This window comes from Bartonella sp. MF74HXZ, assembly GCF_042194445.1.
Lineage (GTDB): Bacteria > Pseudomonadota > Alphaproteobacteria > Rhizobiales > Rhizobiaceae > Bartonella > Bartonella grahamii.
The window spans coordinates 61905-119575 of the sequence record NZ_JBHIMW010000004.1; the positions used below are offsets into that span (position 1 = coordinate 61905).

Genomic DNA, 57671 nt, shown 5'->3' on the forward strand with positions numbered 1-57671 from the left:
TTTGAAAACGGGAATGTATCGCGGGCGTTCCGTTTTAGTGGTTAAAACTTTAGCGTTTTATCTCTTTTCCAGTAGTAAACTTCTTTTGATTCATGAGTGAATGCACGTTTGTGGCGTGCATTTTCGCTTTAAGGTGGATGTTGAGGTGTCCTTGCGTCGCCCTCATCACATTGATTTGAAAACGGGAATGTATCGCGGGCGTTCCGTTTTAGTGGTTAAAACTTTAGCGTTTTATCTCTTTTCCAGTAGTAGACTTCTTTTGATTCATGAGTGAATGCATTGGGTGAGATACGTTTTTCGCTTTTTCTTGAGAGCATGTGTAAGGCTTGGCCATAGAAAAATGATTTTATTATGGGAGATGATTTTTTTGTTTTTTTTGAGAGGCTATAAAGGATTGCTTGTGTCAGTGTCTTTTATGATGATTTCGTTAAGAGCTGGGGTATTGATATAAGTTAGGTCAGTAATGGAATCATTTTGTATCGCACTTAATTTTTATTGACCGTAGAGGGAATCCTATTAGATCGTAAAATATCGTCGTTTAAGGTGGTTGACCCATGTAAGGCTTTAAGCATACTGGTGTTTTTTATGAAAATATTTAAGGCAATGGTTTGTCTATAGGCTTATATTGTGACATGTGATTCTCCCTAAAAAAATAGAGATTTACATCACATTGATTTATAAGGTTCATTTGTTGTTTTGCGTCTTGAATGAAAGGTCTATCGTAGGATTTTTTCATTTCAAATTTCTTTCATGTTGAATCAATGACAATCACTTGCTTTTCGGTCACAAGTGGGGCTGGCATGTGGGTGAAAACTCTATAAGAAAGGAAAAAATGTCTGTAATAAATACATTTCAAATGTAAGGATTTTTGTAACATTGGGGGTTAAGTGTATGCTGATGCCAGGGTGTTTTCTTATAAGCAGAAAAGAGAAAACCGTTACAAGATAGAAGGTTTACACATTCAATAATCTTTAGTGCTTTTGATGATAAAGGTACATGAGACTTTTCTATGAATATCACGCTTTCTTTTTATATTTTTGAACTAAGAATTGTCCATATATTTTTTCTTATTTTTGTGAATATAAGGGATTTGTTACGAATAGCTTGTAAAAATAAGTAAACTTAAAACCAGATGTTTTATGTATGGGGTTGAGCGAAGTATTTTATCAAAGCCGGTATGACTCTCCAGTTCATAGCTGGTTTATGAATGGTTTTATGGTGTTACTTAGCTAAGTTTGCGATTTTTTTGTTATCTGTTCATCAATATCTAATCTTTAGCGGTCTGTTTAAAACAGAGGTTAAGACTTTTAAGAGTTCTATGAATCGTTTTAGATTTTGTATGTCCGATTGGAGTAAGAATATTGCGTATATCTCGTAATCTCTGAAATGAGAAGATAACCTCATTTTGGAAAATATGAAGTTGCAAGGGCAATATCAACGCTCATTTGTATTGTTATTTTTAAGTTAACTTTATAGCTTTCAAAAGTATTTGAAATGCCTTTTACAGAATGGAGATGATGGTTTAGTTCATGCTTTTGTTTATCGCGTTCTTTAACGGGGAATGCTTCTCATGCAAAATAGAGCGCCCAAGGTAAAATATGCTTATGTTGTACCGTCACGTGTTTTTTTAAAAAAGGAATATTTTCAATATTTGTTGCATCCATTTTATGACGGCGTTTTTGAATGTTATAATGGTTTTGTAGAAAGGTAAAATGGTAAAGTCTCGGTGCAGTGCATAAACGGCACTATGATTTTTACGCTTAATGAAAAAGCAAGCCTGCAGCCTTACACATTTTGCCAGCTTCCAATGTTGGTATATCCTTTGGTGCTTGGACAGTTCTACTAGCTCTTTTTGTACAGTTTTTACTCACAGATCAGCCCCGCTTGGGACCGAAAAGTAAGAGATTTTGATTGCTTCAACATGAGAGCAATTTGATTTGAAATGAAAAATCTTACGATATTCAAGATTCTAATTTAATATGAATAATGCTAGATTATGATGATTAATCAATTTGTTATCTATGAAGCAAGCAAATGAGGAGGAGGAATTTGTCGAAAAGTTAGATTGTTTATAGGTTGGTGCTGGTTAAGAAACTTCGTCCTTAAGGGCAGAGAGGATGTTAAAAAAATAAAACCAGCAAAAAGCTGGTTTTATCAAAATATCTCATTATGATGAAAGAGTGTGTTATGCAGCGTAGACAGCTTTACTGTTTTCATCTGTTTCTTCTCTCTCAGTTTTAAATTCGCGTTTCGGCTTGTTGGAGAGATGCATCTCTATGAGATTGATAGCTTCTGTTTCAGAAAGACTATTAATAACCGCAATTTCGCGGGCCATTCTTTCAAGAGCAGCTGTATAAAGTTGGCGCTCAGAGTAAGATTGTTCAGGCTGTAGATTAGAGCGGAAAAGATCACGGACCACTTCGGCGATACAAATAAGATCTCCTGAGTTGATTTTAGCATCATATTCTTGCGCACGACGTGACCACATGGTTCGTTTAACGCGTGCTTTTCCACGTAAAACTTTTAAGGCGCGTTCGACAGAATCACTAGCAGATAATTTACGCATTCCAACGGAAAGGGCTTTTGCAATGGGGACTTTGACATCCATTTTATCTTTCGCGAAATGAATGACAAAAAGTTTTAATTTATGTCCTGCAACTTCTTGATCTTCAATCGCTATAATTTGTCCTACTCCATGCGTAGGGTAGACGATATATTCAGAGGTTGCAAATTCTTTGGTCTTGGAAGACGTTCCATGTTGGGATGCCATATTTTAGTTTACTCCCTTATGATCAACAAATGTATCGGAAAACAGGTTATAAACCTGAGGGTTGAGTTTTCTTTAACCAAGTATATTGTACCAATTAAGTGAGCATAAAAGCCGAGTACTTTTAAATCCAAAAAAAATACATCGCTTTACTATAAAAAGCAAAGAAAAATACTTAGAAAGATGATCATGTTAAAATAACATTAACATCAAACTTCCAAAGAATCAATCATTTCGCTTAAGGATTTTTTTATTTTTACAAGAGACGTCTTTCAATTGTTGGAGGAGGAGGGTGTACACTGTATCATTACTCTTCGCCGCTTCCTGGATTTTCTGAAAAATACTTTTCTAATTTATTTGGAACGCCATCCATTTCTTTTGCTTGAGGAAGAGGGTCTTTTTGGGTGGTTAGATTAGGCCATTTGTTTGCATAATGAAGATTAAGTTCTAACCACTTTTCTAGTCCTGGTTCTGTATCAGGTAAAATTGCTTCTGCTGGGCATTCTGGCACACAAACACCACAATCGATGCATTCGTCTGGGTGAATAACAAGCATGTTTTCCCCTTCATAAAAACAATCAACAGGGCAGACTTCAACGCAATCCGTATATTTGCAGTGAATGCAGTTGTCGGTTACTACGTGGGTCAAGATCAAACTCCATTTGTTATTTTAATTCTCTTTAGAGGAAAGTGTGTGCGTGTTTTTATGATTGGTGAGTTGATCGCGTAGTATAGCTAGTTTTGCAAAAGGTGAATCAGGATTAAGGCGCTTTTCTTTTTGAAAAGGCTTATGATTTGCATGTTTGCCTTGGGATTTGTGGAACTTATGAGAGCGTTTTGTTTGTGATGGTGCTGCTTGAGGGGAATTTTCATTTGTGTGTTCCCCTTTTTTTACAGCGTTCTTCGATTTATTTTGCCACTTATTTCCTAATTTATCACGTTTTTTTTGTGCGTGGTGGTGAAATTGATGTCTATAATGCCATAGTAAAATAACTTTATCTTCTTGTGTAGGGAGAGGGGTTTTGGCAAAATTCCCAACAGGTTCAGCCGACGGTAAACGATTGGTTTTATGGGGATGTTTTTCAATACCAGAGGATAAAGTATTTTGGTATGAGGTATTTTTTTCTTCTTGTGTTGTTTCTGAATCGCTTATTGTTTTCCATTGACTGCCAACGCATTCTGCTTCAGGAACATCTTGCATTGTCTCATTGACAGGGGAAGAGGCTTGGTGTGCAAGGAGATTTTGTTCAAAAACAGTATTGCTTATGCTGTACGATTGATAACCAAGTCCTTTGAGGATTTCTTCCATATCGTTTCCATTGGCTCCAAGAATGGACATCATGGCTGGTGTAACAAAAAAACTTTTGCCATCATAGGCGCCATCGGGTTTGGGATCACTTCCTTGTTTCCAATGAAGTGCGGGGCGGATGAGATTGGCGAGACGTTCTAAAATATCAATCCGCACAGCACGTTGTCCTAAGATTCGGTAGCCGGCTAATTGATAAAATTGGCGGTTATAGGTAGGGTCAACAATCAAAGAGGTTCGACCAGCAGATAATGCTGACAAAATTTCACCCAAACCAGTTTGATCTTGTTCCGCATTTTGAAGATTCCACAGGAGGGTAATGGCTTGAACCGGAGCAGGTTTAAGCATTCCGGCAACATAGATGTGAAAAGCGCCAAAACGCACACCTAGACGCCGAAGCACAGCACGTGATTCTTGCGCAAGTTCTTTGACAATGTCTAAGACTTCGCGGCGTGGTAAAATCCCTAAAGAGTTAAAAAGTTGTAAAGCAAGACTGTTTGTTGAATCCGTTAAATTATCAGCATTACGCAAATCAAATAGAGGTTTTAAAGTCGTTTCAAAATGAAAGGTGACAAAGCGTTCTAATCGCTTCACAACGTTATCGCGGGATTCTCCTGTGAGTTGTTCATCTGCTAAAACAATCAGTTTTGGTTTGAAAAAATCTTCTGTTGCTACAAGCTGTCCTACGGGCTGACCAATCCAGCGCACAATTCCATCAGAACTGAGGGTAAAATCTCCATTTGCACAAGCACAAAAACGTGTCGCGCGTTTGGAAAAAGCAAGAATCAAATTTTCATTCTCTGTTGAAATTTGCTTCTCAGCTATTTGATCAGTACTGTTTTTGTTGGCATAAAAACGAAAACCTTCAAATTTACCCCTTCCGTGTTTTTCAATGAGAATATCATCTTGAAGAATTTCATCCTGTTGAACAATCTTGCTATCCATGATCATTTTCTTTCTCAGTGCGAAATTGGTCAAAAGCTTTTTGCGACAATTTCATAATGCTTCTTTTTCTTTAACACGTTTGTTGCGTTTGCTTCAATCACTCTTGTCGTTTTTTGCTGTTTCTTTTTGCGTCTTTAAAACTTGGATGATTCTTTTTTTTATTCAGTTTTCATTCAGTTTTGATGCTTTATATTTGCAAATTACACTTATTAGTTGTATTGTAAAGCTGAAAGCATAAATAAATTCTTCAATTTAAAAGGAAACAGAACCGGTTATTAAAAGACAGCTTTTGTTTTACATGATCATTTTATTTTTTTTTGTTGTTTTGTTATGAAAAGTGAAGAGAAAGTTTTTTCAAATATTTCATAGGCTAAAAGGCATATTGTAAAGGCATTTTGCAGGTGAAATTGTGTCTTATGACAAGAATTTTTACCATGACAGTAAAAAAAAACAATTGCGATTATAAAAATACACGTTAAAGTAGTGGGTACAGAAGTTAACAACTTTTGCGTTCTTTTTAAGCAAAGAACAATGATGTCGTTGCCAAATCAATTTTGATAATTTTAATCGCAAGGGGTTATTATGGGTAATCTTTCAAATGCTGTTTATAAAAGCAGCAAAAATTATAGCGATGCAGACAAAAGCTTAGGACGTAATATGATGCGTTCTGCTATGCAAGCGCCTTATCTTGAACGACAAAAAGAGCATGATTTGGCTCTGCGGTGGAAAGACAAACGTGATGATGATGCCATGCATCAAATTGCAGCAGCTCATATGCGTTTAGTGATTGCTATTGCTAACCGCTTTAAACGTTTCAAAATGCCATTGGGGGATTTGGTACAAGAAGGGTATGTGGGACTATTGGAAGCAGCTGCACGTTTTGAACCTGATCGGGAAGTGCGTTTTTCAACGTATGCAACGTGGTGGATACGCGCTTCTATTCAAGATTATATTTTGCGAAATTGGTCAATTGTTCGAGGGGGAACTAGTTCTTCGCAAAAAGCGCTTTTCTTTAATCTTCGGCGGTTGCGTGCAAAACTGATACAAGATGATAGTGCTTTGTCAAAACAGGATATCTTTCGCACAATCGCTGAAAAGCTTGGCGTTTCCGTGCGCGATGTTGAAACGATGGATTTTCGTTTTTCCAGTTCTGATAATTCCTTGAGTGTTTCTGTTTCTGAGAACAGTGATAATCCCATTGCTAAGATGGATGTTTTAGTGGATGATAGTCCTCTTCCTGATGCTTTAATTGAGCAAGTAATTGATGGTCAACGGCGTACACAATGGCTTTACGATGCGTTACAAATTCTCAATGAACGGGAGTTGGAAATTATTCGCTTTCGTCGCTTAAATGAAGAGGGTGCGACTCTTGAAGTTTTGGGTGAAAAGTTAGGAATCTCAAAAGAGCGCGTGCGTCAAATTGAAGCTCGGGCTTTGCAGAAATTGCGTTCTGCTCTTCTTACGGTTCATTCAGAAGATGCTTACGATATATAAGCAGTAAAAGGCTTTGTGGGAGGAAGAGAGAGAGAACGTATAAGTAGGGGGTATATGAGAGTATGATGAAGTTGGATTTAGGGGATTACCAGATTTGTCTAGGGATATGCCTCCTTGGGGATGCGTTTGGTGCTATTGATGAACAGAGGAAGATTGGGGGTGATATTAGTTCGAGGAAGTATGTATCAAACGGAGTCGTATGAAGGTATGATGAAATTGGTTTTTAAAATGTCCCTCTTCATTTGCGAATATGCTTTAAGGGAGAGGGCGTCATGCAGATAGAAAAGAATCAAAACTGTAGCAGGTGAGAAAAAAGGCTTATTCTGTAATGATTTTCACTTTTGTACCTGCGGGTAGAGTTTGTGTTGGTGAGAGGGCGTTGAGGATGCGGAAGAGTTTTTCTTTATCTGGTGTGTGTTGCATTTTATTGGCTAGGTTTGCAACGTTTTCTCCTTGTTTAACGCGGACAACACGGATTTTTAAGGGCTTCAGTTTTTTTAATTGTGAAGATGAAAGAGAATGAAAGCTTTGTAGCGTTTTTTGGGCAACCTCTACAAAATTTTGAGAATTATGTGGGGCGGCTGTCAGAAAACGAAAGATATGGTTGTTGAATGGAATGACAACTACATCAAATTGCCATTGCTCATTGGTAGCATGGGCTCGTGCTCCAAGTAAACTTTGGCTTTGGAATCCTTGACGCGTAAATTCTTGATGGGGGAGCCCCTGAATTGTGATGGGGCGGATAGATGATTGGTCTAGCCCGATAATCCAGCCGCTTTTCAAATAATCACTCGCAGATATTCCAGTAGGATGCGGAATAGCATCAAAACGAATCGCAATTTTATCTGGTCCACTGGCCCAAACAGTGTGTGCTGAATGTTCTATTGTAAAATTATTTGGAACAGAAAAAGCTATGCGCAACTGTGGGTGAATAAATTGGTTACCTCGTACAAAACCTGTATAAAACCCTCCTCCAAAAATCATGCCATCAATGCTTTTGAGAAAAGAATCGCGATCGGTTGTTTTACTATTCCCTTTACTGATTTTACGCGCCTTTTCTATCGCAAGCCGAATGCGTTGAGGGGTGGTTGGGTGAGAGGTTAGAAAATCTAGAGAGGCATTTTGGGTGCCGGAGATATTACGCAAAGCACTATAGGCTTCCATTGTTTGAAGAAAGCGCGGTGAAGCAAATGGATCATATCCTGCTTGTTGGAGCATTTCGAGTGCAAGGGAATCAGCTTCCAGCTCTTGATTGCGGGAAAATTGCGCTAGTTGTTGCTTGTTTTGCACAGGGTTATGAAGTTTTTTGCCAATAGAAGAAAGAAGACCTGAAGACATGTGATTTGTCATCTTTAATTGGGCTTCTTTTTGCAGGCGTAAAATGCCATGATTGGCTCTGATATGTGCTATCTCATGGGCTAAAATGGCTGCAACTTCTGAAGAATCATTGGCTAATGCCAGCATACCACGAGTGATGTAGATCGCACCATTGGGGAGTGCAAATGCGTTAACACTTTCTGAGTTTAAAATTGTTACAGAATAGTTTTGATGAGAACTATGTGATGGAACTGTCAGTTTACGGACAATCTTTGCTAAAAAGTGTTCAAGTTTTGCATTATAATAAGCGCCGCCATACATTTGTAAAACACGTGGGTGTTGCAGAGCGCTTAATGTGACATAGATATTGTGATTGTTGGTACGTTTGATCGTTTTAGAAGAAGTGGAAGAAAGCCTATCATTTTGAGAGAGGGGCGTATGACAAGCTGAAAGGAGAAAGGTTAAACTTATGAAAGTTGCTTTATACAGGCGTGAGCGAAAAAGAAGATTGCGTTGAAAAATGGGGTGCGTTGGACCATGGTGCACATTGTTTCTGTGGAGTAATTTGGCAAACTGCATTTGTATCTTTGTATCGTATGTTTCTTCAAGAGATTCATTAGGGATAAGGACTCATTTGGCTATATCACGCTTTTTGTTTATAAAAAATAACTCTCACTTATAAAAGAGTGCGCTGTAAAGGAAATTTTGTGAAAGGCAAAGTATGGCATGACAACATTTACGATATTGTTAAATGGAGATGTTTGTATCACTGATCGTTTGCTTAATCAAATTCAAAACAGTCGGGTGATTGCTGCTGATGGTGGTATGCGTCATGCGGCAGCGCTTAATGTGTCGCCTGAGTTGTGGTTAGGCGATTTTGATTCATCGGATGAGAATTTAATACGCGAATATAGTCATGTTCCGCGTGAGGTTTTTCCTTCTGATAAAGATATGACAGATAGTGCTTTGGCTTGCGAAAGGGCGCTGCAAAATGGTGCTAAAAAGCTTATTTTGTGCGGTGCTTTGGGAGGTGAGCGAAGTGATCATAGCCTTTCTCATATGACGCAAGCATTGATGATGGCTGAAAGGGGCATTTCAGTATTGTTGACAAGTGGTTTGGAAGAAGGCTGGCCGGTTTTGTCAAAACCTTGTTCGTATGATTTGCCTAAGGGATGTTTGTTTAGTATTATCGGTTTTTCTGATTTAAAAGGCTTAACTCTTGCAGGGGTAAAATGGCCAATTTGTGACAAAAATGTGTCATTTGGCTCTTCTTTAACACTTTCTAACCGTATTTGTGGAACCTTTTCTTGCCATTTAGGTTCTGGAAAAGCTATATTGTTAGCGTCTGTGCCTATTCCATAAAGCTCTTCCAATATATTTTGAATAAGGCAGGGGGGGGCCTAGTGATTAAGTGCCGACATAAACGATATATTATGTATTGATCTTGAGAAGGAAAGGTTTTGATATGCTAAAATCAATTTTTAAAGTGGCTGTTGTTTCAGCCATTGGTTTCAGTTCAGTCGCTTGTACCACAAACGATGAACGCGTTGCACGTTACGGCGTAGGAGGAGCAGCAATTGGTGCTTTGGCTGGAACTGCTATTGCTGGAAGTACTCCTGGAGCAGCACTTACCGGTGCAGCATTTGGTGCTTTGGCTGGAACAGTAACAGGTGCAGCTGCAAATCAAAGAAAACAACAAAGACAGGCATCACAATTGTGCACGTATCGTGGTCGTAGAGGACATGTTTACCAAGCACCTTGTGCACAAAGAGTCCCTGTACGGCAATTGTGTGCTTACCGTGATGGAAGAGGGGTGATGTATAAAGCACCTTGTCCGCACCGCGTTCGTTAATGGCGGCGCCGCTCCTGCGGCTTGACCGCATTTTCTTAAATTTTGGAAAAACGCCTTTGCTCAATCAAGCTTGTTTATCGGTTGAGCAGGGGGCGCGTATCGCGCTGGTTGGCCGTAATGGTTGTGGAAAATCAACCCTATTAAAAATTGCCGCAGGAATATTAGAGCCTCATGGTGGCGAAATTTTTCGCCACCCGCGAGTGACGCTCCGTTATGTCTCACAAAATCCGGATTGTTCAGGATTTGAAGATATTAACGCTTATATGGAAGCGGGGCTGGACGATATATCTGATGTTCAGTGGATCAATACGCTTCGCACAAATTTAGGGTTTTCGGGGGCGGAAAAATTGGAAACGCTTTCGGGAGGCGAAAAGCGGCGTGTTTCATTGTTACAGGCCATTGCTGCAAAACCCGATATTTTGTTCTTAGATGAACCAACCAATCATCTTGATTTACCAACCATTGAATGGCTGGAAGCTGTTTTATCGTCTTTGCGTTCAGCGATTGTGGTGATTTCCCATGATCGGCGATTTTTAGAAAATGTTACGCGGTCAACGGTATGGCTTGATCGTGGCACAACCAAAAGACTGGAAAAGCGTTTTTCAGAATTTGAAAGTTGGCGTGATAAGGCGTTGCAAGAAGAAGCCATTGAGCAGCATAAATTGGGGCGCCAAATTGCTCGTGAAGAACAATGGTTGCGTTATGGCGTGAGTGCACGGCGTAAGCGTAACGTACGGCGTTTAGGCGAATTAAAAAACTTAAGACAGCGTCATCAAACCTATAAAGGGCAGCCTGGAAATGCACTTTTGACAGCAGCGAAAAGTCATGAGTCTGGGCAATTGGTTCTTGAAGCAAAGAAAATTTCAAAATCCTATGGTGATCGCATTATCGTGAAAGATTTTTCTTTGCGTATTCAGCGTGGTGATCGAATCGGGTTGGTAGGACCCAATGGTATCGGAAAGACAACGCTCCTTTCTGCATTAATTGGGCAAGAAGCCGTGGATAGTGGAACGGTGAGGCATGGCTATAACCTCTCTATGGCATTGCTTGATCAGCAACGTATTTTAAATGAAGAAGAAACTTTAGCGCATTATTTAACGGGAGGAAGAGGTGATACTCTTGTGATCAATGGACAAGAGCGGCATGTAGTTTCTTATATGAAAGACTTTTTATTTTTGCCTGAACAAGCACGCACTCCCCTTAAAGAATTTTCGGGGGGAGAAAGAGCACGCCTCATGCTTGCACGACTTCTTTCACGTCCTGCAAACTTTTTGATTCTTGATGAACCGACCAATGATTTGGATATGGAAACTTTGGATTTGTTGCAAGAATTTATTGCTGATTTTGCGGGAACAGTATTATTGGTCAGCCATGACAGAGACTTTTTAGATCGTACTGTAACGCATATGTTGGCACCTCAAGGTGATGGTCATTGGGTTTTGTATGCGGGCGGCTATAGTGATATGATGGCGCAAAACCAGCATGCTCTGAGTTTACAACGCAAAAAAACAGAATTATCGCAGCGTAAAGAACCTTCAAAATCTCATGTGGGAGAGCTTTCAAAGCAGGATTCATCAACAGATCATAGCTTGATAGTGCGGGAGAAAAAACCACGAGGTAAATTGTCTTATAAGCAGGTTTATGCATTGGAAAGATTGCCTGAAGAAATTGCTGTTTTGCAAAATGAAATCAAAAAAATTGAACAAGAGCTTTCTGATCCAGCCCTTTATCGCAGTGATAAAGAGCGTTTTGAGCGTTTATCAACAGCGTTGGAAAAAAAGAAAAATACTTGCACACAAAAAGAAGAAGAATGGTTAGAACTTGAAATTTTACGCGAAGAAATGGAAGCGTGTTCACGGTAATATCTAAAAAATTTTAAAAGATTTGTATTGCATCATCGCTTTTCTTGGATTTGTTACAAGAGTTTGTGGCTGATTTAGCGGGAACAGTGTTGTTGATGAGTTATGGCAGAAACTTTTTAGATCGCACTGTAACATGTAGCTTTTCAAGGCGATGGTCATTGGGTTTTGTATGCGGGTGCAGTGATATGATAGCGCAAAACAAGTATGCTCTGAGCTTACAAGGCAAAGAAACAAAACTATCTTTGCCGTGAGTTTTTTCAAAATTGCGTATAGGGAAGCACGCCAGTTCCATTGCATACTTTTCCAGTCCCCAATGTTGCTACAGCCCCCTTGGAACTTGAGAGCATTCATAAGAAACATTCCCTTATCTTTACCTTATATCCTAAATACACCAACCCTGCTTATGACGGAAAAGCAAATGATCTTCATTGATTCTAACGTGAGAAGTGTTGTGGTGGGGAAAGCTTACTGTATTCGACGTTATGATTTAAGTTTAAAAATGATGATTTGTTAGGATAAATCAACGTGTTATTGTAACATTTCTAGGAGGAGAAAATGATAGCAATTAAAACAAAGCGAACAATTTCCACATTGATTGGTTTAGAAGATGCAGCTGAACTGTCTTCTTATTACCTCCGTAATGCGAATCATCTGCGTCCTTTTGAACCTGTTAGATCTGATGGTTACCACAGCCTAACAGCTTGGGAAATACGAGCTAATGCATTTGCTTATGAAAGTGCACAAGGACAAGCATACCGATATGCCGTACGATTAAAAAATGAAAACACAGTCATTGGTGTTGTGAATTTTACAAATGTGGTTCGTGGTGTTTTTCAAGCTTGTCATCTTGGTTTTTCTCTTGATGAAAAACAACAAGGCAAAGGTCTCATGTTTGAGAGTTTATCGGCTCTAATACGGCATATCTTTCATGTTTATCATCTGCATAGAGTGATGGAAAATTATAGACCTGAGAACATAAAAAGTGAACGTTTATTAAAGCGCCTTCATTTTGAAAAAGAAGGCTATGCCAAAGACTATTTGATGATTTCTGGAAAATGGAGAGACCACATTCTAACCTCTCGAATCAATGATCTGTATGAGTCCGTTAATAGATTCGAATAAAGTTTTATTAAAAGTTCTATCAAGGGGCTTTTTATCAAATGTGTAAATATGCCGAATTTCTGCCTATCCTAAAAGATAAAGATCCTTAACCAGCTCTTCTTTTGTAAACAGTTCAGACTCTCATTTAGCGGATTTCAACTGCTGACCACTTTATATGTTTCTTTTTGTAGATAATGAATTGATTTATCATCATAATTCATTTTTTCAATTTGAAGGAAGAGAGTCCTCAATATCGTAAGACTTTCTCATTTCAAATCTATTGATGTTTAATCATAAAAATTACCTCTCTTGCACATCACAAATTGGATTGGCGTACAAGTGAGGGGTTGTGTGGATAAAAATGATTGGAGGACAAGGATAAAAATGCTCTGTATAAATCCTTTTAATGTGAGGGCTGTTGCAATATTGTGTATTTTGTGACCGATAGTCTCGTTACAAGTTACACAAACAGCTTATTATTGGGTGAAATTTTTATACATTCATTTGTTTTTTTGCATTTTCTTTTCTTAAGAAATTTTCCAATTTTATCAATAGCTTTAACTCATACCAAGCGCATTTTTATAAAGCTCAATGATTGCTTCTTCTTCCATTCGTTCATGTTCTTCTTTTTTACGCAACCGTATAATGCTGCGAACGGCTTTACTATCAAAACCAGAGCCTTTAAGTTCAGTGTAAACGTCTTTAATATCATCAGAAATGGTTTTTTTCTCTTCTTCTAGTCGTTCAATACGTTCGATAAAAGAGCGTAATTGGTTTACGGATATAGCGTGTGTTTGATCGGTTACTGTATCGTTCATTGTATTTTTCTCCAAGTTATATATTTTAAGTTATTTTTCGACGACGAATTTATGTTGAAAAAGCTTGAAAAACAAAAAGTAAATCAAGCTACACAGTTTTTTTACAAATTGACTTTAAATATTTTGTAAAATTTTTAAGATATATGCATTTATAAAAGGGCTATAAAAAGAAAAATATAAAAATATACGTTTTAGACTTGAAAAGCTTTTGAAAAAAGAAATGTGTAATTTGTTTTGAGAATTTGACATCATAGAGGAAGTTTTGTGATTTTAAAAAAACGATATTGGGTGTTTCAAAAAGGATTAAAGGTTTTTCTCTTGAGCATTTTGCTCTTGTTTCCCCTTGTTGTTTTTGCAAAAGCTGACTTTAGGGTTTGTAATACAACCCAACAGTCTGTAGGGGTTGCTCTTGGATATCGTACATTTTCAGGGTGGGTGAGCGAAGGCTGGTGGACGGTACCCGTGACGGAATGTAAAACCTTAATTGAAGGGCCTCTTGCTTCACGGTTTTATTATTTTTATGCGGAAGGGGCACAAAAAAAAGGGAATTGGGCAGGTTCTGTAACCATGTGTGTGCAAGATAGCCAATTTACCATTCAAGGGGTTCATGATTGTTTCCCTCGAGGATATCAAAAGGCTGAATTTAAAGAAATCGATACCGGAAATCAAACCAGTTGGATGATACAGTTGACGGATGAGTCTTTGTTAAACAATTCAGTTATCCCTTCTCTTTCAGGAAACTCTCCACCGTGAAACGTGCTCGTAAAGTAAAAATTATTGCAACTCTTGGTCCTTCTTCTTTTTCCAGTGAAATGATTGAGAAGCTTTTTAGGGCAGGAGCAGATGTTTTTCGTCTTAATATGAGCCATACTGACCGTGATATGATGGGTGATTTGGTCAAGTCTATACGAGAAGTTGAAAAAACAGTTCGGCGACCCATTGGTATTTTAGTGGATCTTCAGGGGCCAAAACTGCGTGTGGGTCGTTTTACTAAGGGTCAAGAAGATTTGCGTGTTGGGCAAAGCTTTACGTTAGATAATCGCGATGTGTTGGGTGATGCACAGCGTGTTTTTTTCCCTCATGAGGATGTATTTTCGGCTGTTAAACCAGGAGATCGGTTATTGATTGATGACGGAAAACTGGAATTGCGTGCGCAAGTTTGTGATGGTCATTCTGTACAGTGTCGCGTGGTTGCTGGAACCCGTATTTCTGATCGAAAGGGTGTCAGTTTTCCCGATACAATTTTGCCTTTTGATTCGATGACGTCAAAAGATAAGGAGGATCTTCAGGCTCTTTTACAGCAGCCTGTTGATTGGGTTGCTCTTTCTTTTATTCAACGTCCAGAAGATATTATAGCGGTGCGTCGATTGACGAAAAGCAAGGTGTCTTTGATGGCTAAAATCGAAAAGCCTCAAGCCTTAGAGCATATAGAGAAAATTATTGATGTATCCGATGGTATTATGATTGCACGGGGTGATCTTGGAGTGGAAATGCCTTTGGAAAGGGTTCCTGCACTTCAGATGGAGCTCATAAAAGCTTGTCGTTTAGCAGGAAAGCCTGTTGTGGTGGCAACACAAATGCTCGAATCAATGATCTCATCTCCTGTTCCGACACGCGCAGAAGTGTCGGATGTTGCTACAGCAGTTTATGCAGGAACAGATGCGGTGATGTTGTCTGCTGAATCTGCTTCTGGTCGTTATCCCGAAGAAGCCGTGCTTATGATGGATCGAATCGCGCGGCAAATCGAACAAGATCACACTTATGCCGCTCAGGTTGGGGCACAACATCCAGCACCAGAATCAACAGGAACAGATGCGATTTCTCTTGCTGCGCGTCAGATTGCTGAAACACTTGAATTAGCAGCTATTGTTGCCTATACGGCTTCAGGAACAACGGGGGTGCGCGCCTCTCGTGAACGTCCCAATAGACCGATTATTGCTTTATCTCCCATTGTGGAGACAGCACGGCGTTTAGCTTTAGTTTGGGGGCTTCATTGTGTGGTTGCGCAAGATGCACGGAATTTAGAGGATATGGTTGATCGTGCAGCAGCCATTGCATTTCAGGAAGGTTTTTGCAAAGGGGGAGATCGCTTCCTTGTGACAGCTGGTGTTCCCCTTGGAACGCCTGGTGCGACAAATCTCTTGCGTATTGCTTCTGTCTCTCAAGATGGAACGAAAGGGATTTGAGCCGTTTACGCATGGTGTTTTTTTATGCGCCTTTAAACAGGCTTTAAACACAACGGGTGTGCGTTTTTTGTGAATGCTTCCATAGACCCATTATTCTTTTACCTCCCATTGTAAAGATAGCAAGGTGTTGCATTAGGTTATAAGGTTTGGGGATGGGAGCAGATGCGGTGATGTTGTCTGTTGATTTTGTTTTAGTTCTGAAGAAGCTGCTTTTACGGTAGGGCATTGAATGGGAGCCTCTCTTTTATTTCATTGAGGTAGGCATAGTGGGGATTGCTTTATTGCTGTTTATACGAGAAAGATGTTCATTGATAATGAGAGTTCATTCTTTTGCTTTTTGAATGAGAGCCTTGAAATTTGTCTCATTTTAAACTTTTGCAAACAGAATTGAATAAAATTAGAATTATGTGCCTAAAAGTCATGCTGATATGTCATGAAAAAAGTGTTGGGTGAATGTGTTTTAAAAATATGCTTTGTCGGCACATTTGCAACATATTGATTTATAATGATAATATAGCGTTCTTTATATTGAATTAAAACCCTGAATACCGCAAGGTTCTCTTAACTTTAAATTTGTTTATGTTTTGTCAATCATAACTATTTGCTTGCACGCCACAAATGGGGGGTGTGGGTAAAGACTGTACAAGAAAGGTGTCCCTCTTATGAATCGTTTTAAGGGACAAGGGGGCTGTTGCAATATTGGGGGCCGGTTATAGTGATGGTGCCGGTTTGCTCTTTTATTAAGCGTGGAGATTTTGAGGACTGGGGAGAGAGATATGGATTGTTTGTTATAAGGATCAAGATGTCGGTAGAGGGTGTTTTCAAGAGCTACTATTGTAGTTTATGATGTTTAAAGTTGCCACAGATTAACATAATCTTCGGGTTTGGCTTTTTTCCTGCTCTAAAGGATGAAAATACTAAAGTTCACGCTGGTTTATAAATGATACGGTTCTTCTAAGGTGGGTTTCATCTGATGGACATTTTAGGTGCAAAGACTCCATGGTGCTTATATTATCAAATGGCGGTGCTTTACGGGATAATAGATAAGGTTATTTTTTAAATATATTTTGAATAGATATATTGAATCTGCTTGATTTTATCTAAGGGAAAGGACTTTTGGTATGCATTTATAGGGAACATGAATAGAGTTCTTTTTCTCGAAGGATGCTTTATTTGTTTGTTGCTGTTGTCATTTATATGATTTTTTTTACAATGATGTTGGTTTTGTTATCTTGTTGCGCTGTTAAAAGGCATCTCATTTGAAGGGTGGTGATATAAGGTTGCCTCCTTGATATAAGAGGTGTTTGTGCAGGGGTGAAATATTCAGAGTCGGTTTTTTTTGTTGAGTTTTAAGTTCATCTCATAAGTGGTGAGTAGCTGGAATCCTCTCTATAAAAAACCGGACCATTTACAGACTGGTGTGGGTTTAAGAGTTTTTATCCTGTGAGGTGTAGCGGACAAGTAAAATTACTGGTTTGTTACGCGCTGATGTACTTTTAGAAATCTTCCTGTTCTTGTTCTTGAAAGCTTGTGCTGTTTTGATCATCTTTGAGCAATTGGTTGGTGAGATTTTCAATGCGTTGTGTGGTGTCACGCATAATTTTCCCCATGGTGCGGTCTCTTTCGTTGTGGAGTCGTAAAAGAGCATTGTAGTCTTCTTGTAATTTTTTATTTTCTCGTTTTATTTCTTCCATTTCATCGATAATCATTATGCCAGCCATAACCGATAAACGATGGTCGCCAATTTCACCAAAATTGTTCTTTAAATGTGTGATATATTGATCCAATTGTGCAGCGAGCGCAATAAGACGACGTTCTTGTCCTTTATCACAAGCCATGCGATAAATTTTACCATCAATGGTAACGGAAACAGTTTCCATACATTCAAACCTTTATCTATCAATGACAACACGAATTGTTTCCATTGCTTTAATAAGACGTTTGGAAACTTCTTTGTTTACGGACTCTAAGCGTTCAATTTGGGCTTCAGCTTTGTCAAGCGCTTGGGCAAGATGGCTGCGGTCAGCATTCATTCGTTGAATTTCTTCTTCCCATTCGTTATTTTTATCAATAACGGCATTGCGGTTTATTATGGTGATCTCTAAAGTTCTAAGTGCTTTTTCTAGGTGCTCTAGAGCATCTTGTAGAACCGTCGTTTCTTGGTTCATTGCTTTTATCCTTTGGGTAATTGTATCCTTTATCAATGTGTTATGCAAAAACGAATCACTTTCAATCTTGTATTGTGTGCGTTTTATTTTTAAGTATGTAGGATATTTTAGCAAGCAAAGCAGGGGATGGATATAAATTAAAAGCTGGATTTTTTGCGCGTATTGGCATAAATGACATGGATATACAGGACGCGTGAGGGGAATGTTATTAATGTTATTGAAGTGGTGGCAAAAAGTCTCACGCTAATGGTTAAAAAATAGTATTCCTTGAGAATTTTAAGAGAATACGGAAAAAGCAACAGAATAACGTATTTAACGAAATGGTCGATTATTCATGACAAATACCCACCAACAGAATCAGATGGCCAATGCTATCCGTTTTCTTGCTATTGATGCGATTGAAAAAGCAAATTCTGGTCATCCGGGCTTACCAATGGGGGCAGCCGACATTGCTACAGTCCTTTATACACAATTCCTTGCTCATGATCCTAAAAATCCTCGCTGGCCTAACCGTGATCGTTTTGTGTTATCGGCGGGGCATGGGTCTATGTTGCTTTATGCTCTCTTGTATCTTTCTGGTTATGAGGATCTCTCTCTTGAGGATCTCAAAAATTTTCGCCAATTAGGGGCAAAGCTTGCTGGGCATCCAGAATATGGGCATGTGGCGGGAATCGAAACAACCACTGGACCACTTGGACAAGGGTTGGCAAATGCCGTGGGAATGGCTCTTGGGGAGCGTTTGCAAAACGCCCGTTTTGGTGATCTCATCAATCATTACACTTACGCGTTGGTGGGCGATGGATGCCTTATGGAAGGAATATCTCAAGAAGCGATTTCCCTTGCTGGTCATTTGAAACTCAATAAGCTTATTGTGTTGTGGGACGATAATAATATTTCCATTGATGGAGAGATTTCACTTGCTGATAGTACTGATCAGATTGCGCGTTTTAAAGCTTCTGGTTGGGAGACACATAAAATCAATGGGCATGATCAAGCAGCAATTGCACGGGCTATTGAGGCGGCACAAAATTCCGATAAACCAACTTTGATTGCTTGTAAAACAACGATTGGTTTTGGAGCGCCAAATAAAGCGGGGACTAATAAAGTTCATGGAGCCCCTTTGGGCGCACGAGAAATCACTGAAACCCGTATCGCTTTAGGGTGGGAGGCTGAGCCTTTCGTTATTCCAGCCGATATTCTCGATAGTTGGCGCTTGGCTAGTCTCAATGCTGCTAAAAAACGTCAAAAGTGGGAAGCAAAATTTGCTGATCTTCCTGTCTCAGAGCGTGTGGAGTTCGAAAGATTGATGCGAGGCGATCTCGTGGGTGGATTTGATGGCGCTATTGATACTTATAAACAAAAACTGGTTGAAGAGCGCCCCGTTGTTGCTACGCGTAAAGCTTCAGAAATGGCTCTTGAAGTTATCAATGAAGTCGTTGTTGAGACCATTGGTGGTTCGGCTGATCTAACCGGATCTAATAATACAAAAAGCAGTCAGATGAAAAGTATCTCTGCTGAAGATTTTTCAGGGCGCTATCTGCATTATGGAATTCGCGAACATGCAATGGGAGCCGTGATGAATGGTCTTGCCCTTTATGGCGGCTTTATTCCTTATGGGGGAACCTTTTTATGCTTTTCTGATTATATGCGTCCTGCTATGCGGCTCTCTTCTCTTATGGGATTGCGGGTGATTTATGTCATGACTCACGATTCTATTGGTCTTGGTGAAGATGGTCCGACCCATCAACCCGTGGAGCATTTAGCTTGCCTGCGCGCAATGCCTAATCATCTTGTGTTCCGCCCTGCTGATGCTATGGAGACAGTCGAGTGTTGGCAATTGGCTTTGAAAGCACGCAAAACGCCTTCTACTTTGGCTTTGAGTCGACAAAATCTACCGCTTTTGCGTCAAGAGTATGAAGAAGAAAATCTCTGTATGCTCGGTGCTTATGAATTCCTAACAGCTAGTGATGATGCACAAGTGACGCTGTTTGCTTCTGGTTCGGAATTGCAAATTGCGGTGGAGGCACATGCGGTGTTAGAAGAAAAAGGCATTCCAACGCGTGTGGTTTCTGTGCCTTGTTTTGAACTCTTTTCTCAACAATCTCTCTCCTATCAGCGTGCTCTTATTGGAGATGCGCCGATTAAAATTGCCATTGAAGCTGCTGTCGCCCAAGGATGGGACCGTTTTATTGGCTGTGATGGTGTGTTTATTGGTATGGAGGGCTTTGGGGCAAGTGGAACAATTGATGCCCTTTATGCGCATTTTGGTATTACTTGTGAGAATGTGGTCGCCACTGTTGAAAAAGAGCTTGGAAAGATCAAAGAGGAAAAAACAAAATGACAGCTTGTGTTGTCATGAATGGGGTGGTTTTAGGGCATCATATTTTGTGCAGTGTTCTGGATGATCTTGTGCATTATTGTGGATAAGTGAGTGAGTGATCAAGATATTGACATTGTGGGAATTAATGATTTGGGATTGGTGAAATACCCATTTATTGTGTTTTAAATGTTGTGCTTAAAAAATTGATGAGGAAACATGTGAAATGACAGTTCGTGTTGCAATTAATGGGTTTGGTCGTATTGGTCGCAATATTTTACGTGCACTTGTGGAAAGTGAACGGAAAGATATCGAAGTGGTCGCAATTAATGATTTGGGATCGGTGGAAACAAATGCCCATTTGTTGCGCTATGATTCAGTTCATGGGCGTTTCCCTGGGACCGTTAAGGTGGTAGGGGATGCCATTGATGTGGGGGGTGGTTTAATAAAGGTATGTGCAGAGCGTGATCCTGCTCAATTGCCTTGGAAAGATTTGGATATTGATATTGCTTTAGAATGTACGGGCATTTTTACTGCGCGTGATAAAGCAAGTGCTCATTTGGATGCGGGGGCAAAGCGTGTTCTTGTTTCTGCGCCTTCTGAAGGAGCAGATCTTACGGTCGTCTATGGGGTTAATCATCAATCTTTAAGCAGCGAGCATCGCGTTGTTTCAAATGCTTCTTGTACAACCAATTGTTTGGCGCCTGTTGCACAAGTCTTGCACAACACGGTGGGCATTGAAAAGGGCTTTATGACAACAATCCATTCTTATACGGGTGATCAACCTGTGTTGGATACAATGCATCGTGACCTTTATCGTGCACGTGCGGCAGCTCTTTCTATGATTCCTACCTCAACAGGAGCGGCAAAAGCTGTGGGATTGGTCTTGCCAGAATTAAAGGGATTGCTTGATGGTGTATCGATTCGTGTTCCGACCCCTAATGTTTCTGTGGTTGATTTGACATTTACCGCTAAGCGTTCCACAACAATCGAAGAAATTAATACAGCCATTGCTATTGCTGCACAAGGTCCTTTGAAGGGCATTTTGGATTATACAGAAGAAAAACTCGTGAGTTGTGATTTTAATCATAATCCTCATTCAGCTATTTTCCACAATGATCAAACAAAAGTGATTGATGGTAAGCTCTGTCGCGTTTTGGTTTGGTATGATAATGAATGGGGCTTTTCTAACCGTATGAGTGATACGGCTGTGGCTTTTGCTAAGACAATATAAGAGGACCTCAGGGTCCTCCTTTTTATAGGAAAAAGTCTCATTTTTGTACAATTTTGAGAAAAACAGATAGAGGCTGTTGTTCTCATGCGCTAGAGAGAAGAAACTATTGAAAAATTGATGATGTGTTTTGTTTTAATACTGGGTCAATACGTGCTTTTAAAAGCTGCATGAAAGAGTAAACTTTGAAAAAGTAAGATCTGAACGAGACACTCTTTGAGAAAACGTCAGAAAACAAGAGATGTAAATTCTTTTGCCTAGAAGTAAAAGGAAGCTTTAATAGAGATCAAGTTGAGCCAATGCATTTGTTTGCTACAATGGAATATGAAGATTAAGAGCAATGAGTGGCTTTTGTACATTTGATGATGAAAGCTTTGGCTTTTCAAACAGAGGGTGAGAGATAGGCTGTCGTGGATCTCTTGTAAAAGCAAAGAGGGGATAAGTGGAAAGAAAAGTGGGCAGGGTTGTTGGATGCGTTTTTATTTGAAACAATGGAAAGTGAAGAGGAAGCAGTGATGGGGTTTCGTACACTTGATGATGTTGATGTCACTGGAAAACGTGTTCTTGTGCGGGTGGATTTTAATGTGCCAATGGCGCAGGGTAAGGTCTGTGATACGACACGCTTAGAGCGGCATAAAGAGACACTCGTTGAGCTACAAAAGCGGGGTGCTAAACTTATTCTACTTTCTCATTGTGGTCGCCCCAAAGGAAAGGTAGAGCCAGAGTTTTCACTCCGTCCTGTTGTGCAAGTGCTGGAAAAGATTATTAATAAGCCTGTTTCTTTTGCTCCTGACTGTATCGGTTCGGTGGTGCAGGTTGCGGTTGAGTCATTACAAAATGGGGGCGTTTTACTGCTTGAAAATGTTCGTTTTTATGCTGGTGAAGAAAAGAATGATTGTTCTTTTGCGGAAGCTTTGGCTCATAATGGGGATCTCTATGTCAATGATGCTTTTTCAGTTTCTCATCGTGCCCATGCTTCGGTGGAGGGAATAACGCATTTGTTGCCTTCTTATGCAGGGCGCTCTTTGCAAGGTGAGATGCAGGCGTTAGAAAAAGGACTTGGCAATCCAACACATCCTGTGGTTGCCATTGTGGGAGGAGCGAAAGTTTCCAGCAAGCTTTTTGTGCTCAATCATTTGGTGGAAAAGGTTGATCATCTCGTGATTGGTGGGGGCATGGCTAACAGTTTTTTAGCAGCGCAAGGTGTGTCTGTTGGTAAGTCACTGTGTGAACATGCACTGATAGACACGATAAAAAAAATCATCAAAAAAGCGCAAGAGTGTCAATGTACCCTTCTGCTTCCTCAGGATGCTGTCGTTGGATTTCGCTTTGAAAAAGATGCACCGCATCGTCTTTATGACATTGAAGATATTCCACAAGATGGCATGATATTGGATATTGGGACACGCTCTATTGCGCATATCAATACTGTGATAGATAAAGCTGCTACTCTTGTGTGGAATGGACCCCTTGGTGTTTTTGAAATGTCTCCTTTTGATAAGGGGACCATTGCAGTTGCACGCCATGCAGCAGAACGTAGTTTGACGGGAAAGTTGGTTTCAATTGCGGGAGGGGGCGATACAGTTTTTGCTCTTAATCATGCTGGTGTTGCCAATGATTTTACTTATCTCTCGACTGCTGGAGGGGCTTTTTTAGAATGGATGGAAGGTAAGGTTCTGCCTGGCATTCTTGCCCTTATGCAGGCTTAGAGAGTTTATTGAAAGAGCAGCTTTAAAAAAGAGCTGTGTGTCGTTGTGTAGGCTGTGTTTAACGTGTTGCGCACTTTTGGAAGTTTAAGACAAAATGAAATTTTAAGACAAAATAAAGAGGAATTTTTTATGAATGAACGGCTTGAAGATATTGCACTTGCTTTGGTGCATGCGGGTAAAGGTATTTTGGCGGCAGATGAAAGTACGGCGACCATTGGAAAGCGATTTGAAAGCATTGGTGTTGAATCCAATGAAGATAGACGCCGTGCGTATCGTGAAATGCTTTTTAGTACAAAAGAAGCAATGGAAAGCGCCATCTCTGGGGTTATTTTATTTGATGAAACCATTCGGCAAAAAGCATCAACTGGGAAAATGTTGACGGATCTTATTCGGGATGCAGGCGCTTTGCCAGGGATTAAAGTTGATACCGGTGCAAAACCTTTGGCCGCTTTTCCACAAGAGACAATTACCGAAGGGTTGGATGGTCTTCGTGAGCGGCTAAAAGACTATTATGCTTTGGGAGCACGTTTTGCTAAATGGCGTGCGGTAATTGCTATTGATGAACACACTTTGCCAACAAGAGGCGCAATAAGACAAAACGCACAAGCTCTTGCACGCTATGCTGCTTTGTGTCAGGAGTTCAAGATTGTGCCGATTGTTGAGCCCGAAGTGTTGATGGATGGGCCATCGTGTGGGCATTCCATTACACGCTGCTTTGAGGTGACAAAAGCTGTCTTACAGACCGTTTTTAAAGAATTGTTTGAAGCTCGTGTTCTTTTGGAGGGGATGATTTTAAAACCCAATATGGTGATTGATGGAAAGGATGCCCGCAACGCTTCTGTTGAAGAAGTTGCTGAAAAGACCGTCCAAGTGCTTAAACAGACTGTTCCTGCCGCTGTTCCAGGAATTGCTTTTCTTTCTGGAGGACAGTCTGATCAGGAAGCAACGGCGCATTTATCTGCCATGAATTCTTTGGGCGCATTGCCTTGGAAATTGACTTTTTCTTATGGACGGGCATTGCAAGCAGCTGCTTTAAAAGCATGGGCTGGAAAAGATGAGAATATTGCTGTTGCACAGAAGGCATTTAGTCATCGGGCTTTGATGAATCATCTTGCGGCTTTGGGACAATGGACAACAGAACAAGAAAAAGCGTGCGCTTGAAGCACAAGCCTTATACCTAAATGCGGAGAGGTTTTACATGTTTCTGCGTGATTTTGGGTGCCCTCATCATGATAAAAATGGCGGGGGCGTTTTAGGCTTGAAAGCTTTCTCAGAGAGTTTTCTCCTTGGACCTTTTAAAAGTCTCTAATGGGTACTATCGAGAGATAAGATTGCGCAAGAGGTGCGATTTCGGGAAGGGGAGATGGTGCTTTAAAGGAAATTTGTGAATGCGCAGCATCTTAGTATGGTGTCGTTCATGGGTGGGCACTTGCTTTTTGAATGAAAATCATAAAGCTAAGACTGTATTGAATAGTTTGATCTTGTGATATTTTTTCTTTTTCATGTTATCATTACTTGTCATCAGCAGAATTCATTTGATTGCAGTTTCAAAGGTGGATTAAGCGGGTAGATTAGAGAGTTGCGATGTCTGAGTGGATTTTAATATACAGCTTATGAAGTTTTTGTGCGTCAGGATAGCTTTCTCTGCAAGGTGGGTGGCTTTTTATTGACGAACGGATTGAATAACTCTTGCTAACAAAATAGATTTGCATCTCAATAAAACACCTATTTTTCGTTAAAATGAATAAATTTTTCTTGTATTTTATGATGATATAATTACAAATAGCTAATTTTACAGCATTTTGGTTTAAAATGGGGGGAGTTGTGGACAGCATATCTTCTAAGAATACAAGCACAAAAAGAAAAAATCGATACGCAGAACAGAGCTTTTCTGTAATTATGATGCGAAAATTGTGCAATATGGTGCGTAGAACATTCGCTGTAATATTTGGTGTGTTTACTTTCACAATTTTTCTTATCTTGCTCAGGATACGTGGACCGGTTCATACCGCATTAAAAGTCTTTGGGTTGGTGAGTGGAATAGGGTGCTTTTTGTTTTTTTTCGGATATCTCATAGAACGCCGTGAAGCAGCAGATGAAGCCGCTATATCGTACGCATTATTCTTAACAATTGGTGAAGGCGTTTCTTCTATTTGCTGCCTGTTTGCTGCGTGGGGTTACGACGCTCTCTTATTCCGTTTAGCACCTCCTGGGTATGTTCTTATTCTCCCTGAATAAATAGAGTGCAATTTGTTTGCATATAAATCAAAATGAGAGGTTGTCTGCCTCTCAAATTCTTAATAATCGCTCTCCAAAATCGTAACATTAGACCTGCGTTTAATGAGAGGACTAACAAGCCTTGGTCCTTAAGCTCAAGAAAATTCTTTAAAGGTTGCGTCTAACGGCATCCTTGACCTTAAGACACCCAAACGGCTTATTTTGTTTTTCTCCTGCGGCTCTGAAATCATGATATAAGGGGAAAGCTTCTCATGGTGCCTAAATGGTATCTTATCGTGTGTTAAATGGAAAAATCAGAAAAAGCATTTTTATGCAATATAATCCAATTATGATTTTTTGATTTAAACATAAAGGACTTAAAGTCTTCTACAAGCTGATACGATAAAAGGGGAAAATCGCCTATACTTAGCAACTAGGGCGTATTTTAGGTGCTTTTGATATAGCTATATCTCCAGATGACTTTGAATGACTTATCCTTTTAGCTCTATTCACTAAAAGGTCATTTTGAGGGTTCTTGGTTAATGATTGTAAAGGAAAATTAGCACGTAATATTTCGCTTTGCTGGTATAGATGCTGAATGAGTTAATTATCCAGAGGATCACTGAAGAGGGAGTGCTAAAAAATGATGGAAAATCCTCTGTACCTCGGTGAACTCGTGGTTGAAGATATAATTGTAGAACTTGGCTTATCTGTTACTGAAACAGCTGAACGGTTTGAAAGGGTTAGGGTGTCAGTTTTGCAGACGCTTAGCTCACTATACAAAAAAATTACGATTTGGTGTAAGCTTTAAAACATAAATACCTTAAAAATATATCCTTTTTGTACATGTTTCTATCATCGTTAATGTGCCTTCTTAAAGCACGACAGGGGGTGGCTATAAAATTGAGGGCTGTAAATATAAATGATGGCGTTGGTGGTGGTGTGGGAAGATGGTGTCCAACTAAAGTTACGCTATCCTTATTTTTATAGGCTATGACTGGAAGAAAGAGCTGGAGAGACAATTTGTGAGCAACGAGAAAGTGTTTTAAGGATGCGTGTCTGCAAGAGCAAAACAGTGGTTGTGGTGATATTTACAAACAATAAATTTGATAAAATTTTACGATTTTGCCAACAGCTGGTTTATTATAAAAGCTGTTGCTTATACGCGCTCACAAAAGTTATAAGAAGCCCAAAAGCGCTAAAAGAGTTTTTGCTCTTTTTCAATAGTACGGATCTGCAAACAATGTTCAAAAAGTGTTCGTTTTTTTGAAAGAGAATAAAAGGATACTCTTGCAGATGAGAAAAGCCTATTTGTGAATTACAATTTGTCATGATTTTCGGTAAACACTATTGTTTAGGGCGGTGATAGAGGGCATGAAAAATTTTTCATATTCAGTTTTTTTAAGAGTGTGATCAGTCTTTAGGGTAGAGCTTGTACCTAGCCTATCAAGTGAGCCGCATAAGGGTTCCCTCGGTAAGGCGAGCACCATTATACTCTTTGCCAGTCGTATACTCTTTCCAGCGCCCCAATGTTGTGACAGCCCTTGGTATTTAAAGGGATAAGAGAGGCATTTTGTTCTTTTTTGTACAGCTTCACTCCACACGCTAACTCTGCTTGTGATGTGCAAGCCAAGAGATTTTGTTTGATTCACTATGAGGGTTTGACATGAGAAAATCCTATGGTATTCATGATCTCTCATGAAAAACAATGAATTACTCTTATAAATCAACGTGACAGTGCTGTTATGAAGAGAACTCCTTGCACATCTTAATAGTTCATAGAGATTAACTGGGTGTCATTTTATATTCTGTACACAGATGAAGTATTTTTATAAAAATGCTCCGTCTCACGCAGAAAAAAGGACAGCCCGTTAAGACTTTAAAAAGAAAAACCTCTCAATGCTTGCCCCTCTTTTTCCATGAGAGATTCAAATTGATAAGCCTGTCTGAAAAGAGTGCTGTTTATGTCCTTAAAGATACTGCTCTTGTATCAAGATCACTTACTCCGGTGAAAATTGGAGTTTTGCGAGGTAAGCATAGACGCCATTTTTTGCCACAAGTTCTGCATGGGTTCCTTCTTCCACAAGAGCGCCTTTATCCATCACGAGAATACGATCAGCTTTTAAAATTGTTGCCAAACGATGTGCAATTACCAAGGTTGTACGATTTTGCATCAATCCTTCTAAGGCATCTTGCACCAACTTTTCACTGTTTGCATCTAAAGCAGATGTTGCTTCATCAAGTAGCAACACTTTGATTTATAATAATAGTTCATTGTTTTGTATGTTGCATGGGGATCCCGAATATTACAGGATTTTCTCATTTCAAACCTGTTCCGTGTTGAATCAACAAAAACCATGTCTCTTGCACGTTACAAGCGGGGAGAGACCGCGTGAATAAAAAATATTAAGGAAGGACTTAAAATGTCTATAATAAATCGTCTCAAGTGCCAAGGGCTGTAGCAACACCCATGAGCTAGCAAATATAATGATGGTGCCGGCTTGCAGCAACAGGGGTGCATTTCTTAGAATTGCACGTGCAATATCGATGCGTTGTTTTGTCCCCCAGAAAGTATGGGTACCACGTTCTCCTATTCACGTATCCAAGCTATCTGGTAAAGCTTGAATCAATTCAAGCGCATTAGCCGCTTTAGCGGCAGCAAGGATGTCCTCTTCATGGGTATTTTTCAGTTCCAAAAAAGAAGAATGGTTTGCAATTATTTTATTTCAGGTCGTTATACTCTAAGAGGAAGGATTTATGCTCGTATTTCAAACTGATTTTTAAATTTAAAAAACGCAGCCACCAAGATTTATTAGTGCCTAAGATCCCATCTATTTATGTTGGATGCGTTTTTGAATTAATATTTAAAGTGCACTTTTTACAGCATAAAAAACCAATCACTTACAATAGAGCAATCATTTTTTTAAAACTTGTGCTCTTTATAATCAGGAATAGGCTTTTACATGCCAATATTACCAAAACGATTTTTGAATTTAGAAAGACGACCGCCACGGTCTACGAGTGTTTGGGAGCCACCTGTCCATGCTGGATGCGTTCTTGGGTCAATATCTAGATTAAGAGTATCGCCTTCTTTTCCCCAAGTAGAGCGCGTTTTATATTGGGTTCCATCCGTCATAACAACGGTAATTGTGTGATAGTTGGGATGAATATTCGCTTTCATGCGTAAAAACCTTTTGCGTTTACAGAATGAAACAGCACTTGCTCGATTTTTTAAGTGCGCTTCCTTTGTCTTTTTGATACATTGATTAAAGTATTTATTCCTATAGCTGAGCATGCATAAAAAAACAAGTGTTCAAGATGCATCATTGTATCAAGTGTTATAAATTCAATATAGTGAGCGAAACCTTATGAATCTCTTCAATCATTCAGAAAAATCTACAAAGTCTTCCCCTAAAAAATCTTCATTCTCTTCGCTTGCAATTTTTTTTCCTTATCTTTTGCGCTATCGTTGGTTGTTTATCTTTGCCTTCCTAGCGTTATCTGTTGCTGCTCTTGTCACATTAGCTTTGCCTGTAGCTATCCGCCAAATGTTTGATCATGGGTTTTCTACTTCAAGCCATGGACATATCAATTTTTACTTCGGAATTTTGTTTATCTTAGCCTTGCTTCTCGCATTTGCTTCTGCTGGTCGTTATTATTGTGTTATCACATTGGGAGAACGGATTGTTGCCGATTTACGGCGTGATGTGTTTATTCATATTATGAAACTTTCTCCTGCTTTTTTTGATCGGTCGCATTCAGGAGAGATTGTTTCAAGGCTTCTAACAGATACCACACAAATAAAATTAGCTGTAGGTTCTACCGCCTCTACAGCTTTGCGTCAGTTGATTATAGTGATCGGAGCCGTCGTGATGATGGTGATTACCAATGCTAAATTGTCTTTGTTGGTTTTGGTTGCTATTCCTGTTGTGGCCATTCCCTTGGTGGTTTTTGGGCGGAAAGTTCGCTCTCGTACGCGTGCGGCGCAAGATCGTCTCGCAGATGCCAATGCTGTTGCTACAGAACAGGTAAGTGCTATTCGCACTGTGCAAGCTTTTACCGCAGAAAAACTCGTTGCAACACGTTTTTCACAATTGATAGAACGTGCTTTTCAAACAGCACGTGCTTCCGTGATCCTGCGCTCCTTTTTTACAGGTTTTGCAATTTTTTTGGTTTTTAGCAGTGTGGTTGCTGTTTTATGGATTGGGTCGCGCGATGTTTTGAATGGAACGATGACAGGCGGGACATTAGGGCAATTTGTCCTTTATGCGGTTTTTGGAGCTTCTACTTTTGCGCAATTATCGGAACTGGGGGCAGAGTTAATCCAAGCAGCAGGCGCTGCTGAGCGGCTTTCCGAATTGCTACAAGAACAACCTACTATTGTAGCTCCTAAAAATCCTTTATCATTGGAACAACCTGTTCGAGGCGAACTTGTTTTTGATCAGGTTGATTTTACCTATCCTTCTAGACCTCAAGAGAAGATTTTACGCTCGCTTTCGTTTTCTGTGAAGGCAGGCGAAACGGTTGCTTTTGTTGGGGCTTCAGGAGCAGGAAAAAGCACCATTTTTTCTTTGATCCTTCGTTTTTATGACCCGATAAGTGGAACAATTCGGTTGGATGGCATGGAAATTAATCGCCTTTCTTTACAAGATTTACGCAGCGCAATTTCCTATGTTCCACAGGATGTCGCCATTTTTGATGGAACATTGCGTGATAATATTATTTTTGGAACTGAAAATACCCATGAAGAGGAAATCCTTGCTGCCGCTAAGGCGGCTAATGCACTTGAATTTATTCAAGCTTTACCAGATGGCTTGGATACGCAAGTAGGAGAACGTGGTACCATGCTTTCTGGAGGGCAAAAACAACGCATTGGTATTGCACGTGCAATTCTAAGAAATGCACCCCTGTTGCTTCTTGATGAAGCAACATCTGCTTTAGATGCAAACAGTGAAAAGTTGGTGCAAGACGCCTTAGAAGGATTGATGCAAAATCGTACAACCTTGGTAATTGCACATCGTTTGGCAACAATTTTAAAAGCTGATCGTATTCTCGTGATGGATAAAGGCGCTCTTGTGGAAGAAGGAACCCATGCAGAACTTGTGGCAAAAAATGGCGTCTATGCTTACCTCGCAAAACTCCAATTTTCACCGGAGTAAGTGATCTTGATACAAGAGCAGTATCTTTAAGGACATAAACAGCACTCTTTTCAGACAGGCTTATCAATTTGAATCTCTCATGGAAAAAGAGGGGCAAGCATTGAGAGGTTTTCCTTTTTAAAGTCTTAACGGGCTGTTTTTTTCTGCGTGAGACGGAGCATTTTTATAAAAATACTTCATCTGTGTACAGAATATAAAATGACCCCCAGTTAATCTCTATGAACTATTAAGATGTGCAAGGAGTTCTCTTCATAACAGCACTATCACGTTTATTTATAAGAGTAATTCATTGTTTTTCATGAGAGATCATGAATACCATAGGATTTTCTCGTTTCAAATTTAGTTATGTTGTATTAGTTAAAACCATGTCTCTTGTATGTGGCAAGCAGAGAGAGCCCGCGTGAATAAAACACTTTAGAAAGAATAAGTCCTCTTCATGAATCGTCTCAAGTTTCAAGGGCTATCACAACGGGGGGCGCTGGCATAAGAGTATGATGGTGCTGGGCTACTTAAAGAAGAACTGATAAATAGGCAGAGAGGCGCTTTTTATCGATGTTATAAAACAGTGCGAACAAAGCACGCAGTTTGTTTTGCTGTTTGGTTGGATTAAGGTTTTTATTACTTTGAAAATCAATATTTCATGGATCATGCATTTTGAGGGCTTATAAGGTTTTTCTTTAAAGTACATAAATCACTAAAACAGCATTATTAAATACAAATTGTTCTATTTTACCAACAAAAATATCTATATTTTGTGTATTATTTTTATTAAAATATAATATGTAGTGATTTTCAAATCATATATACACATAATGATACAATATCGAGAAATCGAGAAAAGAGCTGCGTTAAATGTTGGTGAGGTTAGAAGAGAGCAAGAATGGAAGAAGACATAAAATGGGCAATAGCTTTCATAATAGCTATAATTAAGGTCATTTGGAAATGGGGGAAAGAATGTGGGAGTGTGAGATTCGGCGTTATGATTTTCTGCATCATATTGATGGGGAAGTCGTGGTATTTGGGATACTCAGTGGATTTTTTGTTCGGTTTTGCAATGATAGTGTGTTGTGGGGGAAGCTTAATGCTTGCATTGGCAATTTATCAAAACAAGCATTTAACTAAACAACTTGAGCAAAAAGAGCAAGAGTGCGTTGGATATCAAGATATTATTGCACAAGGGGAACAGAGGCTTTTTGCAAAAACTCAAAAAGTATCGCAGGAATAGTTGAAACAATGGGATGAGGGAGTAAGGCTATGGGAAAGAGACGTACTGGGGATAAAAAATCCTAGGGAAGATATGAAATTCAGTGGAGATCGGCTTCCATTGGTAAAGGATATTTGTGTTCGAGGGGAGCACAAAGTGCGTTTATTGTACAAGCAAGCACTTGGAAAAAAACTTACTTATGAACATTACAAAAAAATATGTAGTCTCTTGGATAACTCGTATTTTAAGAAATTTTGTGTAAAAGCAGTGCGATTATGAGAAAGAATGGAATAACTCTGCAAAGGTTTGTCGATCCTCTTACGAACAAAAAACGGATTCAACCTACGATGTTATTACTTCATTGGTGGTTATATGTTCTTGATGATATGATTACAGCTGAATGTAAACAGCACCAAAAGGAAAACTCTACAGGGGAGTATAAAAAGAAAAAGTTTACAGATACTTTGTGGGACAACATATCCATAAGTATAGAACACAAAGAGATAGAGGAAATGCTAAAACTTTCGGAATCTTGGTCTGGTGAGTGTACTTTATTATTATATTGTAAAAAGAATTTGTTGTTGTTGTTGTGTGATATTTCCAGTGATTATAAGGCGGCAAGAGAAATTTTCATTTACTATAAGAAGCTTATTAAAACAGTGAAAAAGGGCTATGTTGCCTTTGATAATGGTTGCCATTCTGTCACAGTTAGAGATGTAATCAATACTTGTAAAGAGAATGACACAAATAGAGCAAAAAATCTTTCCATTGTTGAAGGGAATCCAACATTTGAAGAAGCTTACAAATTAGGCGTTAAAGAGTGGATGAAATCATCAAATGAGAAATGCGATAACCGATTGATCTTTTGGGAGAAGCTTGTTGAGGAAAAAAAGTTAAAAGAAAAATTAAAAGTTATCTTTGGGGATAAGAAGGTAAAGGCGCTGAAAGAGGCTATTGAAAAAGATAAAGAACAGCTTGCAAGTGAAGTGCAGAAAGCAATTTTGGAAAACAAAGATTTTCATTATTATAAATGTCGTCGGCATTTGATAAACTATTTGTAAAACGGTTGAATAAAGGGGTAGGGAACAGCCCACTGAATCAGTGGTTTTTCTGAAATTTCTGCTATTATGCAGTGGTGGAAAAGACGTGAAAACTCTTGGGCATATGCGGCAGTTTTTATGAGAGAGGAGAGTTTTTTCGATCAATGGATAGCGCACTATAAAGAGCATATATTGAGGAGGAAATGGATTGTGTTTTTGCTTTGGGTGCGATAATTGCCTTTTTTAGCTTGTTTGGAGGGGGATTTGAATAACAGAAACGTCAATAAGGTAAGCTAGAGGATTGCTTTTTTGGGGGGTTATAGCGAGTATATTTTTTATTTGTGATGATGTTTTTGTCACTATCTGATCAGTTATTTCCTATCGTTTTATGTAAAGAAAATTAAAAATTCTCTCTTCATGTGGTTTTTTAAGGTTCTAAGGGTTTTGTAAAAAACTGTAAGAGTTAAATACCTTTTTTGAGATTTTTTATAGTTTGATGCGAATGTGTTCATTTCCGGCAATGATGTGTTTTTGCGAAATATATTGTTGCCTTCTTTATCGGTGACAAAACCACCGGTTTTGCGAACCATCAGTATGCCGGTAGTTCTATCAAAAATTTGTAGGTTATCTTCCCAAAAGCCATCGGTTTTTCCTGCGGCGACATAAGCTAAATCAAGAGCAGCAGCGTTAAGACGGCAAAATCCAGCAACTTCCCTCATTACTTGCGCAATTCAATAAGAGATAAGGTTGCGTGATGAGAGATATCTCTATGGGGATGTTGCAAAGTTGAACTTTTAGACTTGCCTTTTAAAAAGACACTACTTCTGAGGTCTAAATGCCTTTTTTGAGGGTTTTTTCTAGTTTGATGCGAATGTGTTCATTGCCAGCAATGATATTTTTTTTGCGAAATATATCGCTTCCGCCTTCTTTATCGGTGACAAAACCACCGGCTTCGCGAACCATCAATATTCCAGCAGCCATATCCCAAATTTGCAGGTTATCTTCCCAAAAGCCATCGGTTCGGCCAGAAGCAACATAAGCTAAATCAAGAGCAGCAGCGCCAAAACGGCGAAGTCCAGCAACTTCCGCCATCACATTGCGTAATTCAATAAGATAGGTTCCATGATTTGGGCGACCAAAATGAGGCATACCTGTGGCAATGACACAATCTTCTAGTCTGCGTCGAGCAGAAACGCGACAGCGTCGGTCATTGAAAAAAGCACCACACCCGCGTTCTGCGGTAAAGAGTTCATCACTTACGGGATTGTAAATGACACCAGCAACGATTTTCCCTTGACTTTCTAAGGCAATGGAAACAGCAAAAAAAGGAATGCCATGGAGAAAATTTGTGGTGCCATCTAGAGGGTCAACAATGAAACGATGTTGGGAATCTTCGCCAATGATTTCTTCAGATTCTTCCATTAGAAAACCAAATTTGGGGCGCGCTTTGCTTAATTCATTGAAAATGATTTTTTCCGCTTTGCGATCTGCTTGGCTGACATAATCTGCTGGTCCTTTCAAAGACACTTGCAAATTTTGAACTTCACCGTAATCACGCACCAACGAGCGTCCTGCTTTCATTGCAGCTTGCACCATGACATTCATGACTGCAGAATGGGCCATTTTTTATTCCTTTATTTATCTTTTTCATTTGCGCGACGCAAATAAATCAACTCATTGGTGTCTACAATGATACGTTCACCAGCATTCATAAAGGGGGGAACAAGAATACGAATCCCGTTTTCAAGAATGGCGGGTTTATAAGAGGAGGTAACCGTTTGTCCTTTGATGGCAGGATCGGCTTCCACAATCGTGACAGCAACTTGATCAGGAAGTGAGATGCCAATAGGTTTTTCTTGATAAAGTTCAACTGTGACAGTCATCCCATCTTGGAGAAAAGCAGCACGTTCACCAACAAAATCCTTTTGAAGTTCAAGTTGTTCATAAGATTCTGAATCCATAAAGACCAAAGCATCCCCTTGCTGATAAAGAAATGTGAAATCTTTTTGTTCAAGGCGCACGCGTTCAACCGTCTCAGCAGCACGAAACCGTTCATTAAGTTTTGTACCATCAATTAAATTTTTCATTTCAACTTGGTTAAATGCACCACCTTTTCCTGGTTTTACAGCGTTGCATTTAACAGCAACCCATAAGCTTCCTTGATGTTCGATCACATTACCAGGGCGAATTTCATTGCCATTAATTTTCATCGTTTCTATCCAATTCTATTCTTGCAAAAAGAACTCTTTTGTTGTCGTTATGGCGCTTTTCTTTGCTGCCTTTAACGGTGAGCTCTTTTGTTATTTTCGGGCTCAAATTCCTTTGATTAGCCTTGCGGCTCTCTCATGGTCCTGTGTGTTCCATAGGTTTTCTCATGTTTTTTGCAAAGAGAAAAGCTTAAGTAAAAAAGGACCTTGATGTATTTTTGCTTTTCAGTTCTTTGCAAGACCATAAAAAGCGCTCAGACGCAAGCTTTTTAAAAATTTGCACAAAAATTTTTTAGAATTTTTGGCGGAATTTATCCCGTTGTGTCGTAAAATATCATCATTGATGGCAATGATATAATTGATGGCAATGATATAAGTTTCGTAAAACCATGAGGTGTTTTTAATTGAGAATGTGTGGTGAATATTTGAGGGGGGCTTGTCCGGATAATCTTGTGAAATGAACCACATGAAATGGGAAGCTAAAAGCGTTCTGTTTTGAGAAGACGGATTGTTTACCAACTGGATAGGGAAGGGACTTCTGTCCTTTGAGGTGTGGGAGGCAAGTTAAGAACAGAGAGTGTAGCGCCCTATATCATAATGTTAAAAGCTTTATGTTAAAAGCTTTCATTTTGATCAGAGAGTAATTGTAAAATGGCTCTTTGTTTTATCGAGGTTAGAACTCTAAATTTTTTGAGCAGCAGGTATTCCTCTGTACTTGATGCGATTTCATCATGGTGGTATGGGGGCTGTTGTTTTGTGACGATATCAGCATAGAAAAAGAAAACCGGAACATTTAAGATATCGGCAATTTCTTTTAAACGCCCTGCGCTGACACGATTTAAGCCGTTTTCATATTTTTGGATTTGTTGGAAAGTAACACCCAAATGTTGACCTAATGTTTTTTGAGACATTTTTAGCATTTTTCGTCTCAAACGAATTTTTTTGCCAATGAATTTGCCATTGAAAATGTCGTTATAAGGATTTTACCGATACCCTAGAAAATGCTACACAGGATATAGAAAGCTATTCAGCCGCTTCAATCACAGATAAGCCAAGTTTTGCATTTACATCTTCGCGTAATAATTTGCTAGGGTATGGGGCATTTTCATTATTTTTAGTATTCTTCTTTCCTTAAATCTTAAAGCTATAACTTACACTATTTTGTATTGTTACAATCTATAATAAAATTTATCCACTCTGGCTAAAAATGAGGTTTTTTATTGAGGTGCAAATCTCTTTGGCTTTCGCAAGAGCTTTTAAGTCTTTACGTGTAAAATATAGAGAATGTTTACATTAAATAGCGGGTTCATCTGGGATGAGTATTTATATAAGAACGCGGCTCTCCATTCACGTTATACTGAAAAAGAGACACTATAGTGCTACTATTTAATCTTATTCTATAACTCAAATTCACACCCATGTTTTGTTGTTTTTGGGGTTGATCTGTATAAATCACATTATATCCATTCTGTCGCAACAGATTGATAAATACAGGAGTAAAGTTGTCTGCTGTATTATTTTTCTTTATAAGAAGTGTGGTTGTAGCGGGTGGTAAAAACCCTTTGTTACCGCTAATAAATTTGTTAGCGACTAATTGTGCCTGACGCTTTGTAAGACTTTGATCAACATAGTTTGATGAATAATTGCCTACAGATGCGCAACCTGCCACCAACACAACCGGTGACAGCAATAAATATTTTAACATCGTTAATTCCCCTTACTTATTGTTGCTCTTTTTTGCGAAGCTCCTATTCCAGAAATTAAGAGCAACTTTACCTATAGCTACTTAACAACATATCGGTATCTAATCAATCGGTTAATTAATCAATGAATAATGGTTTCAGCTGTAAAGGTTGCTTGAAGTGCTTCTTGCGGCGTATATTTTAATAGACAGCTGTTTTTGGTGATTGTGATAAAAAAGCAATTTTTTACGTTTGCATGTTAAGATCATGTTCTCTATCACCATTATAAAATGATGCATTAGGTGCTGTTCCAGATCGACCAAAAAAATTTTCAAGCATTGCTTTTTGAGGGCTATCTTTTTTAAAATACGCATGAATGCTTATTCTGTTTGCTGTAAAATACTATCGTTTGAGGTGTGGTGCTGTAAGGTATCAAACTTTGCATATGTGATATTTTTATGAGAATGTGTGGTGAATATATGAGGGGGGCTTGTCTGGATAATCTTGTGAAATGAGCCACATGAAATGGGAAGCTAAAAGAGTTCTGTTCTGAGAAGACGGATTGTTTACCAACTGGATAGGGAAGGGACTTCTGTCCTTTGAGGTGTGGGAGGCAAGTTAAGAACAGAGAGTGTAGCGCCCTATATCATAATGTTAAAAGTTCTCATTCTGATCAGAGAGTAATTGTAAAATGGCTCTTTGTTTTATCGAGGTTAGAACTCTAAATCTTTTTAGAAACAGGTATTCCTCTGTGCTTGATGCGATTTCATCATGGTGGTATGGGGGCTTGTTGTTTTGTGACGATATCCGCGTAAAAAAAGGAAACCGAAACATTCAAGATATCAGAAATTTCCTTTAAGCGCCTTGCGCTGACACGATTTAAGCCGTTTTCATATTTCTGGATTTGTTGGAAAGTAACACCCAAATGTTGACCTAATGTTTTTTGAGACATTTTTAGCATTTTTCATCTAAAACGAACTTTTTTGCCAATGAAAATGTCGTTATCAAGATCTTTGGTTTGCATTTTAAAGCCCCCTCCGAGTGCGAGCGCCCTCGCATTGGTATTCCGGGAGCTTTAAAATACTGAGTCCGAATCAGCATTTTGCTTTTAGTGCTTAAAACACCTGGACAGTGCAAAATCTCTCGGAATTTCTATAAATTTTATCTTTTTGAAGCAGAGAGGAGTATTTTAAAAAACAGGAAGGAGCTTTATTGCTTCTTTGTGCGCTTTTTCTAGTTGTGTTTTATCCATGCCTTGGAGCATCATTTCAAGATCAGGGGCTTGCATTTTTGCTTCCTTTGCGAGCATATACCATGCCGCTGCCATTATTATATCGCCTTTTGTTCCTGTGCCATCTCGATAAAGCCTAGCAAGGGAAATCTGTGCTGGTGCTATCATGTTGATAGCATTTCTTTGAAGTAAATGAAAAGCACGGGGAAAATCTGTTTCTCCTCCACGCCCCTGTATAAGCCATTGTGCTAAATGAAGTTGAGCTTTTAAGTGGTTGTTTTGAGCCGCTACCTCCATGAGTTTGCGGGCATTGCGATCATCCTTGGGGCGTTTTAACGTGCCTAAGGCAAGAATTTTTGCAGCAGAAAAAGCAGCTTCAGCATCTCCAAGAGCAGCACCTTTTAAGTACCATTTTAAGGCTTTCTCTATTGCTTCATTTTCACGACTTTGGGAAGAAACACCGGGGAGAGCTTGTTTTTCCTGTGAGGCTTTATAAAGAAGCAGTTGTCCATAATAAAAATAGGCTTCCTTGACGCCTGCATTGACAGCTTTTTGAATGAACTGTTCGCCAAGTTTTTGATTTTGTTTTATAAAGTGACCATCAAACAACATAAGTCCATAGCGTAGTTGTGCTTGGGGTTCCCCCTGTTTTGCGGCGCGTTCAAACCATAAAGCAGCACGCGCACCGTCAATAGGGACAGCACATCCCTCCATATAAATTCTGGCAAGAAGAGTTTGTGCAAAAGGATCATTTTTTTCAGCACGTCGGAGTGCTTCACGAAAAGCTTTTAAATAATAACCTTGGATGTAATAGTCATAGGCTTGATCATAGTCTCCAGCTTTTAAGGGCTGAAAAGGTTCTTGAGTGTTTGAAGCTTCTTGAATCGTATTGAAAGAGCCTTCAGAACTTGAGAATTCTTCAGTGTTTCCAGCTGAATTGACAGCAGAACTTGCAAGTCCAATCACGCCTAAGATAAGCAGCTTCACGCTTCTCTTGATCATGGTGTTTTCTCCTCATTACCGATCAGAATTTTCACATTTTTCTTTCATCATTACAAGCCGTATAAGAATCTCATTTCTATATTACTTTTTATTTCTCAGTTTTTCATCTTAGTTAAGGTAGGGTTGGGTAAGTTTAAAAAAATAGCATAAATGTCGACGAGAGCCAGACTGTTTAAAACAATCCTGTTAAAAATAATAATGATGAAGGGGTATCGTGTGTAAAAATGCTTATCTTCTATTATATTAAGGGCATCTCCTCCTAAAATGAAAAAATGCTTACAATGGGGGCTGCTTTTTAAAATACGTATGAATGCTTATGAATAGTGCGCTATCCGTGTGATGTTAGCTTGCATTCTCATCAGCGATGAGCTGTAAAAAGGCTTTCTTTTTTACCGTTGTGAGAGTTCTAAATCTTTTGAGCAGCAGATATTCCTCTGTGCTCGATGCGATTTCATCATGGTGATATGGGGGCTGTTGTTTTGTTAAGATATCCGCGTAAAAAAAGGAAAGTGGAACATTCAAAATATCAGAAATTTCCATTAAACGCCCTGCGCTGACACGATTTAAGCCTTTTTCATATTTCTGGATTTGTTGGAAAGTGACACCTAAATGTTGACCTAATGTTTTTTGAGACATCTTCAACATTTTTCGTTTTAAGCGAATTTTTTTGCCAACAAAAAGATCAATATTAAGATTTTGAGATTGCATTTTTCCCCGCCGGTTGCGAGCGCCCTCGCATTAGTATTCCGGGAGCTTGAAAACACTGAATCCGAGTCAGCCTTTTTGCTTTTAGTGCTTAAAGCACCTGGACATAGCAAAAACTCCCGGAATTCCGGGATACCCACAAAGTGGGTTCATTTTTACGCTCGGATCTAGGGTTTTCAAGGCCCCTTTTGGTCGTTGCGTATGCGACCAAAACATCTTTTAATTCATAAAGTAATTTCAGGAAATTTACAATAAAAATAGTTTTTTACTTACAAAATTTGTTTTTTTATGAGAGGCTATCTGCCTCTTAAATCTCTCTGGAATGATTGTCAAAATCATGACATCAGCCCCGCGTTTATCAAAGAGACTAAAATGATTTCTTCCACGGTAATGAATTCACACGCGGTCTCTTCATTTAAATTTGCACAATCGCTTGCTGTTTGAATAAGAGTGGGGTGATCGTTTCTCTGTGCTATAGGATGTGTGTGTCTGTGGCATGTGGTGAGGTGCCTTGTGGTTTTGGGCGTGCGCTTTAAAAAATAAACATAAGCATTATTCAAATTGAATTTAATGCACGAGTAATTGTATTTGTATTAAAAGAGAAATCAGCTTCTCCTAAGCGCGTAATAAGTTTGGGAAATGTTTCGTTTACCTGTTCTTTAAAAGAAAGGTAGTAAACTCCACCAACATCTGAAAGCATTTCAATGCCTTCTTTTTGTAGAATAGCAATCCTCTCAAGAGGAAGTGCGGCAGCTAACATGCCCATTTCGAAAATAACGTTTTGTCGTGCACGGGGTTGAATTTTTTCTGCACCTTGAGATATAGCATAACCCATGTCATCATGCGTGAGGAGTACAATACCAAAACTTATAGAACTGTCACAAATTTCTTTTTTCAAAGTTTGAATGATGGGTAAACCATTACCACTCGTGTTTTGTAAGATGTATGGTTCGAGACCAAGCTTGAGAAGAACATTTTCAAGCTCCGTTAAGGCATAACAATCATGGCCATGAACGATAAAGATTTTTTTATTTGAGGGATTGGGGGCAGTTTTTGAGGAAGGAATCGTTGATGTTTCTTCTATATGCTTTGCTAAATCTTCTATTAACTTTTGTTTTATGTTTTCTTTGCCTTGAACGTTGATTGTTCCTGTGCTTTCATACCAATTAATAACGCCTCCTTCGGAGGTTTTGATCTGATATCCTTTAGAAGAATTAAGTGATAGAGACTTAATTTCTATGATTTTATATCCAGCTGTTTTAACTATATCTTTAAGGTCTTCGAAGGTTCCGCTATATTTCACTGTTTATATTCTTTCAATATTGCTGGCTATTAATATAAAATGTTGATTTATTTTTATAACTATTTGAATTTAAATAGCTTTATGATTTCATTTTCTTATACGATGCACAAAAAGAGACGGTCACCTTCCATTCAATTGATTGAAACGTGGGAAAACTTGACTAAATGATGGGAAATTTTACTGCGTGATGAAGCGATCTGATTGAATTGTGAATAAACGAAACGAATTTTTCTCCTATTTATATATGCCGTTATGTGCTCTATATAAGAAGCACGAAAGTTAACGCTTTATTTATAAATTCTCCTCCTATATTACAAGGGGGTGTTTTCACATTTTTCTTGCATTGTTTTAAGCAGTATTAAGGGGTTGTCGTTTCCCAAAATCACTTCTTCTACAGCAATGAATTCACATCCAGTTTTTAAGGCTTCATCAAAGGTTGAAAAATCGCTTCCTGCTTGGATAATGGCGGGGGTTTGCATAATTTCTGCCCACCATGTTGCTAACTGGAGATTGCGGGGGTGCGCATGGGGTTTTTTATCAGCACCGAGTTTGCCAAAAAATAGATAATCAACACCTGTTTCCGCTGCAAGCATAGCACTATGGCGATTGCGTAGATTGCCAAAGCCTATGATTTTTTGTTCCTTTTGCTGATTTTTGAAGCTTTCAAGAGCGTTAAGATCATCTTCTATGTGCAATCCATCAGCCTTTATGCGCCCAGCAATGCGGCTGTCATCAGCGATGAGAAGGGCTGCGTCATGATGTTGAATATCTTCTGCGTAAGTTTGCGCTTGTTGTTGTAAAAAAGAGCTATCATCTTTCAATTTTTCAGAATCATAGAGGATGACGCATGCAAAAGACTTTGTTTGCAAAATTTGCTGCAAAAATGGGTGTGGGGTGTTGCGCCGAACATCGAGTGTTAAAATCAACTGAGGGAAAAGAGGCGGATCAATTGGTTTATTTTTTTGTTCTGTCATGTCAAATCCCTGTTTCTTAGAGAAAAATAATGCTTAAAATTAAAGTTTCATTCTATTATGCTTATTTGCGATGAAAGTGACCACCATTTTCACGTGATTTAAAGGATTTGTGGGTGTGTGGGAGCCTGCTTATGAGAAATGAGAGTGTTTTTAAGCATAATTATGTCGCCTTTTTGCTGTGATACATGTATGGATTCTTTTCGTTCTTTTACCTTTAAAAAAATTTTGCCTTTTAAAAAATAAACGCTTAAAATGAAACTTGACTCTTAAAAATTAAAATTTCATCCTGTTTATGCTTGTTGGCAATAAGGGTAACCACCATTTTTATGGGACTTCAAGGGGTTTGTGGCGTGTGGGAGTCCACTGATGAAATACCAAGGTGTTCTTGAGCATAAAACTGAGCCTTTTCGCCGTGATACGCGTATTGACGTTTTTCGTTCTTTAGCTTTATTGACGATTTTCATCAACCATATTCCCGGAACGATCTATGAGTCTTTTACCCATAGAAATTTCGGTTTTTCTGATTGTGCAGAAGTGTTTGTTTTGCTTTCAGGGATTGCTCTTGGATTAAGCTTTCATGGACGGTTACAGCAAAAATCCTTTGCTTTTATCATCCGAAAACTGTGGTACAGAGCTTTGCAGCTCTATGGCGCATATCTTTTTACTACCTTTGTCACGTTAAGTCTTTTTTTTGCTGCCTTTTTATTATGGAAAACAGAAAAACTTTTATCAATGAACAATATGAGACTCTTTTTTACAGAGCCTGTTATCGCATTTTTGAGTACCTTAAGTTTTGGGCATCAATTGGGATATAATAATATTCTTCCACTTTATATCGTTTTGATGTTTTTTGCGCCTTTTATCCTTTATTTGAGTTGTAAACAGACAAAGTGGCTGCTTTTGGGTTCGTTTACGCTGTATCTTATCTGCGGATTTTATAAAATTGCCCCTCCTTCTTATCCTTTAGAAGGAAAGTGGTTTTTAAACCCTTTGTCTTGGCAATTCTTATTCGTCATAGGATTGACCAGTACTTTAGCGCTTAAACAAGGAAAAACAATCGCTTTTCAGTCTTTTTGGATTGTTTGTGCGGCAGCTTATCTCTTGTTGGCACTGTTATGGGTTCGCTTAAGCTGGTGGGGTATTTTGGGGTGGCTTGGCTGGTCTTCCCCATTGTTGAACTTTAATAAAACCTTTTTAAGCTTGCCACGTTTACTCCATGTTCTTGCATTAGCCTTTTTTATTCTTTCTTTACCGAGCATCAATAAATGGTTTTATGTCTCTCAGAAACATCCTTTAGCAATCTTAGGAAAACATAGTTTACCGGTCTTTGTAACGGGAACCATTTTTGCGATGTTTGGACAAATTATAAAAACAGTGATGACAGGAACGTTTTTTTCCGATACCCTCTTAATAATAACGGGTATTGCTCTGCAATTTGGAGTCGCCTATTATTGTGAAAGACGGCGATCTTGGCAGTGGTCCTTTTCAAGGAAACTGATCCGTTTATAAGAAAAACGCTCCTGTAGTGTTTGTTGGGTGCGTTAACCTTAGTATAAAAAGCGCGTTGCGCAAAAAAATTAAAAGAGGTAGCAGTTTAAAAAAAAAGCGTTCTACACAGCAACAAAAGAAACTTTTTAATACTCTATTCGTTGAGTGGTGTAATTTTGTGCTGATACTTGGAGTATAAAAGCGTGAGTGTACATAAACGTCCATATGATGAACCTATTATCATGATTGAGCATAATGCTTTTGAAAATGCTTTTAATCGTCTCTATGAAGAAACAATGGCGCTGATTGAAAAAACCGCAGCGTATATTGACTCAGAAGGGAAATTAGTGGCACGTTCCCTTTCGGCAGAAGTTTCTGCAATCTATGCGAAAGAAGCTATGTATTTAAGTACACGACTGATGCAAATTGCTTCTCAACTCCTTCTTCTTCGGGCAGAGCGCGAAGGGGAAATGTCATCAGAACAAATAAAAAAAGAAATTGTAAAAGTATCACTTCATACACCGACATTGGAACTTGAAACCCCGCATTGGCATGAATTGCCAGAAATTTTCCGCCAATTTGTTTCTCATTCATTGCGTTTAGAAGCGCGCATACAGTATATGCGTGCTGGGTGGGAAACTGCAGCCTCTTGTGCCTTAGAAGATGATAATCCAGTAGGAAAACAAATCGAATTGCTCAAAACAGCCTTTGGCCGTTCTTAGAGGTATTCCCTAGCTTTGCGCGAAGGGGAAATGTCATCAGAACAAATAAAAAAGAAATTATAAAAGTGTCATTCCATACACCAATATTGGAACTTGGAACCCCTCATTGGCATGAATTGCCAGAAATTTCCCGCCAATTTGTTTCTCATTCATTGCGTTTAGAAGCGCGCATTTTTTCGTTTAGATATGCAGCTATAGTTTAAGCGCGCTGGTAAATAAGGGGAGGCTGTAGTTTAAGCGATCCAGTGGGAAAACAAATCGAATTACTGAAAACAGCTTTTGGGGGTGTTTTGAGAAGAATAGCGCCTTGCTTCTTTCTTGCGATATTTAGAGCAATCTACCCATTTTTTACAACCAAAATGTCACAACTAAAACCAATCTAGAGTGCTTTTTTCTGCCTAATTTCTATTTGAGCGTAGGAAATATCTTGAGCTTATAGCTGAGAGGTATTGATTTCGAATTATGGCATGGGATGGGGTATGGTTGGTCTTGTGGAAATCGGCTTTGGTTGATTGCAGCTGGAACACGTTCTGTTGATATATCGTGTGATTTTGTTTTGACTACGATAATGATCGGGCGCTAGATAGAGCAGGGGCTTGTACATCAATTTATTTATGCTCTATAATTTATGTCTATAAAGTTGCTGTAAAGCGTGTGTTAATGAGGATGATACACATTGTGTCAGTTTTTGGGCTTCTCTTGTTTTGAATGGAAGTTATTTTCTTCGCGTAAAATAAAACATCCAAAATTAAAGTGCTATATAAAGTGCTATATAATAAATGCCTCTGGGGTTCTCTGTGCCCCCATGCATAACGTCCCTCTCCATGCATATGTCTCCTTTCCATGCAATGTCATTGTGGTGTAATGGGCATATTCAAAAACACCTCTTAGTTCTTGTTTACATCCATTGAGCTCCCTCATCTTTACGCTTGCAAAATATTTGCCAGTCCTCAATGTTGCGACAGTCTTTGGCTCTTGAGACGGTTCATTAGAGGCATTTTTAGTCCTTTCTCGCACAGGTTCACTTCACACGGAAATCCCACGTGTGATGTGCAGATAAAAGATTTTGATTGATTCAATATAAAGAGGTTTGTAATGAGAAAATCTTACGATATTCGGGATTCTTATTCAACATACAAAATAATGAATTATCTCTATAAATCAATGTATTGATTTATTATGGTAGCGTCATGCTATAACGTAAAAAGTTTCCGCAAAGTGTATAGCATCCATTGCATAGTCTCTTTACACTTAATGAATGTACAATCCAGCACTGATCTATTTGCTCGCTTGCGATGTTTAACTGTTATGGCATTGGAAATGATACAGAAAGGGAATTTTTATGCTTTATAGGGTGTTTGCTTGTGATGTGTGAATGGTTTTGATTGACTTCAGTGATGCTTCATAAAGTATGTTCCATAAAGATGCTGTTCGTTGCGTGTTATAATTGGGGGGCATGATCATCTTTTTACTGGTTTTGTCTTGGGTTGTTGTTTTCTTTGTGGTCTTGTCTTTATTCACATCTTTATTCACAGGGGGGAAAAGTGTATAGACTGTAGTTTATGGCAGAGACGATTCGTATTATAGGCATTGATCCCGGATTACGGCGTACAGGGTGGGGCGTTATTGATGTTGCGGGTAATCGTCTTCAGTTTATTGCAGCAGGGACGGTTTCTTCTGATGTAAAGTGTGAGCTGGCTTCTAGACTATGTCAGATCCACAAAGGTCTTTCAGAGGTTGTGCATCAATTTATGCCCCATGAAGCCGCTGTAGAACATGTGTTTGTCAACAAAGATGCTACAGCAACTTTAAAACTTGGGCAAGCGCGTGCAATTGCACTGCTGGTTCCTGCGCAAGCAACTCTTCCTGTTTTTGAATATGCGCCCAACAAAGTGAAAAAATCGGTTATTGGTGTTGGACATGGGTCTAAAGAACAAATCCATATGATGGTAAAAGTTCTCCTCCCACGGGCTGAATTTGATAGCAGTGATGCGGCTGATGCTCTTGCTCTTGCTCTTTGTCATAGTATGCATCGTAAGAGTATTGACCGATCTTATCAGGCAAGGATGGCGATATGATTGGGGTGGCAACATGATTGGTAAATTAAAGGGCACCCTTGAACATATCTTTGATGATCATATCCTTCTTGATGTTCACGGTGTGGGTTATGTTGTTTTTGTGTCAAATCGGCTCCGTCCTTCTTTACCCTCTGTTGGGGAGGCGTTAAGCCTTTTTGTTGAAACGCATGTTCGGGAAGATGCAATCCGCCTTTTTGGTTTTGCTACAAGAGCTGAACAGGAGTGGTTTTGTCTTCTACAAAATGTTCCTGGAGTAGGGGCGAAGGTTGCTTTGGCAATCTTGGGTACTTTATCGCCAGATGAACTCGCTCAAGCTATTGCCTTAAACGATATTGCGATGATTAGTCGAGCGCCGGGCGTTGGTAAAAAAGTCAGTGAAAGAATTGTGGGTGAGTTGAAAAGTAAAACACTCCCCTTTGAACAAGCGGTCAAGACTGTTTCGGTTTCTCAGCGTGAGATGACTAATCAACCTGCGCATGATGCGCTTTCTGCGTTGATGAAGCTAGGGTTTGAGCGGGAGCAAGCATCCCGTGCTCTTGCTCTTGCGATGAACGCTCTTGAGGAGGAAACTGTTTCTTCTGCCCTGCTGATCCGCCATAGTCTCAAATTGCTTTCTTCTCCTACTTAAGATCAAGGTAACAATGCATAAAGATGAAGATAAACGCCTTCTGGGTTCCGCTCCCCTTCCTAACGATCCAGATCGTTCCTTAAGACCACAAGTTCTCGATGATTTTATTGGTCAAGAAGCGGCACGGGCTAATTTAAAAATATTTATTGAAGCAGCAAAAACGCGGCAAGAAGCGCTGGATCATGTTTTGTTTGTAGGACCTCCGGGGTTAGGAAAAACAACGCTGTCACAGATTATGGCAAAAGAATTAGGCGTTAATTTTCGCTCTACTTCAGGACCGGTCATCGCTAAAGCAGGAGATTTAGCCGCTCTCTTGACCAATCTCGAAGAACGTGATGTCTTGTTTATTGATGAAATTCATCGCTTAAATCCGGCGATTGAGGAAATTCTTTATCCAGCTATGGAAGATTATCAACTTGATTTGATCATTGGGGAGGGGCCGGCGGCACGCTCGGTGAAAATTGATCTGGCTAAATTTACTTTGGTAGCGGCAACCACACGTTTGGGGCTTTTGACCACACCGCTGAGAGACCGTTTTGGCATCCCAATTCGTCTAAATTTTTATACTATAGAAGAATTGGAATATATTGTGCAGCGTAATGCACGGCTTTTTGCCGTCAAGATCAGTGATGATGGTGCTCATGAAATTGCACGCCGAGCACGGGGGACTCCTCGTATTGCTGGGCGGCTTTTGCGGCGCGTTTGTGATTTTGCTTTGGTTAAACAGGCAAAACAAATTGACCAAAAAATCGCCGATGAAGCGCTTTCGCGCCTTGAGGTCGATCATCTTGGGCTTGATCCGCTTGACCGCCGCTACTTGCTCCTGATTGCGGAAACTTTTTTAGGGGGACCGGTGGGGATTGAAACAATTGCTGCTGCTTTATCAGAACCACGCGATGCCATTGAAGATATTGTTGAACCGTATTTGCTCCAACAAGGTTTTATTCAAAGAACCGCTCGTGGACGCATTCTAACTGAAAAGGCTTGGAGCCATTTAGGGCTTTCTGCTCCTGTCTCTACAACGTCGATACAAAGGCGTTCTCAACTTTCTGATGCTCAAGACAATTCATCACTTCAGGCGTCTTTATGGGATGGGGAAGATGACTAAGACATTCTCTTTAATTAAAAGAAACTATGTGAATATTTTATAGTAAGGTCATAAAATACAAGAGACGTGCTTCTTTTAGCATATTCTGACCAAAAAGGTCTTGCACGATTAAGGGGGCTTTTGCTTTTCATAACTTCAACACAAAAATGTGTTCAATCTTTTGATTGATAAACAATTTGCTATATTAAATGATTTTATGGGACATGAAGTCAATGACAGAAATAACTCCTTTTAAGAGCAATCATACAAATGCTTTTCATAATTTTCAGGTCCGCGTTTATGTTGCGGATACAGATTTTTCCGGTGTGGTTTATCATGCGCGTTATCTTGAGTTTTTTGAACGAGGACGTTCAGAGTTTTTACGGGATACCGGTTTTAATAATAAGATGTTAGCAGCAGGGGTTGAGGGGGAAAAACTGTTTTTTGTTGTGCGTCATATGGAAATTAATTTTTCAAGACCAGCTAAAATTGATCATCTTTTAGTCGTAAAAACACGTGTTACTCATATCCAAGGGGCACGCTTTTTTATGGAGCAATCTATTTTGCATGAGGCGACCACGTTGGTAACAGCCAAAGTTGAAATTGCTCTGATTAATGAGGAGGCAAAACCGCGACGTTTACCCAAAGAACTTTTTGCAAAAATGCTAGGTTAAAAGTGTTATTCATTGAACGAGCAGCTTCAGGAGAGATCAGGGGATATAAAGTAATCTACAATCTAAGATCATACATTTATCATAGCCTAAATATTTTCCAACAAGGTCACACGATACATCAAAAGAAAGCGCTTCTACTACAGTAGCTACAATAAATTGAAGATGATATTCCACAAAATTAAACACGCCTCATCTATGTTATGATTCAAAATCAATGTCTCATCATCTATTTTCTGCTATAAAATCAAGATATTTTCTTTCTTTTGAAGAAAGGTTCGTTGGCATAAGAAAACAGCAGAAAAGGACAAAACAAAAAAAGAAATAAAAATGGATTAAGATTTATTTTTATAAAAATGCACATACCCAGCAAAATATTGCAATGTTGCAATAAAGTGATAATAAGCCATTAAGTCGAAAATTTTCTCAAAACACCCAAAGAGTATTTTAAGCAATTTGATTTTTTTACTGGATTGTCATTTGGCATCACAAGAGCGCATGTCCTATCCATTTTCATCCATAATACATGGCTTTATCTGCGCTTCTAAACGCAGTGAATGAGTGAGAGATCAATGTATACAAAGCAGAAATGCATTCTTGATTTAAAGTTTCAAAAGCACATTATTTTATATGATAGATCGACTTGGAAAGGTAAATTATCACTTCTCATGGGCACAAACCCCAATAGAGTAATAGAGTAAAATACTTTCATTTCAAATTTATTCATGTTGAAACAATTAAAATCATTGGCTTATACATCATAAGATGAGCAATATAAATCATTGAAAAAATTGTAAAAATATTTCTTATGGATCATTCTCAATGCAATAACGATCAAATATCGCAAGTGAGAAAAGAGAACGAAGAAGCCAGTTTTCATGAAGTAAAGATGTGAAAAGGCTTTTTTCACGTCACAGAAGCTTTTACGTTATACCATGGTGTCAGAGAGAGATGATAGGCATTGAAATGGGCAAATTCACAACACAATGAGATTACATGAGACTTACACTAGATTATATGGGACTTACAATAGGGGTGCATGGGTGAGGCACATTGTTGTGAGGTATTTTATGGTGGTTTATTGTCGTTTTTTTGTGCCCGAGGGTGTCCCCGTATTAAATTTGATGCAAAATGAGAGAGAAAATAGTCTGAGGTAAAGCGCAGTCTTTCATGATTATAACATATTTATTTATAATGATAATTCATTGCGTTGTCACTTTTAGATAATTCTGAAACTTGTAAGATGTTTTCTTTTCAAGCTTTATTGCTGCCAATTCATCAAAAACATTTTCTTACATGTCACAAGCGGGCTTGGTGAGTGGGGACAAAAACACTTAAGATAAGGAATAAAAATGCCTCTTATGAATGTTTTCAAGTACTAAGACTTATCACTGCATTTTAAGATTAAAACGTGTATGAGGGTTTAGCTTTCTTTTCATGAGCGTAAAGATGGTGGTGTATAATAGATTTGATATCACGCATTTTTATATCTTTTATTTTTATAGCATTTATGGGGAAGGCTTTATCGTTATATTATTCATAAATGCTGTTGTGAAATGAGGGGGGCGTGTGTTGAGGGATGTCTCTCGTCATCACTTTTTAAAGAAATTTAAGAAACAAGTCTTGTTTTAGCACATGAATTTATGTGAGACTAAGGTTTTTTACTTAAATTTAGAAACTATAAAATAATCTGTTTTATAGAATTTTAAAAAATACACCTTTTATTTAGAGGGACAAAAATTATGCCGCATGGTGAACTAACGAATCCGGAAACAATTGGAATGTTGCATTTGTTTATGCAAGCGAGTTGGATCGTGAAAGGTGTTATGATCGGGTTGCTGCTCGCTTCCATTTGGAGTTGGGCAATTATTTTTGATAAAATTTTTACGTATCGGAGAATACGGCGTGAAATAAAGCAGTTCGAACGTACATTTTGGTCAGGCAAAGCGCTAGAAGATCTTTATGCGTCATGTAAAAGTCAACACACCAATAGTATATCTGCTGTTTTTATGGCGGCAATGATTGAATGGAAAAAATCTCTTGAAAAAGGGACCCATACATCGAAAAGTTTGCAGAGCAGAATTGATAAGGCTATGGATTTGACGCTGGGGCGTGAAAGTGAAAAAATAGAATCAAAATTAAGTTTTCTTGCGACATTGGGATCTGCGGGACCCTTTATCGGACTTTTTGGAACAGTTATTGGTATTATGGAGTCTTTTCTTTCTATTTCAGCTTCTCAAAATACATCACTTGCCATTGTCGCGCCAGGGATTGCAGAAGCGCTTTTGGCGACCGCTATTGGTTTGTTTGCAGCCATTCCAGCCGTTATTGCTTATAACAAGTTGACTCATGAAAGTGCGCGCATCATTGCACAAATAGAAAATTTTGCTGATGAATTTTCAACAATTGTATCGCGGCGTATTGATGAAACACGCACAGCGCCTTCCTCTTTATAAAAAGGAGCTTATCTCATGGGAATTTCTGTTGCTTCTTCTTCTTCTCGCAAAAATACACGTAGGCGCTATCATTCACGAAGCCAACTGATGAGTGAGATCAATGTTACTCCTTTTGTGGATGTCATGCTGGTCTTGTTGATTATCTTTATGGTCTCTGCCCCCCTTTTAGTGAACGGTGTTCCTCTAGATTTGCCTCATAGTCAAGCGGGTCCCGTACGAGCTCAAAAAACGCCCCTTACGGTTTCACTTGACGCGCAAGGGCGCTTTGCCATTAATCAAGATTATTATGAAACGTCACAAGCACTGATTGCACACCTTAAAACTCTTCTGGAAGAAGATGCTACACAAAAAGATCAACGGGTTTTTGTGCGGGTTGCTAAAACTGTTGAATATCAACAAGTATTAAAACTGCTGGCAGATATTCAAAAAGCGGGGTTTTCTCAAGTTGCGTTAGCAAGTCTAGCACAATAAATAATAAGTAATAAAATTTGCGCATAACCTATTGTTTTTAAGTGTTTTTAAAAGAGCACAGAGTGATTAAAAATGAAAAAATATAAGTCATAAATAAGGCATAAAGAATGAACAAAGACTCCTATCATAGCATGAAACGAGGCTTGGCTTTATCCCTTGTGGTCCATGTCATTTTTCTCAGTTGGGGAGCCGTTCAGTTTACAAGCTCTGTCTCTTTACCACAACCATTGGAAGCAATTCCTATCACTCTTGCTCCTTTAGTGGACGAGTTGTCCTCTCAACAAGGATCCGTGAAGGCTCCTATCCGTGCAATTCCTGCCGTTAAACCAACTATGCAACCACAAGAGAAAGAAGATGCACGCCATATTGGAGAGGGACAAATAGATAGTCTAGCACCTTTTCAACCAAAGGAAAAACTGCGTTCTGTTGAAACAGCATCGCTACCACCAAGCAAGAACACGTCAGAAACATTTGCACCCGAACTTACAAAACCAGAATTATTAGAAGCAAAAACAGAGGATACCCCCAAGGTTGCACCTGAGATGCCTTTGAGCACGCCGGAAGATGCCCCTAAGGTTGCACCTGAGATGCCTTTGAGCACGCCGGAAGATGCCCCTAAGGTTGCACCTGAGATGCCTTTGAGCACACCACCGGAGGATACTCCCAAGGTTGCACCTGAGGTGCCTTTGAGCGCACCACCGGAGGATACCTCCAAGGTTGCACCTGAGATGCCTTTGAGCACACCACCGGAGGATACTCCCAAGGTTGCACCTGAGATGCCTTGGAGCGCACCGGAGGATACTCCCAAGGTTGCACCTGAGATGCCTTTGAGCGCACCACCGGAGGATACCCCTAAGGTTGCGCCTGAGATGCCTTTGAGCACACCGGAGGATACCCCTAAGGTTGCACCTGAGATGCCTTTGAGCACACCGGAGGATACCTCTAAGGTTGCACCTGAGATGCCTTTGAAGGCTCCGGAAGATGCACTCAAGCCTGCGCACAAAAATGAAGAGATGATATCGCCAAAAGAATTGGCTCCAACGGTACAGAAAGTACCAGCAGAGCAGATTGTTCATCAAGCACCCAAAATTACACTTCCAGAAAAAATTTTTCTTCCACAGTTTAAACCAAAATTTGACGAAGAATTCCCAAGGAAGAAAGGGGCTGCATTGAATCAAAAGACGCCAAAGCTTAACAAGAAAAACCAAGAGAAACAGACCATTGAAGATATTTTAGCACTGGAGGAAAATAATTTACTCAATCGTGCGCGGTCACAAGGAGGGGGAGCAAAACGTTCTCATACACCGGAAGCTTTGGGTGCAAGAAAAAACATTGATGATACCACAAAAATGGCACAAACATTGGTCAATATTGCGGGGGGATGTATTCAACAGAAGCTTAAACTTGTGGCGCTTGGTGGCGATTTAAAAAACCGTCCGGTTGTGCGGTTGCGATTTTATTTAGATCGTGAAGGGATGGTTGTGGGCGATCCTATCATTGATCCCGTAAGCGGTCTTGAGAGTCAACAAGCTATTATGATGAGGCAGGTGTATGCCGCTGTCTTTTCATGCCAACCTTATGCAGATCTCCCACGTGATCAATATGATCTATGGGGGCAAGGTTTTGACTTTAATGTTGATCCCCTCCAAGAAATAAGATGATAAATGAGAAAAAATAAATTGGCTTAACGAAAGGACACATTCCATGATGACTATAACGAGACATAAAGTTTTTGCTTGGTTTATTGTCACTTGCGGGTTGTGGCTTTCAAGTATTTCATCGGGTTATGCGCAATTGAAAGGGACTATTTCGAGCGCTGATTTTAATCCCATTCCCATTGCAATTACAGACTTTATTTCCAATGATTCGATTGGGTTGAAAATATCTGCTGTGGTGACAGCCGATCTTGAGCGGTCGGGGCTTTTTTTACCGCTTAATAAAGAAAATTTTCTTGAAAACATTTCTAATCCTAATAAACAACCGCATTTTGCGTCTTGGCAGAAAATAAAAGCGCAAGGTTTAGTTACGGGGCAAGTTATGAGGGAAATCGATGGACGTTTGAGGGTCGATTTTCGTTTATGGGATGTTTTTGGACAAAGACAATTGAAAGGACGGCGTTTTTATACTGCGACAGAACGTTGGCGGCGTGTGGCACATATGATCGCAGATGAGATCTATAGTGAGATGACAGGAGAAAGCGGTTATTTTGATACACGAATTGTTTTTATTGATGAAACAGGCCCCCAAAATGCACGCATTAAACGCTTAGCAATGATGGATCAAGATGGCGCAAATTTGATTTATATGTCTGATGGAAGTGAATTGGTTCTTACACCGCGGTTTTCCCCAAAAAGACAAGAAATGACCTATATGGCTTATGAGGACAATCAAGTACCTCATGTTTATCTTCAACAAATTGAAATGGGACAAAGAGAGTTGATCGGGACGTTTAATAACATGACAATTGCTCCGCGTTTTTCTTCTGATGGACAAAAGGTCATCATGAGTTTGTTACAAAATGATGGCAGTGCAAATCTTTACACCATGGATTTACGAACCCGTACAATGACGCGACTTACAACAACGTCTGCTATTGATACTTCTGCTTCTTATTCACCGGATGGAAAACAAATCGTCTTTTCCTCAGATCGTAGTGGAAAGCCGCAAATCTATAAAATGAATGCGGATGGGAGTGATATTCAGCGTATTTCTTCAAACGAGGGGAGCTATTCGACACCTATTTGGTCACCACGGGGTGACTATATCGCCTTTACAAAACAATTAAGTGGGCAATTTTCTATCGGTGTTATGCGCCCTGATGGACAAGGAGAACGAATTTTAACCACGGGGTTTCACAATGAAGGACCAACTTGGGCACCCAATGGTCGTGTGCTGATGTTCTTTCGCAAAAATCCCGGTATGGGACCAAAAATTTATACGATTGACATTACAGGACGCAATGAACGACAACTCCCTACACCCAATGATGCTTCGGATCCAGCATGGTCGCCATTGCTCAATATACAGTAAAACAAAATGCTTAAAAACAGAATATAGAAGGTATATAGTCTATACAGTTTCAAGTTTACACAATCTCAATTGTCTTTAATTATTTAAAAGAAGGAATTGATTATAGTGGGCATGGGGAGTTATGTAGATTTCATCTATCATCTACGGTTGTTTATCGACAATGGAATTTCCTTGGGGGAAAATGCTTAAAAAAATTCAAAAACGATATCTTGAAAAAATATAGTCGAAAATTCTGAGGGCTCTAGATTTCAACTTTTTATTCAAAGTGTCGCTATATATTTTTGACTTCCTATTCGTTTTGGCTTGCGAAGAGTGTGGACTCTTGTCAAGGGTGTTTTTCTGTTGCTTTCTGATGTGTTTTATTCAAGTACGCTGTTGTTTTAGGTCTGAATATTGACTGATCGGTAATAGCAAAAGGACAGATTTTTAAGATAAATGACATTATTTTATGAAACATACGATGCCATAAAGTTAAAAATTTATCCGCAACGGATTGGAGAGATATACCGGCTTTTTATACAATACTTTGCTAAACAATCAGCTCTAGCTTTTCATTTGCTTATTTTTATTCTGTGATGTTGTAAAACATTGTCATTTGAGGTGTGGCGATATAGGGCATATAAACCGCCTTGAGATATTTAAGTATTTTTTTAAGTGCGTGGCGAATATTTAGGGGAGTGTGTATTTTTTGAGCCGTAAGTTTCAAGTGAATTCCATGGGTGATTCGTCATAGGAATACGTCAAGAAAATCCGTATTGTTTACAGACCGGATCACCTTCATTACTTGAGGGTGGGGAGGTTAATCTTAAAGAACAAAAAGATCAGATAGAGAGGGGCTATAGGGATAATCTTTGGGGTATGTAAGAAAGGCGTGAGACTACAGAGTTTTTTATGCTTTATTTTTTGGTGATGTTTTCTGGAATTAATGGCGGTTTTCTTGTTGCACCAACGGTTAGTCCCCGCTATTGACGCGGGGCTTTTATATGTGCGGATAAAGAGGAAAGGTGACAGATGCTTTTGAAGCCCTCATGAATGAAGAGAGGGCTTATGCAAATGATAGGAATTATACAGATAATTTTGCCAAAATCTCATCGCTGACATCAAAATTGGCATAAACATTTTGTACATCATCATCTTCTTCTAATGTTGAAATCAGCCGTAAAACGGACAAAGCTTTTTCTTCATCTATTGGTGCAAGGGTGGTGGCTTTCCAAATCGTTTTAATCGATTCTGCTTCACCAAGTTTTGCCTCAAGAGTTTTGGAAACTTCACCAATATCTTCAAATGCGCAGGTAATATGATGTCCGGTTTCTTCTGATTGCACATCTTCGGCACCGGCTTCAATTGCTGCATCCATGATGTTATCGGCTGTTCCTGCTTCTGGCTTATAGATTATTTCACCAATCCGATTAAACATGAAACTGACCGATCCTGTTTCTCCTAGGGCTCCTCCTGATTTTGTGAAGGCGGCGCGCACATTTGAAGCGGTGCGGTTGCGGTTATCGGTTAAAGCTTCAACAATGACGGCAACACCGCCTGGTCCATAGCCCTCATAGCGTACTTCATCATAATTTTCGACATCGGTGCCTGAAGCTTTTTTAATCGCGCGTTCAATATTATCTTTCGGCATCGATTGTGCTTTGGCATTTTGAACAGCCAGCCTTAAACGGGGATTCATGGCTGGATCAGGAGCACCTTGTTTTGCTGCTACGGTAATTTCGCGCGCAAGCTTAGAAAATATTTTCGAGCGCATTGCATCTTGACGCCCTTTACGGTGCATAATATTTTTAAATTGTGAATGGCCTGCCATAGTTTTCCTTCCTATTTTAGGGCTTTCTTTCCAGTTGGATACTCTTTAAGAATTTAAGGCGATAAAACACGCATCCCACCAGAATAAATGTGCCACGGCATGAGGTGAAATAATCGAATAAACCCTTTATAAGAAAATTCATCTTAAAGGTAAAGACACCTTAGTTGAGGATCATTACAAGAGAGATCTCTTGTCGTTGAGCAAAAATAACGCTATAACAGAATGTAATCTCATGGCAAAATGGTTTATTCCATGCCTCGCTTTGTTTTAGGAGTGGTTGGAGAGACCTAACATATAAAAAGTTCTAGTGCTCTTGAGTGGGCGGTAACCGGCCTCATAGAAGAGGCGCAGAAGAGGATTTATAAAAATGGCAACGCAACTTTTGATGCCCAAAGCAACAGCTGTTTGGTTGGTTGATAATACAGCTCTTTCTTTTGATCAGATTGCAGAATTTTGTAAATTGCATGTCTTGGAAGTAAAAGCTATTGCCGATGGTGATGCGGCTTATGGTATTAAAGGTTTAGATCCGATTAGTTCTGGGCAATTGACGCGCAGTGAAATTGCACGGGTGGAGGCTGATCAAAACGCACGCTTGAAAATTTCTCAATCTAGGGTGCATATTCCTGAAAAAAAACGCAAAGGGGCGCGCTATATCCCTCTTTCTCGACGCCAAGATCGTCCCAATGGTATCCTATGGTTGGTTACGAACCATCCCGAGTTGAAAGATGCACAAATTGCACGGTTGATTGGGACAACAAAAGCGACAATTGAACAAATCCGCCTTAGAACCCATTGGAATAGTGCAAATTTGGTTCCTCTTGATCCTGTAGGACTTGGTTTGTGTTCGCAAATTGATTTAGATTTTGAGCTCCAGCGTGCGGCGAAAAATCGCCCTGTTGCTGCAGAAGAAGATAGGTCGTTGCTTCCCGCTTCTGTGACGGAAAACGCTGACCTAGAGGAAAATGAGCGTGAAGAAAATCTGCATAAGACTTTTGATGCTGATAAAGTTTTTGCAAAGTTGAACGCGCTGCAAAAAAATCGTCAAGATCAAGATGATGCATAAAAAGCCATAACGTATAAGGGAAACATTTCTTATGGAAATGTTAGAGGAATGGCTGGAGAGAAGAAAATTTGGCAGAGACTCAAAAATAAAAATGATGACCAAAAAAACAGAAAATTTCGTCTTCATTAGGAATTAACGGTTATTCTTGAAAATATTTTTAAGAATTTACCCTTCTTTACGACACTCAAGGAGAAACGGACTATGCGCTCTACCAAAAAAACCTTCGCTCATTCTTTAGCTATCCTCTTTTTTTTCTCACTATGCTTGGGTGGGTGTGGCAAAAAAAATGTCGGTGCACTTAACGGTATGAATGGCGCTTATATGAATGATGCTGGTTTGAATCAAGTGTCACCAGGCTCAGGACAAGAAT

46 protein-coding genes and 3 pseudogenes (1 of these 49 only partly in view) are annotated in these 57671 nt (G+C 39.3%); 29 read left to right on the top strand and 20 right to left on the bottom strand.

Translation table 11 applies throughout. From position 1 onward, the window contains the following. Positions 1 to 2185: 2185 nt before the first annotated feature. From ACFIJ8_RS04410 to ACFIJ8_RS04420, 3 genes are all read right to left on the bottom strand, one after another. The gene (locus ACFIJ8_RS04410; protein ID WP_273787664.1) at positions 2186 to 2770 is read right to left on the bottom strand and encodes a CarD family transcriptional regulator; all 585 of its coding nucleotides are present in this window, start codon (positions 2768 to 2770) and stop codon (positions 2186 to 2188) included. A gap of 304 nt (positions 2771 to 3074) precedes the next feature. Further along, on the bottom strand, positions 3075 to 3416 hold the full coding sequence (fdxA, locus tag ACFIJ8_RS04415) for a ferredoxin FdxA (RefSeq protein ID WP_273787665.1): 342 nt from the start codon (positions 3414 to 3416) through the stop codon (positions 3075 to 3077). A 21-nt stretch (positions 3417 to 3437) separates the two neighbouring features. Continuing rightward, positions 3438 to 5024, bottom strand: a complete 1587-nt coding sequence (locus ACFIJ8_RS04420; RefSeq protein ID WP_375639090.1) for a hypothetical protein — start codon at positions 5022 to 5024, stop codon at positions 3438 to 3440. Between the two features lie 576 nt (positions 5025 to 5600). Between ACFIJ8_RS04420 and ACFIJ8_RS04425 the strand changes: the two genes are divergently transcribed. Continuing rightward, on the top strand, positions 5601 to 6512 hold the full coding sequence (locus tag ACFIJ8_RS04425) for an RNA polymerase factor sigma-32 (RefSeq protein ID WP_015856975.1): 912 nt from the start codon (positions 5601 to 5603) through the stop codon (positions 6510 to 6512). Positions 6513 to 6830: 318 nt separating this feature from the next. Here the strand turns inward: ACFIJ8_RS04425 and ACFIJ8_RS04430 are convergent, their stop codons facing one another. Further along, positions 6831 to 8408 (bottom strand): M48 family metalloprotease, encoded by a 1578-nt coding sequence (locus ACFIJ8_RS04430; protein WP_375629354.1) that lies wholly within the window; start codon positions 8406 to 8408, stop codon positions 6831 to 6833. A gap of 147 nt (positions 8409 to 8555) precedes the next feature. On the opposite strand from ACFIJ8_RS04430, the gene ACFIJ8_RS04435 reads away from it, so the two are divergent. From ACFIJ8_RS04435 to rimJ, 5 genes and pseudogenes are all read left to right on the top strand, one after another. Continuing rightward, positions 8556 to 9191 (top strand): thiamine diphosphokinase, encoded by a 636-nt coding sequence (locus ACFIJ8_RS04435; RefSeq protein WP_273787668.1) that lies wholly within the window; start codon positions 8556 to 8558, stop codon positions 9189 to 9191. Between the two features lie 103 nt (positions 9192 to 9294). Further along, on the top strand, positions 9295 to 9681 hold the full coding sequence (locus ACFIJ8_RS04440) for a hypothetical protein (RefSeq protein WP_273787669.1): 387 nt from the start codon (positions 9295 to 9297) through the stop codon (positions 9679 to 9681). Continuing rightward, positions 9681 to 11543 carry an ABC-F family ATP-binding cassette domain-containing protein gene (locus tag ACFIJ8_RS04445; protein ID WP_375639167.1) on the top strand — a complete coding sequence of 621 codons (1863 nt, stop codon included), beginning with the start codon at positions 9681 to 9683 and terminating at the stop codon, positions 11541 to 11543. The genes ACFIJ8_RS04440 and ACFIJ8_RS04445 overlap by 1 nt, the downstream gene beginning before the upstream one ends. A 44-nt stretch (positions 11544 to 11587) precedes the next feature. Continuing rightward, positions 11588 to 11785 (top strand): annotated as a pseudogene (locus ACFIJ8_RS04450) (ABC transporter ATP-binding protein); the annotation flags it as partial. A gap of 313 nt (positions 11786 to 12098) precedes the next feature. Beyond that, entirely contained in the window at positions 12099 to 12665 is a 567-nt protein-coding gene (gene rimJ, locus ACFIJ8_RS04455; RefSeq protein WP_273787670.1) for a ribosomal protein S5-alanine N-acetyltransferase, read from the top strand. Between the two features lie 536 nt (positions 12666 to 13201). Here the strand turns inward: rimJ and ACFIJ8_RS04460 are convergent. Further along, positions 13202 to 13462, bottom strand: a complete 261-nt coding sequence (locus ACFIJ8_RS04460) for a DUF2312 domain-containing protein (RefSeq protein ID WP_039760779.1) — start codon at positions 13460 to 13462, stop codon at positions 13202 to 13204. Positions 13463 to 13726: 264 nt separating this feature from the next. Here ACFIJ8_RS04460 and ACFIJ8_RS04465 point away from each other — a divergent pair, with 264 nt between their 5' ends. Both ACFIJ8_RS04465 and pyk read left to right on the top strand, forming a co-directional pair. Next, positions 13727 to 14215, top strand: a complete 489-nt coding sequence (locus ACFIJ8_RS04465) for a DUF1036 domain-containing protein (RefSeq protein ID WP_273787671.1) — start codon at positions 13727 to 13729, stop codon at positions 14213 to 14215. Then, positions 14212 to 15648 (top strand): pyruvate kinase, encoded by a 1437-nt coding sequence (pyk, locus tag ACFIJ8_RS04470; protein ID WP_375629362.1) that lies wholly within the window; start codon positions 14212 to 14214, stop codon positions 15646 to 15648. The genes ACFIJ8_RS04465 and pyk overlap by 4 nt, the downstream gene beginning before the upstream one ends. 1496 nt (positions 15649 to 17144) lie before the next feature. Here pyk and ACFIJ8_RS04475 read toward each other — a convergent pair. Both ACFIJ8_RS04475 and ACFIJ8_RS04480 read right to left on the bottom strand, forming a co-directional pair. Then, the gene (locus tag ACFIJ8_RS04475) at positions 17145 to 17528 is read right to left on the bottom strand and encodes a cell division protein ZapA (protein WP_273787673.1); all 384 of its coding nucleotides are present in this window, start codon (positions 17526 to 17528) and stop codon (positions 17145 to 17147) included. 12 nt (positions 17529 to 17540) lie between these two features. Then, positions 17541 to 17816 carry a DUF4164 domain-containing protein gene (locus tag ACFIJ8_RS04480; protein ID WP_005774573.1) on the bottom strand — a complete coding sequence of 92 codons (276 nt, stop codon included), beginning with the start codon at positions 17814 to 17816 and terminating at the stop codon, positions 17541 to 17543. A 334-nt stretch (positions 17817 to 18150) separates the two neighbouring features. Between ACFIJ8_RS04480 and tkt the strand changes: the two genes are divergently transcribed. From tkt to ACFIJ8_RS04510, 6 genes are all read left to right on the top strand, one after another. Further along, complete coding sequence (tkt, locus tag ACFIJ8_RS04485; RefSeq protein WP_273787674.1) at positions 18151 to 20157, top strand: transketolase; 2007 nt, start codon at positions 18151 to 18153, stop codon at positions 20155 to 20157. A 202-nt stretch (positions 20158 to 20359) separates the two neighbouring features. Continuing rightward, complete coding sequence (gene gap / locus ACFIJ8_RS04490) at positions 20360 to 21367, top strand: type I glyceraldehyde-3-phosphate dehydrogenase (RefSeq protein WP_273787675.1); 1008 nt, start codon at positions 20360 to 20362, stop codon at positions 21365 to 21367. Positions 21368 to 21879: 512 nt separating this feature from the next. Then, positions 21880 to 23073, top strand: a complete 1194-nt coding sequence (locus ACFIJ8_RS04495) for a phosphoglycerate kinase (RefSeq protein WP_273787745.1) — start codon at positions 21880 to 21882, stop codon at positions 23071 to 23073. Positions 23074 to 23202: 129 nt separating this feature from the next. After that, the gene (locus ACFIJ8_RS04500) at positions 23203 to 24234 is read left to right on the top strand and encodes a class I fructose-bisphosphate aldolase (RefSeq protein WP_375629372.1); all 1032 of its coding nucleotides are present in this window, start codon (positions 23203 to 23205) and stop codon (positions 24232 to 24234) included. Between the two features lie 759 nt (positions 24235 to 24993). Continuing rightward, positions 24994 to 25311 carry a hypothetical protein gene (locus ACFIJ8_RS04505; RefSeq protein ID WP_375639091.1) on the top strand — a complete coding sequence of 106 codons (318 nt, stop codon included), beginning with the start codon at positions 24994 to 24996 and terminating at the stop codon, positions 25309 to 25311. Positions 25312 to 25936: 625 nt separating this feature from the next. Beyond that, on the top strand, positions 25937 to 26101 hold the full coding sequence (locus ACFIJ8_RS04510) for a hypothetical protein (protein WP_375639092.1): 165 nt from the start codon (positions 25937 to 25939) through the stop codon (positions 26099 to 26101). Positions 26102 to 27290: 1189 nt separating this feature from the next. On the opposite strand, the pseudogene ACFIJ8_RS04515 reads toward ACFIJ8_RS04510, so the two are convergent. Then, positions 27291 to 27542: pseudogene (locus ACFIJ8_RS04515) on the bottom strand (ABC transporter); the annotation flags it as partial. Positions 27543 to 28249: 707 nt separating this feature from the next. Beyond that, positions 28250 to 28471: a 50S ribosomal protein L31 gene (gene rpmE / locus ACFIJ8_RS04520; protein ID WP_015856961.1), complete on the bottom strand. Its 222-nt coding sequence runs from the start codon at positions 28469 to 28471 to the stop codon at positions 28250 to 28252. Positions 28472 to 28658: 187 nt separating this feature from the next. Between rpmE and ACFIJ8_RS04525 the strand changes: the two genes are divergently transcribed. The 3 genes from ACFIJ8_RS04525 to ACFIJ8_RS04535 all read left to right on the top strand — a co-directional run bounded on the left by ACFIJ8_RS04525 (position 28659) and on the right by ACFIJ8_RS04535 (position 32714). After that, positions 28659 to 30449 carry an ABC transporter transmembrane domain-containing protein gene (locus ACFIJ8_RS04525; RefSeq protein WP_273787678.1) on the top strand — a complete coding sequence of 597 codons (1791 nt, stop codon included), beginning with the start codon at positions 28659 to 28661 and terminating at the stop codon, positions 30447 to 30449. Positions 30450 to 31403: 954 nt separating this feature from the next. Continuing rightward, complete coding sequence (locus tag ACFIJ8_RS04530; RefSeq protein WP_375639093.1) at positions 31404 to 31571, top strand: hypothetical protein; 168 nt, start codon at positions 31404 to 31406, stop codon at positions 31569 to 31571. 357 nt (positions 31572 to 31928) lie between these two features. Continuing rightward, the gene (locus ACFIJ8_RS04535; RefSeq protein ID WP_375639094.1) at positions 31929 to 32714 is read left to right on the top strand and encodes a hypothetical protein; all 786 of its coding nucleotides are present in this window, start codon (positions 31929 to 31931) and stop codon (positions 32712 to 32714) included. 365 nt (positions 32715 to 33079) lie between these two features. Here the strand turns inward: ACFIJ8_RS04535 and ACFIJ8_RS04540 are convergent, their stop codons facing one another. The 10 genes and pseudogenes from ACFIJ8_RS04540 to ACFIJ8_RS04585 all read right to left on the bottom strand — a co-directional run bounded on the left by ACFIJ8_RS04540 (position 33080) and on the right by ACFIJ8_RS04585 (position 41797). Beyond that, positions 33080 to 33412: an inositol monophosphatase family protein gene (locus ACFIJ8_RS04540; protein ID WP_375639095.1), complete on the bottom strand. Its 333-nt coding sequence runs from the start codon at positions 33410 to 33412 to the stop codon at positions 33080 to 33082. 112 nt (positions 33413 to 33524) lie between these two features. Then, complete coding sequence (locus tag ACFIJ8_RS04545; protein WP_273787682.1) at positions 33525 to 34316, bottom strand: inositol monophosphatase family protein; 792 nt, start codon at positions 34314 to 34316, stop codon at positions 33525 to 33527. An 11-nt stretch (positions 34317 to 34327) separates the two neighbouring features. Further along, positions 34328 to 34903 (bottom strand): elongation factor P, encoded by a 576-nt coding sequence (gene efp / locus ACFIJ8_RS04550; protein WP_273787683.1) that lies wholly within the window; start codon positions 34901 to 34903, stop codon positions 34328 to 34330. A gap of 611 nt (positions 34904 to 35514) precedes the next feature. Continuing rightward, positions 35515 to 35868: a helix-turn-helix domain-containing protein gene (locus ACFIJ8_RS04555; protein WP_375639168.1), complete on the bottom strand. Its 354-nt coding sequence runs from the start codon at positions 35866 to 35868 to the stop codon at positions 35515 to 35517. A 338-nt stretch (positions 35869 to 36206) separates the two neighbouring features. Further along, positions 36207 to 36605, bottom strand: coding sequence for a hypothetical protein (locus tag ACFIJ8_RS04560; protein ID WP_273787684.1), 399 nt, complete (start codon positions 36603 to 36605; stop codon positions 36207 to 36209). Between the two features lie 631 nt (positions 36606 to 37236). Beyond that, positions 37237 to 37606 (bottom strand): annotated as a pseudogene (locus ACFIJ8_RS04565) (helix-turn-helix domain-containing protein). A gap of 165 nt (positions 37607 to 37771) precedes the next feature. Next, complete coding sequence (locus ACFIJ8_RS04570; RefSeq protein WP_273787685.1) at positions 37772 to 38815, bottom strand: tetratricopeptide repeat protein; 1044 nt, start codon at positions 38813 to 38815, stop codon at positions 37772 to 37774. Between the two features lie 342 nt (positions 38816 to 39157). Further along, positions 39158 to 39523, bottom strand: coding sequence for a helix-turn-helix domain-containing protein (locus ACFIJ8_RS04575; protein ID WP_375629732.1), 366 nt, complete (start codon positions 39521 to 39523; stop codon positions 39158 to 39160). Between the two features lie 553 nt (positions 39524 to 40076). After that, positions 40077 to 40823: a TIR domain-containing protein gene (locus tag ACFIJ8_RS04580; RefSeq protein ID WP_375629729.1), complete on the bottom strand. Its 747-nt coding sequence runs from the start codon at positions 40821 to 40823 to the stop codon at positions 40077 to 40079. Positions 40824 to 41134: 311 nt separating this feature from the next. After that, complete coding sequence (locus ACFIJ8_RS04585; protein ID WP_375629726.1) at positions 41135 to 41797, bottom strand: thiamine phosphate synthase; 663 nt, start codon at positions 41795 to 41797, stop codon at positions 41135 to 41137. 366 nt (positions 41798 to 42163) lie between these two features. Here ACFIJ8_RS04585 and ACFIJ8_RS04590 point away from each other — a divergent pair, with 366 nt between their 5' ends. The 10 genes from ACFIJ8_RS04590 (at position 42164) to tolB (ending at position 54428) form a co-directional block, all read left to right on the top strand. Next, a complete protein-coding gene (locus tag ACFIJ8_RS04590) occupies positions 42164 to 43306 on the top strand; it encodes an OpgC family protein (RefSeq protein ID WP_375639096.1) in 1143 nt (380 codons plus the stop codon). A 182-nt stretch (positions 43307 to 43488) separates the two neighbouring features. Next, a complete protein-coding gene (locus tag ACFIJ8_RS04595; RefSeq protein WP_015856950.1) occupies positions 43489 to 44007 on the top strand; it encodes a DUF1465 family protein in 519 nt (172 codons plus the stop codon). A 1562-nt stretch (positions 44008 to 45569) separates the two neighbouring features. Further along, on the top strand, positions 45570 to 46085 hold the full coding sequence (ruvC, locus tag ACFIJ8_RS04600; RefSeq protein ID WP_375629721.1) for a crossover junction endodeoxyribonuclease RuvC: 516 nt from the start codon (positions 45570 to 45572) through the stop codon (positions 46083 to 46085). A gap of 13 nt (positions 46086 to 46098) precedes the next feature. Next, positions 46099 to 46713 carry a Holliday junction branch migration protein RuvA gene (gene ruvA / locus ACFIJ8_RS04605; RefSeq protein WP_273787694.1) on the top strand — a complete coding sequence of 205 codons (615 nt, stop codon included), beginning with the start codon at positions 46099 to 46101 and terminating at the stop codon, positions 46711 to 46713. A gap of 13 nt (positions 46714 to 46726) precedes the next feature. After that, positions 46727 to 47821, top strand: coding sequence for a Holliday junction branch migration DNA helicase RuvB (gene ruvB / locus ACFIJ8_RS04610; protein WP_273787695.1), 1095 nt, complete (start codon positions 46727 to 46729; stop codon positions 47819 to 47821). 212 nt (positions 47822 to 48033) lie between these two features. Next, positions 48034 to 48474, top strand: coding sequence for a tol-pal system-associated acyl-CoA thioesterase (ybgC, locus tag ACFIJ8_RS04615; RefSeq protein ID WP_015856946.1), 441 nt, complete (start codon positions 48034 to 48036; stop codon positions 48472 to 48474). A gap of 1739 nt (positions 48475 to 50213) precedes the next feature. Further along, positions 50214 to 50927 carry a protein TolQ gene (gene tolQ, locus ACFIJ8_RS04620; RefSeq protein ID WP_015856945.1) on the top strand — a complete coding sequence of 238 codons (714 nt, stop codon included), beginning with the start codon at positions 50214 to 50216 and terminating at the stop codon, positions 50925 to 50927. Positions 50928 to 50942: 15 nt separating this feature from the next. Next, positions 50943 to 51398, top strand: coding sequence for a protein TolR (tolR, locus tag ACFIJ8_RS04625; protein ID WP_015856944.1), 456 nt, complete (start codon positions 50943 to 50945; stop codon positions 51396 to 51398). 107 nt (positions 51399 to 51505) lie between these two features. Continuing rightward, positions 51506 to 53059, top strand: coding sequence for a cell envelope biogenesis protein TolA (locus tag ACFIJ8_RS04630; RefSeq protein ID WP_375639097.1), 1554 nt, complete (start codon positions 51506 to 51508; stop codon positions 53057 to 53059). Between the two features lie 43 nt (positions 53060 to 53102). Further along, positions 53103 to 54428 carry a Tol-Pal system beta propeller repeat protein TolB gene (tolB, locus tag ACFIJ8_RS04635; RefSeq protein WP_015856942.1) on the top strand — a complete coding sequence of 442 codons (1326 nt, stop codon included), beginning with the start codon at positions 53103 to 53105 and terminating at the stop codon, positions 54426 to 54428. A 1063-nt stretch (positions 54429 to 55491) separates the two neighbouring features. Here tolB and ACFIJ8_RS04640 read toward each other — a convergent pair. Further along, on the bottom strand, positions 55492 to 56238 hold the full coding sequence (locus ACFIJ8_RS04640; protein ID WP_005774608.1) for a YebC/PmpR family DNA-binding transcriptional regulator: 747 nt from the start codon (positions 56236 to 56238) through the stop codon (positions 55492 to 55494). 367 nt (positions 56239 to 56605) lie between these two features. On the opposite strand from ACFIJ8_RS04640, the gene ACFIJ8_RS04645 reads away from it, so the two are divergent. Beyond that, complete coding sequence (locus ACFIJ8_RS04645; RefSeq protein ID WP_273787698.1) at positions 56606 to 57301, top strand: DUF1013 domain-containing protein; 696 nt, start codon at positions 56606 to 56608, stop codon at positions 57299 to 57301. A 201-nt stretch (positions 57302 to 57502) separates the two neighbouring features. Beyond that, positions 57503 to 57671 carry the beginning of a peptidoglycan-associated lipoprotein Pal gene (gene pal / locus ACFIJ8_RS04650; RefSeq protein ID WP_375639098.1) on the top strand. 353 nt of this gene lie beyond the right edge of the window, so 169 of the gene's 522 nt are visible here — the first part of the coding sequence; the start codon lies at positions 57503 to 57505; its stop codon lies off the right edge, out of view.

Coding starts and splice junctions, on each gene's coding strand:
- ACFIJ8_RS04545 (WP_273787682.1), bottom strand. CDS start 34,316: ATGGCCCATTCTGCAGTCATGAATGTCATGGTGCAAGCTGCAATGAAA.
- ACFIJ8_RS04525 (WP_273787678.1), top strand. CDS start 28,659: ATGAATCTCTTCAATCATTCAGAAAAATCTACAAAGTCTTCCCCTAAA.
- ACFIJ8_RS04640 (WP_005774608.1), bottom strand. CDS start 56,238: ATGGCAGGCCATTCACAATTTAAAAATATTATGCACCGTAAAGGGCGT.
- ACFIJ8_RS04645 (WP_273787698.1), top strand. CDS start 56,606: ATGGCAACGCAACTTTTGATGCCCAAAGCAACAGCTGTTTGGTTGGTT.
- ACFIJ8_RS04570 (WP_273787685.1), bottom strand. CDS start 38,815: ATGATCAAGAGAAGCGTGAAGCTGCTTATCTTAGGCGTGATTGGACTT.
- ACFIJ8_RS04575 (WP_375629732.1), bottom strand. CDS start 39,523: ATGCAATCTCAAAATCTTAATATTGATCTTTTTGTTGGCAAAAAAATT.
- ACFIJ8_RS04590 (WP_375639096.1), top strand. CDS start 42,164: ATGAAATACCAAGGTGTTCTTGAGCATAAAACTGAGCCTTTTCGCCGT.
- ACFIJ8_RS04440 (WP_273787669.1), top strand. CDS start 9,295: ATGCTAAAATCAATTTTTAAAGTGGCTGTTGTTTCAGCCATTGGTTTC.
- ACFIJ8_RS04510 (WP_375639092.1), top strand. CDS start 25,937: ATGGAAAATCCTCTGTACCTCGGTGAACTCGTGGTTGAAGATATAATT.
- ruvC (WP_375629721.1), top strand. CDS start 45,570: ATGGCAGAGACGATTCGTATTATAGGCATTGATCCCGGATTACGGCGT.
- gap (WP_273787675.1), top strand. CDS start 20,360: ATGACAGTTCGTGTTGCAATTAATGGGTTTGGTCGTATTGGTCGCAAT.
- ACFIJ8_RS04505 (WP_375639091.1), top strand. CDS start 24,994: ATGGTGCGTAGAACATTCGCTGTAATATTTGGTGTGTTTACTTTCACA.
- ACFIJ8_RS04430 (WP_375629354.1), bottom strand. CDS start 8,408: ATGCAGTTTGCCAAATTACTCCACAGAAACAATGTGCACCATGGTCCA.
- ACFIJ8_RS04560 (WP_273787684.1), bottom strand. CDS start 36,605: ATGTTAAAATATTTATTGCTGTCACCGGTTGTGTTGGTGGCAGGTTGC.
- tolB (WP_015856942.1), top strand. CDS start 53,103: ATGATGACTATAACGAGACATAAAGTTTTTGCTTGGTTTATTGTCACT.
- ACFIJ8_RS04435 (WP_273787668.1), top strand. CDS start 8,556: ATGACAACATTTACGATATTGTTAAATGGAGATGTTTGTATCACTGAT.
- ACFIJ8_RS04585 (WP_375629726.1), bottom strand. CDS start 41,797: ATGACAGAACAAAAAAATAAACCAATTGATCCGCCTCTTTTCCCTCAG.
- ACFIJ8_RS04475 (WP_273787673.1), bottom strand. CDS start 17,528: ATGGAAACTGTTTCCGTTACCATTGATGGTAAAATTTATCGCATGGCT.
- ACFIJ8_RS04530 (WP_375639093.1), top strand. CDS start 31,404: ATGTGGGAGTGTGAGATTCGGCGTTATGATTTTCTGCATCATATTGAT.
- tkt (WP_273787674.1), top strand. CDS start 18,151: ATGACAAATACCCACCAACAGAATCAGATGGCCAATGCTATCCGTTTT.
- ACFIJ8_RS04410 (WP_273787664.1), bottom strand. CDS start 2,770: ATGGCATCCCAACATGGAACGTCTTCCAAGACCAAAGAATTTGCAACC.
- ybgC (WP_015856946.1), top strand. CDS start 48,034: ATGACAGAAATAACTCCTTTTAAGAGCAATCATACAAATGCTTTTCAT.
- tolQ (WP_015856945.1), top strand. CDS start 50,214: ATGCCGCATGGTGAACTAACGAATCCGGAAACAATTGGAATGTTGCAT.
- rimJ (WP_273787670.1), top strand. CDS start 12,099: ATGATAGCAATTAAAACAAAGCGAACAATTTCCACATTGATTGGTTTA.
- ACFIJ8_RS04535 (WP_375639094.1), top strand. CDS start 31,929: ATGAGAAAGAATGGAATAACTCTGCAAAGGTTTGTCGATCCTCTTACG.
- tolR (WP_015856944.1), top strand. CDS start 50,943: ATGGGAATTTCTGTTGCTTCTTCTTCTTCTCGCAAAAATACACGTAGG.
- ACFIJ8_RS04460 (WP_039760779.1), bottom strand. CDS start 13,462: ATGAACGATACAGTAACCGATCAAACACACGCTATATCCGTAAACCAA.
- rpmE (WP_015856961.1), bottom strand. CDS start 28,471: ATGAAAGCGAATATTCATCCCAACTATCACACAATTACCGTTGTTATG.
- ACFIJ8_RS04420 (WP_375639090.1), bottom strand. CDS start 5,024: ATGATCATGGATAGCAAGATTGTTCAACAGGATGAAATTCTTCAAGAT.
- ACFIJ8_RS04445 (WP_375639167.1), top strand. CDS start 9,681: ATGGCGGCGCCGCTCCTGCGGCTTGACCGCATTTTCTTAAATTTTGGA.
- ACFIJ8_RS04500 (WP_375629372.1), top strand. CDS start 23,203: ATGAATGAACGGCTTGAAGATATTGCACTTGCTTTGGTGCATGCGGGT.
- efp (WP_273787683.1), bottom strand. CDS start 34,903: ATGAAAATTAATGGCAATGAAATTCGCCCTGGTAATGTGATCGAACAT.
- ACFIJ8_RS04480 (WP_005774573.1), bottom strand. CDS start 17,816: ATGAACCAAGAAACGACGGTTCTACAAGATGCTCTAGAGCACCTAGAA.
- ACFIJ8_RS04495 (WP_273787745.1), top strand. CDS start 21,880: ATGGGGTTTCGTACACTTGATGATGTTGATGTCACTGGAAAACGTGTT.
- ACFIJ8_RS04630 (WP_375639097.1), top strand. CDS start 51,506: ATGAACAAAGACTCCTATCATAGCATGAAACGAGGCTTGGCTTTATCC.
- ruvA (WP_273787694.1), top strand. CDS start 46,099: ATGATTGGTAAATTAAAGGGCACCCTTGAACATATCTTTGATGATCAT.
- ACFIJ8_RS04425 (WP_015856975.1), top strand. CDS start 5,601: ATGGGTAATCTTTCAAATGCTGTTTATAAAAGCAGCAAAAATTATAGC.
- ruvB (WP_273787695.1), top strand. CDS start 46,727: ATGCATAAAGATGAAGATAAACGCCTTCTGGGTTCCGCTCCCCTTCCT.
- ACFIJ8_RS04540 (WP_375639095.1), bottom strand. CDS start 33,412: ATGAGGGAAGTTGCTGGATTTTGCCGTCTTAACGCTGCTGCTCTTGAT.